The sequence below is a fragment of the Massilia sp. genome (assembly GCF_046293535.1).
GTDB lineage: Bacteria > Pseudomonadota > Gammaproteobacteria > Burkholderiales > Burkholderiaceae_D > Telluria.
This window is the reverse complement of the sequence record NZ_JBKBOV010000028.1, coordinates 1-57671: the sequence shown is the minus strand read 5'-3', so window position 1 is coordinate 57671 and position 57671 is coordinate 1. Positions and strand designations below refer to the sequence as shown.

Here is a 57671-nt window from a genome sequence, read left to right as displayed (position 1 = left end):
GCGACCTGTCAATGAACTTCAAGGAGAAAGATCATGAACCAGAATCAGTTTCAATCTTGCATCCAGGCTTGCTACGACTGTGCCCAGGCCTGCGACAGCTGCGCCGCCGCCTGCCTGCAGGAGCCGGATCCGAAGATGATGGCCCGTTGCATCGAGCTGGACAATGAATGCGCGGCGATGTGCCGCCTGGCCGCACAACTCATGAGCCGGTCGAGCGAGCACGCCATGCAGGTGTGCCAGCTGTGCGCCGACATTTGCGAAGCCTGTGCGGACGAGTGTGCGCAGCACCAGGCGCAGCATTGCCAGGACTGCGCCGCGGCTTGCCGCCGCTGTGCCCAGGAGTGCCGCAGCATGGCCCAGTCTGGTTCCGGCGCCGGGACCGCAACCGGCGCCCACGCGGCATCCCACTGAGCAGGGGGGCCGGCGTCCGTCGGCCCTTAGCACCGAGCAAGTACAATCTCAGGAGAACAGATTATGGCAAACAATATGAATACAGCAAGAGACCGATTGGAAGCGCGCCTGCAGGACGCAGGTGAGCGCGCGCTGGAGCGGGTCGCGGCGCAGCAGTCCCGGTTTGACGGCATTTCCTTCGATTTCGACGCCGGCAAAGCACCCTACGATTATGCGATCCGTGTCGGTACCGGCTCCTCCAATGCATTCCAGGGTAGCGAAGCACGCGACTACTTGTGGGGGCTGGGCGGCAATGATTCGCTGGGTGGTGGCGCGGGGCAGGACAACCTGTTCGGCGATGCCGGGGCCGACCTGCTGGTCGGCGGCGACGGCGGCGACCGCCTGGTGGGCGGGATGGGCAACGATCGGCTGTTCGGCGGCGCGGAAGCCGACGGGCTGATGGGCGGCATGGGCAACGATATCCTCGACGAGGGCGATGGGCACGGTGACCTCAACGGCGGAGCGGGCGACGACATCCTGATCGGCGGCCGTGGCGCCGACGCCTTCATGATCTCTCCCGACAGCGGCAACGACGTGATCCGGGATTTCACGGCTGGCCCAGGCATGTTCGACCACCTGGCGATCAGTGGCCTGCGTTGGGGCGACCTGTCCTTCGCCGATACGGTCGAAGGCGTCAGGATCAGCTGGAAGGGCGGCTCGGTGCTGCTCAACGGGGTGACGAAGGCCGAGCTGTCGCAGGACGACTTCATGTTCGCCGATTCTCCCGAGCTTCCGCCATCCTCGCGCCCCGCCAATGGGCCAACGCCCGAGCGAGCGACCATGAGCCAGGAAGGTCCGGCGATCGCAGGCTCGGACCGTGCGAACCCGGCGTTCGACCGTATCGCCGACGCCATGCTCCGGCGCGACACGCCGGTAGGCTTCGACTTCACTGGTGACGAACACTATACCGTCAAGGTCGGCACGGACGGCGCCGACCGGTTCGATGGCGGTGCGAGCTGGGACCAGCTGTTCGGTCGCGACGGCAACGACCGGCTGTTCGGTAACGGCGGCAACGACATCCTCCAGGGAGACGCCGGTAACGACCAGCTGGACGGCGGCGCGGGCTCGGACCGCCTTGATGGCGGCATGGGCAACGATCGGCTTGCCGGCGGCGACGAGGAAGACGAGGTGATGGGGGCGGAAGGGGACGACACGATCGACGCCGGTGCCGGCCACGACATGATCGAAGGCGGCATGGGCAACGATACCATCCGCGGCGGCACAGGCGCCGATGCGTTCATGGTGATGCCCGACAGCGGCCACGATATCGTGCTCGACTTCGAAGCCAGGGGGGCGGCGCAGGGCGCCTTCGATCACATCGCGTTCATCGACATCCTGCCGGAGCAGGTATCGGTACGGGACGTCGACGCCGGCGCGCTCATCTCATGGGATACCGATGGCGATGGTTCCGCGGACGGCTCGGTACTGCTGCAGGGAGTCTACAAGGTCGACCTGCGCCAGTCCGACTTCATGTTCAACGAAGAGCCGGCGTTTATCGCAGGGATCAGTACTGTCGGATCAGGCTACATTTTCTGATGCGGTGGCCGCCCGACCCAGTGAGGTCGGGCAGAAAGGCGGGCAGCCAACGCCCGCCTTCCCAATGTCACTTCGCCTTGCGCGAGGACCAATGCACGTGCACGATCAACCAATCGTCGCCCTTCTTCTCGAGGACGGCGGTGCCTGTGCCGAACACGTGCACCGGTTGGCCGCGCGAGGTTCCGGTCGTCTCCGTTTCTTCCCAAACGACCGCAGTGTTGCCATCGATGCGTTCGGTCTGCTTCAGTACTTTCCGGGTCGAGCTCTTGGCGAACTGCATGTCGCCGCCGAGGTGATGACTCGCATATTCGTCGCGCGAGCGTTCCACGTAGCCGGCTTCATAGATCGCAATCTCGGGAGACAGCTGCGCGAGCGCCTTCGTCTTGTCGCCGCTGACAAGCGCTTCATGGAAAGCCGCAAGGGTCTCCTTGGGCGACGCTGCAAAGCTGCTTGCATGGATACCGAACAAGCCGGTGGCCAGGATAATAACTGCCAGTGATTTCTTGAACACGTGTACTCCTTGGATATAGTTATTGTTTAGGACGCCATAGGTGGCGAAGTTGAGGTCAGGAAGGCTGCTGCGATGAGCACCGCGACAAGGACGATTGCCTCGACCTGCAGCACGCGTGCAAACAGGCCGCCGGCAGCGCGCGCCTCTTGCCCTTGCTGTTGCAGGGAGCGCAGCAAGGCAGGCATGACAACGAAGCGGTTGAACCCACCAAGCGCCGCCGCGCACAATACCAGCCCGACCTTGATGAGCAAGGTCGTTCCGTAAGGATTGCCGAACAGGTCCGCAGGGCTTTCCAGCACGCGCCAGGTGCTGATCGCACCGGTCGCGAAAATGCCGACCAGGGCGACGGTCGCGCTGCGCGAGAGGGCGTCGACATAGAGTGCGCAGTCGGCCCGGCTCCCTGATGCGGCGTCAGGCAGGACTCGCAAGGTGATCAAGCCCGCCACGATCACTTCTCCCACCCAGATACTGATCAACACCAGGTGGACCCAATCGGCTGCGACGGCCCAGGTGAAGTCGCCAGCAGCGCCGGCGTGGCTGACCATGCTGCGGCTGTAGAGCAGCACGCCGATCGCCCCGATACGGACTGCGGATGTCGCTGCGGCTGCCTGGAAGCGCGCGCCAGCGGCGGAGGCCGCCCCCGCCACGACAAGCGCGGCAGCGCCGATCATCCACGCGAGCCCGAAGTGTGTCCCGGTGATGAGTGACCGCACTGCGGGCCATGCTTCGGCAAGCGGGACTTCGGCCATCGACGCCGCCTCGATCCAGAGAATGGCGACATAGGCCAGTATCGCCGTGCCAGTTCCCGCCAGCAGGGCCGTCCGCAGGCGCGGCAGCATGGCGCGCGCCCACGGGGAGGTCCTGGTGCGCAACCAGAGCGTTGCGGCGCTGGCCCCGACCAGTACGGCCAGCGACAGGTTCAGAAAAGCGGTGACGGCGCGCTGCGCGGACGCGAAATCCGACTCCAATTACTTCACCTGGAACGAGAATTCGCCCTTGACCTTGTGTCCATCGCGGGTGACTGTGGTCCATTGCACGCGGTAGGCCCCCGCGTGCAGCCCCGGCGTGGTGGCGATCAGCGCCTTCGCGTCGGCAGGGTCGGCAGCGATCTTCGACGGCTCCACGACCGCCCCTTTCTCGTCGACCAGTTTGACCTTGCTGAAGGGCAGTTCCAGGGGCTCATCGAACTGCAGGCGCACCTCGGCCGGTGCGGTGCTCACGACGCTGTTGGCCTGGGGGGATGAGGCCAACAGTTTTGCGTGGGCGAGGGCAGCTGGAGCTGCGATCGTCGCCACGGCTGCGGCTGCGGCAAGGACGAGGTTCTTGATGTTCATTTCTTTCTCCTTAATATCCTGCGCACTGTGCGCAGGGCTAGGTGATGGGACAGGTTGTGCTTACTGCGCTTTCTGCATCTGTACGATGGTCACGGCGCCGTTCACCCGGTCGGCTGCGAACTTGACGTTGTCGCCCACCTTGACCTGGTCGAGCATACTCGCGTCCTTCACGCGCAGGACCATGGTCATCGCGCCCATGTTGAGGTTCTTGATTTCGCCGTGGCGCAAGGTGATCTTGCCGGCCTCTTTGTCGATCTTCTTCACTTCGCCATCCGTCAGCTCCGCCGATGCCGGCGCTTCGTGGCCCGCATGCGCCGCGCCATGGCCTGCGTGGGAGTCCTGCGCGAATGCGACAGAGCTTGCGGCGCTCATGACGATAGCCAGGGTCAGTTTCGAGAATGCGTTCATCGTCGTTCCTTTCGTTGGGTTGGTTCAGTTGTAGTGTTTGAAAACTTTGGTCTTGCCATTGGCCTGCACCAGCAGGACGTCGAACGGGTCCTTGCGCGGACCTTCCATGCCGGGGGAGCCGAGCGGCATCGCGGGTACTGCCAGTCCCTTTGCCTTTGGCCTTTCGGCCAGCAACCGCTTGATGTCGTCCGCCGGCACGTGCCCTTCGATCGCATAGCCTCGCACCATCGCGGTATGGCACGAGCCCAGCTCGTTGGGGATACCACCCCGTTCGCGGTAGTCCGACGGGTTGGCGACGTTCGACACCTTGGTAGCGAAGCCGTTGGCCTTCAGATGATCCACCCAGGCCGCGCAGCAGCCGCAGGATTCGCTCTTGAATACCTCGACGACCGGGGCGGCCGCCATCGCAAACAAAGGTGTGCACAACGCAGCGGCGAGTGCGGTCTGACGTAATAATCGTTTCATGAGAGACTCCTTTGGTACTCTGGTTGGGTCATACTCTAGTTAGTGATGGCCCTGGTGGCCAGTCGGCTTACGAACAGTTACCTCGATGTCTGCAGGCTTCGTGGCGGGCATGGACTGGCCGCCCCCACTCTGGTTGCGTACCGCCGCTGGCGGCTCGCCTTTCCATTCGTACGCCACCGTGCCGGCGGGGTGCTTGTACCAGCCCGGATCCTTGTAGTCGCCCGGCTTCTGATCCTTGCGGACCTTGAGCACCGTGAACATACCGCCCATCTCGACGCCACCGAACGGTCCCTGGCCGGTCATCATCGGCAGCGTGTTTTCCGGCAGCGGCATCTCCATGTCGCCCATCGAGCCGCCTTTCTCACCCATGACCATGTAGTCGGGAACGAGCTTCGTGATTTTCTCGGCCACGCCCCGATGGTCGACGCCGATCAGGTTCGGCACGTCATGTCCCATCGCGTTCATGGTGTGGTGCGACTTGTGGCAGTGGAAGGCCCAGTCCCCCGGCTCGTCCGCGATGAACTCGATGGCGCGCATCTGGCCTACGGCGATATCGGTCGTCACCTCCGGCCAGCGCGACTCCGGACGGGTCCAGCCGCCATCGGTGCCGGTGACCTCGAATTCGTGGCCATGCAGGTGGATTGGGTGATTCGTCATCGTCAGGTTGCCGGCGCGGATGCGCACGCGGTCGCCCTGGCGCACGTTCATGGTGTCGATGCCCGGGAAGGCGCGGCTGTTGAAGGTCCAGATGTTAAAGTCGAGCATCTCGTTGACGCGGGGCGTATAGCTGCCCGGCTCGATGTCATAGGCGTTCAGCAGGAAGACGAAATCGCGATCGACCTTGTGATGGGCCGGGTTCTTTGGGTGCGTGACCCAGAAGCCCATCATGCCCATCGCCATCTGCACCATCTCGTCGGCATGCGGGTGGTACATGAAGGTACCGGGGCGGCGAGCGACGAACTCGTACACGAAGGTCTTGCCCGGCTGGATCCCGGGCTGGTTCAGGCCGGTGACGCCGTCCATGCCGTTGGGCAGGCGCTGGCCATGCCAGTGGATGCTGGTGTGCTCTGGCAGCTTGTTGGTCACGAAAATGCGCACGCGGTCGCCTTCGACCACTTCGATGGTCGGGCCCGGGCTTTGGCCGTTGTAGCCCCACAGGTTCGCCTTCATGCCGGGCGCGATCTCGCGCACCACGGGTTCGGCGATCAGGTGGAACTCCTTGACGCCGTTGTTCATGCGCCAGGGGAGAGACCAGCCGTTCAGTGTAACGACCGGGTTGTAGGGGCGGCCGTTGGGCGGCGGAGGTGGCGGCTGCGTTGCGGCGCTGCTCATGATCGGCGCTTCCGGGAGGGTGGCCGCACCAGCGCGGCTGACCAGTCCTGCGCCCACGAGGGCGGCTGCGCCAGTGAAGAAATCTCGACGAGAACTCATTGCTGATTCAATCCTTGTTTAATGTCCCGCGGCGGCTTCGGTTGCCGCGGCGGTGGAAGCCATGGAGATCGACGAACCGCCAGTGCCGGTGATGGCGGCCTGCAGATCCGTTTCGGCGATCCAGAAGTCACGTTGGGCATCGATGGCCGCATTTACGCCCGCAATCTGCGCACGCGCGTCGGCCAGCAGTTCGAACACGCTCATGAGCATGCCGTTGTATCGAAGCAGGGACTCCTCGGAGATTTTCTTCCGCAGCGGGACCAGCTCGTCCCGATGCTGCCTGGCGACGTCATAGGTGGTGCGGTAAGCGGAGTAGGCTTCACGGACCTGGGAGCGAGCGCTAATGGCGGTGTCGGCCGTGCGGTGGACCGATTGCATGTACAGCGCTTCGGCTTTCGCGACACGTGCGCCTCCCCAATCGAAGATCGGCAGGGCTAGCTCAATCTCGTAACCGTTCTCCCGCGGCGAACCGGACTTGCTCGAGTTGACGTAGCCAGCCTCGAGCACGTTGATGACGCCGGTTGCCTTCGTCAGACCCAGGGCGCGCGCGGTCGACTCGGTGCCGAGCTTTGCCAGGCGCACATCGAGGCGCTGCTGCATGGCGAGCGACTCGATACTGCCCGCCTCACGCGGGGCCTCCGGCAGGTCCGGCAGCCTGTCCGGAAGCCGGAAGGCCGTGTTCTCGCCCCACACCCCCATCAGCCGCGCCAGCTGCTCGCGCGCCGCCGTCGCGTTGTGGCGTGCGCGCGCCAGCTGGGTCGAGGCTTCGCTTGCGAATGCCTGCTCGCGAGCCTGGTCGAGGGCACTCAGGTGTCCGACCTTGGCCATGCGTTGCGCAAGCTCGGCGCTCGCGCCGGCTGCCTCGCGGACTTGTTCCGCGTAGCGCGCCGACTGCACTGCCGCGACGGCATTGAAGTAGGCCTTGCGGGTGTCTGCCGCCAACCGGACCGCTTCGGTTGCCGCGGCCAGCTTGGCGCCCTCGAAGCGACGCGACTCGATATCGCGGCGGATCGGGATGGTGACGAGCCCGACGAGGTCGAACATGACGCTGCGCTCGATCTCGGTCTCGCCGCCACCGGACATGCGGCCAAAGCTGAAACCGGGGTTGGCCATGCGGCCGGCTTGCACCAGGTCGGCCTCGGCGACACCCAGTTCGGCGAGCGAGGCACGGAGGCCACGGTTGTTGAGCAGGGCGGCACGGACCGCCCTGTCGGCGGTGAGCGGCTGTTTCAGCAGCTGATTCAGCTCGTCCTGGATGGCCGCGCCATCGGCATTTGCCTTTGGCAGGCGAATGTCCTGGCCGGTGCGCTCGGCGGTCAAGGCCGAAACAGCGTCCAGGCCGCCGTCCTTGGAAAACGTTGCGCAACCGGTCAACGCAAGGAGCATGGCGCCCGCCGCAACGGCGCGCAGTGCAGGAATAGAAAGCTTTGTTGTCATTATCTGTTCGGCTTAATGATGTTTGCTGTGATCCACAGGCGCCGGATTGGCCGGCTTCGCTGGCGTGGCGGGCGCGGACGGAGCCGGCGCCGCGTTGTGGCCGTGGTGGTTCTGCTCACCGCCGTGAGCACCATGCCCCGCGTGGCTCGGCACTCCCGCAACAGCATCGTTTGCGGCGCGCCAGGATTTATCGGGCGTCGTCTGGCCGTCCTGCGGTGCAGGCGAACGACTGGGAATGACCGATTCGTACACGGTCGGTGGCACCGCCACGGCGGGGTCTGCAGGGTCTGGCAGCGGACGGGATTGCTGGGCGTGCGCGTACATCGGCAGGACCAGCAGGACGCCAATAGCGGCGGCCAAAAGCTTGGAGGTCATGGACAATCCTCAAAATCGGTAACAGGGCGTGCACGGGCACGCACGATTGCTCAAGAGCGATGACGGCGCCGCCAAAGGGCAGCGGGTCACCTCTTGTTACGATTAAGCGGATTGGTGCCGCGGAGGGCGTCGGGGGCCGTCCTGGATGAAGCCAACGGCAAATGCCGCAGGCGCAACGACGACTGCGTCGGAGCCGTCGAAAGCCGGGACAGCGAAGTGAGTGGAGGGTGGCGCAACGGCGCCCAGGCAGAACGCGGAGCATGCACTGCAGGTGGAGTGCGGTTTCTTGCTTGGCTTGGAGTCTGTCAAATCGGCGCCGACCAGGGAGTCGTCCGATTGGCTTGCATGCTCGCCACCGTCATGAGCGTGCGCATCGGCCATGTGCTCGTGGGACTGCATGTCCAGATTAATCGAAGTCTGGCTGGACTGCTGGTGAACCGGGCCGCAGGACATACGATTGGCCGCAAGCGCGTGCAGAGGAAGCACGGCCAGCAGGAGCCAAACCAGAAATGTCCTAATTGCGCGGTTCATAGTTGCCGTGAGTATAGCACGACATTTTTGGCTGGAGCAGCCCTTAAGGCTAACCAAAGTCAGGGCGGCAGGCACGGCTAGTCGACGAGATGTACTGACAGGGTGTGTTAGCGCACAGCATGCCTCATCGGACTTCATCCAGAATCGCGAATGGACGTGCTGCGTTTTTTCGGCGTCGTACGGTGATCAATTTCGTTCGAGGAGACGAACATGAAGAAAATCCGGGCCCGTATTGCTCTCATGGCCGGTGCGCTTGCACTAGTTTCTGGTGTGTCAGTGAACGCGTTTGCGCAGTCGGGGCAGCACGCACAGCATGGCGCCGCGTCTGGCCAGGCGGGGCAGCACCAGGGCATGCCTGGTCACGAGATGATGCAGTCGATGGAGGCCATGCACCAGAAGATGTCGAGCATGCAGATGACCGGTGATCACGATCACGACTTCGCCATGATGATGCGTTCGCACCACCAGGCCGGCATCGACATGGCAAAGGCCCAGCTCAAGAATGGCAAGGATCCGCAGATGCAGGCAATGGCCAAGAAGGTGATTTCCGACCAGACTAAGGAAATCAAAAAACTCGACCAATGGCTGTCGAAACACCAGGCATCGGGCAAGTAGGGGCCGGGCCACGGCACCGGTGTAAGGGTTAGACGCCGGTGCCGCGATCGCCTCGTCAGGTCTTCTCCGCAAAGAAAGCTTGTCACTCCGTATCGGACAGCGGTACATCAAAGCAAATGCTACAGTTTTTGGCATGACTGCCGCCTTCCGAAAGATAGCCTGGTGTTTGCTGTGTCTGTTGGTCGGGTACCATGGGTACGCGACCGCGGCTGTCACATGCCACAACTTGAAGGCTGAACTGCAGGTCGTGAAGACAGATGCCCGGGCCCATAAGGATGATTGCCCGCAAATGCGCTCCGGCGTGCCAGAAAGCAGCGATGGAAGCTGTTACAAATCGAAGTCGCTCTGTTGCTCGCACTTTAACCTTCCCTACGCGCCTATCCCCTCATCCACACCGCTGGGCGCACCTTCCACTTCTTCCGAGCGGTCGCATTCCTTCCAGGCCGCCTTTTCCAGTTTCACCCCCCCCGTCCTCGATCCGCCTCCGCGCCCTTGACGCATTGCATCGTGCCGTCCCCGCGTTGCCGTTCGCAAGCGATACGAGGCCGCAAGGTATTTGATCTCTCCTTCGAAGCTGCAGGTCCGCGTTTCTCTGCGCGGGCACGGTGGCGTTCGCATGAACAACTGAGCAATGAGGTAGAACATGAAAAGCAATAATGCATTGCCCAAGCCAGCTCTGCTGGCGGCTCTCCTATTGTCTGTCGTGGTGCCGGTACGTGCCGACATCACTATTTTTACCGACGAGGCAATGTTCCTGTCGGCAGTGTCGGCGTCCGGAACCGACCGTTTCGACGACCTTCCAGCCTCTGAACTGGATGCCGAGCTCTCACGTACCGCGGGTGCATACGGGTATCGGGTCAGTGCGGGACCGGGAGAAGGTGGTTTCTTTCCAGCGATGAATGAAGGCGACGTCTATCTGGCGCCGACGCTTGCCGCCGATGCCGTGCGCTTCAACGCGTTTTCACCCGGGGTGTTCGGCTTTGGCGGGAGCTTCTTCGCGACCGATGCCTATGGCGGCTATGTACCCGGACGAACGATCGAGCTCACGGCGATGGACGGATCAAGTATCGCAAGCTACACCCTGGATGGATCGGCACCCACCTCGTTCCTCGGATTCCTGTCGACCCGCCCCTTGACCGAGGTAGCGCTGCGCACCATTGGCGAGCAAGGAAATGTCTACTGGGCGACCGCAAACAATGTTGTCCTTGCTGTGCCGGAACCATCGGCATACGCGATGTTCCTAGTGGGGGCAGGCATCGCCGCCTGCGCAGTACGGCGCCGGCGAGGGCTTGCCTTCGCCTCGGCTAAATGAATCGTTCTATTGTGTCTAAAGGAGCCAACATGAACACCGCAACCAATCATTCCGACCGTTCTTCCGTTGTCCGCAACCTCCGCGCGCTGGTGCGCAATCTCGGACTGGGCCTGAGCTTGCTCGTGCCTGCCATCGGCGTGGCCCACGCCGACGGACCGGGCAGGGGAGCGACCGCACAGTTTGAAAAGAATTACCTCGTCTTCATTATCAATCACCACTATTCCGCCCTGCGGATGACCGAACTGGCTGCCGGTACGGACCTGACCCGTGACGCGCAGGTCGTAGCCCCCCAGGAGGGGACGTCACCGACGCCAGGCTTCAACGCGACCCCGGCAAAGGCGAGCGACGACGAGATCAAGTCCATGGCGCGTATGGGAAACCGTGAGCAGCGCGAGGAGATCGGCCGTGCCCAGCGATTCCTGAGGGAGTGGTACGGCATCCATTATCAGCCACAGCTCACGGCGGACGGCCGACGCATGATTGCCATGCTCGAGGCGACGCCGGCCGGGACGCAGTTCAACCAGGTCTTCCTGAGGTCCTTCAGCAACCATCACCTGGGTGCGCTTGCGCCGAGCCTGCACTGCACGGTCAAGAGCGACCTGAACCATGACGGGTTGCGGCGCTACTGCGAAAACATCGTGGTCGTCCAGAAAAACGGCATCAACGACATGCGGGAGATGCTGTGTAAGCGCTACTCGGACTGCGGCTTTGTACCGATGACAGGTGACAAGCGGAAGGACAACGAGTTCTGACCGGAGATGGGTTGAAGCGGCTGCGAAGCCGCTTCAACCTGGCAGGCATGCCGCTACCTGCGCCTTCGTTCAGCGGAAATTCCGCTTGACCTTTCCATCATTGGAAGGTTTACAGTGGACTAGTCCACTTTTCGGAGGCAATTTATGTATGAGTCCACCCGCCGCGAGGCCCACAGTTCAGACGAGCGCATGGCCGCAATGCCCAGTACAGCCTTGCACGACTTCGCGCGTGCGAAGCAGGCAGAGAGTGCGCTCTCCGATTCGGACGAGACGCCACGCTGTCTGTTCTGCCGGTACCGCAGTCCAGGTGCCGGAAAGGAGTTGGCGCATGCCTAGAATTACCGTACTATCGCATCCGGAATGCGCGCCCGGCGGCGCGTCGATCGAGGCCGCTCCCGGCACCAGCATTTGCGACGCGCTGCTGGAAAATGACGTCGACATCGAGCACGCATGCGGCAAGGTTGGTGCCTGCACGACGTGTCACGTCATCGTAAGGGAGGGATTCTCGTCCCTCGCCCAAGCGAGCGAGGATGAGGAAGACATGCTTGACCGGGCTTGGGGCGTGGAGCACTTATCCCGGTTGTCGTGCCAGGCCATCGTCGCGGAGATAGATCTTACGGTCGAGATCCCGCGGTATTCCCTGAATCACGCCAAGGAAAACGGATAGACATCACAGGTCGCGCACCGCTTGCGACAAGCGGGGCTGCGCGAGGACAATCGTTTTTTACTGGAGCTGCCATGAAACATGAAGTGCATGATCACGCCGGTCACCAGCAGAAGGGCCACGAATGCCACCACGCGCACGGGCATCACGCCGTCGACGCCGCCCGCGACAGAGGTATTGCCGGCGCATCCCAGCATCATCCGACTGCTGCGTCCGATAAGCCCTATACCGATCCCGTATGCGGCATGAGCGTTGCTGACCGGCCGGATCGGCGCGTCGAGCACGACGGAGTCCTCTATCACTTCTGCAGCGTGAAGTGCATGGACAAGTTTCGCGCCAGTCCCACCAGCTATACGGAGAAAAGCGCCCCGGCGGCTATGCCCGAGGCGCCGCCAGGGACGATCTACACCTGCCCGATGCATCCGGAAATCCAGCAAGCCACCCCGGGCAATTGTCCGATATGCGGAATGTCCCTGGAGCCGATGCTGCCGTCGCTGGAGGATGAAGAGAATCCGGAATTGGACGACTTCCGCCGTCGTTTCCGGTGGACGCTGCCGCTGACGGTCGTCGTCACCATCCTGGCGATGGCAGGACACCGGATCTTTAGCGGTGGTCTTGCTTACCAGAGCTGGATCGAACTCGTCCTCAGCACGCCTGTCGTCCTGTGGGCTGGGTGGCCCTTCTTTGTCCGTGGTGCGCAGTCGTTCAAGAATCGCAGCCCCAATATGTGGACCTTGATCAGTATCGGGGTCGCCGCGGCGTATGGCTACAGCCTGGTGGCGACCGTGTTCCCGGGCCTGTTTCCGTCGAACTTCGCGATGCACGGCCGTATCGGCGTCTATTACGAGGCCGCCGCCGTCATCGTTTCGCTGACCCTGCTCGGTCAGATCCTCGAGCTACGCGCACGCTCGCAGACGTCGGCGGCGATCAAATCCTTGCTCGGCCTTGCACCCAAAACGGCCAGACGGATTCGCGCCGACGGCACCGAAGAAGACATCGAGCTTTCGCACGTCCATATCGGCGATTCGTTGCGGGTGAGGCCTGGCGAGAAGGTGCCCGTTGACGGGGTGGTCCTGGAGGGCGAAAGCGCAGTGGATGAAGCCATGCTCACTGGCGAGCCGCTTCCGGTGACGAAGCGCCCCGGCGACAAGGTCATCGGCGCAACCATCAATACGAGCGGCAGTCTCGTCATTCGCTCCGAACGGGTGGGGTCGCAGACCATGCTGTCCCAGATCGTGCAGATGGTCGCGCAGGCCCAACGTTCGCGGGCGCCCATGCAGCGCTTGGCCGACGTGGTCGCCGGCTATTTCGTCACCGTCGTCGTGGCTGTCGCGCTGCTTACCTTGATCGGTTGGGGACTGTTCGGGCCAGAGCCCAGCTGGGTCTACGGTTTCGTGAACGCCGTTGCGGTCCTGATCATCGCCTGCCCGTGCGCATTGGGCCTGGCGACGCCGATGTCGATCATTGCCGCGACAGGCCGCGCCGCCACCCAGGGCGTGCTGTTCCGCGATGCCGCAGCGATCGAAGCGATGCGCAAGGTCGATACGATCATCGTCGACAAGACCGGCACGCTCACGGAAGGGAAACCTGCGTTCGACCGGGCGATCGCTGCGCCCGGGTTCGAGGAAGAGGATGTTCTACGGATCGCGGCAAGTATCGACCAGGGGAGCGAGCATCCGCTGGCACACGCCATCGTCGCGGAAGCGCGCAGGCGGAATCTGCCGCTGCACAAGCCTGAAACCTTCGAATCGTCCAGTGGGATCGGTGTACGCGGCACAGTGCAGGGCGAGCGGGTAGCATTGGGCAATACGGCGCTCATGGACACCGAAAAGGTCGACTGGACGCCACTACAGAAGGCCGCGGAAGAGCTTCGCCAAGTCGGTGCAAGCGTCATGTACCTGGCACTTGAGGGAAAGCTTGTCGGCCTGATCGCAGTATCCGATCCAGTCAAGGCGACGACGCCGGAAGCACTGGCGACGCTGCGCGATGCCGGCATGACGGTGGTGATGGCGACTGGAGATGGCGTGACCACGGCGAAGGCGGTCGCGTCGAAGCTCGGGATTTCCGACGTCTATGGAGAGGTCAAGCCGCAGGATAAACTGGCCTTGGTCGAACGGCTGCAGCAACAGGGCAAGGTAGTGGCGATGGCCGGCGATGGCATTAACGATGCTCCGGCGCTGGCGAAAGCGGATGTTGGGATTGCAATGGGTACCGGTACTGACGTCGCGATCAATTCGGCGCACGTCACACTCATCAAGGGCGACTTGCGTGCAATTGCGCGATCGCGACTTCTTTCGCTGGAGACTGTGCGCAACATGAGGCAGAATCTCGGCTTTGCCTTCGTTTACAACGCCATGGGAATTCCGCTGGCCGCAGGTCTGCTTTATCCCTTTACCGGGCAGCTACTATCGCCGATGATCGCCGCGCTGGCCATGAGCCTGAGTTCGGTCTCGGTGATCGGTAATGCACTGCGCTTGAGGGGAAGTACCACATGAACCTGGTTGTTACGGACGAGATGCGGGATCTGACGGTACTGGTCGGGGTCATCTTTGGCATCATCGCGGCCGGGTTCATCGCTTACGGCGAGGTCCAGCGACGTCGCGGTCGCAAAGGCCGGACGAAAGAAGCCAATACGCGTGGCAGAAGAAAGCCTGGCAGGGCTGGCAAGAGCAGGTAGGGCGCCATTTCGCTCATCGTCCGAGTACGGCGGCGTCACAATGTGCTCAGGCGCGCGAGGACCACTCGTCCGGTCGTAGGGGCGGGTCGCTGGAGGCTAGGCGCTTAGCGCACGGCGAGGACCGACTTCCGGATACTCTCGGCCCCAGACGGCATTGCGCCGCACTCAAGCGCTAATTTGTGGAATTCTTCCGCGGCCTCGTGAGGATTAAGCCGCGCTGATCGCACAGTGGCACGTGCAGCAGGAGCCAGGTCGTTGATGTCCCCATAGGTCAAATACCCGGAGAACGCCATGGCCTCCTTGAATTTCGCAACGATATTCGGCGGAAGAGCAGGGCCATAAATGAAGTATTCGAGAAACTTCAAGAAATTCCCATGAGCATAGATTTCAGTACCTGAAGTGCCGTTATTCTCGAAAACCTGCTGACGGGATTTCCCGCGCCCTCCTGGATTGCGCGCGGGATCTGTGAAGTATAAAAGCCGCACTTCTGGGATCGCTCCGCGTTCCAATAAGGACTCGGTCAGGGCAGCCATTGGCATGAGGGATGCGCGGAGCTCATCATGCGACGGATTGCGAAACCTGATTTGGTCCAGGAGATCGGTTTCTCGCTCGGTCAGTTCGATGTCGGGTACTCGCAAACCAGAACCTCCTTACAAGATGAAAAAGCGACCAGCTCGACCAATAGCCCGCTATTGCTGACTGCTAGTGTAGCAAAGACTAATTTCTTACGGTAGCTGAGCAAAGGGCCACTGCTTCTGCAGCACGTCGCGAGTTGTGAGTATTGGTTAGTTTGTGGCCGAAAGTTCGGCGCTAAAAACCGTATATCGCTTCATCTTGCGAATGATTCGCCATCCTCCGCTATCCAGTGTTGTTCGTAAGTAGCACCGTCTGTCCTAACTCCTCTCCCAAACTGCTCTTGAGCAATGTATGTAAGGTTGCTTAGCGGATACTACTGCTAGTTAAGTCGATTCTGAATGTCCTCCGGTTGGACTTCCGATGGCTCGACGGTACTGACTGTCGAGACCGCCTGGTCTGACACTCGATACCTTGGAGTACGCGGGACCGCGGGTCTCGTGCAACTTGCGGCGCCACAGCATACAGGGACATTGGCACACTAATAATCCTGCTTTCGTGTTTACGAATCGTAGAGCGAAGTTGGCAGTATTTCCTTAGTAGAAGAATAAACATAATCCCTTTCCCGTCAGTAAATGGGCGGGAAGCCCGTAAAGGGAAACAACATATGGCAGAGTTTGACACCGCGCGAATTGCCGACCTGGCCCAGCATCTCCTTTCGACACAGAACAGGCCAATCCGGCTGATGCTGGACCATGCTGGGGACAAGCCCGATGGACAGTTGCTAGCCCAGAAGATCACCGGTCACGAAGCAATATGTGGCGGTTTCGAGTTTCGGATTCTGTGCGTCGCCGAGAGCGCAACCTTCGCCCTCAAGAATTTCATCGGGATGCCTGCGGAGCTGCAGATCGTCACGGACAGAGGGCAATTGCGCCGGCTGTGCGGCATCGTTACCGGCGCCTTGTCTGGCCAGAGCGACGGTGGACTGGCAACCTATCAGCTGGTCATGCGCGACGCGTTGTCGGTGATGGAAAACCGCGTGAATACGCGAATATTCCGAAACATGAGCGAACTGGACATCGTCGAGACCCTCATCGCGGAGTGGCGTTCCAACAATCCGCTTCTTGCGGCCACGTTCGACCTTGAAATCCATGCGCGCCTATTGAACGGAAGGCTGCCGCAGCGTGAATTCACCATGCAGCACAACGAATCGGATGCAGTTTTCCTTCGCCGCCTGATGCAGCGGCGCGGGATCGCCTGGTTCTTCCGTCCGGGGCTTCCCGATCGGGAGGGCGGCGGCAGTCAGTCAAGAAATGCAATCGGACACACTCTGGTTCTCTTCGACGACCCGGCTTGCCTTCACCAGAACGAAGCGGGGAGCGTGCGCCTCCACCGGGATGCCGCGACCGAAGAGCGTGACGCCATCACGGACTGGAGTGCCGAGCGCAACCTGCAGCCCGGCAGATTCTCTGTGTACAGCCCGGATTACAAGAATCCCGCCGCAACGCCAATCACGACCGCGCAATCCCAGTCCCAGGCGAATCAGGGCGAGCTTGGCAACCGGTTGGCGGCAGGGCTGGAAGAGTACTACGTCGCGGCGCCACACCTGGGCGACACCGCGCTGGATCTGACGGCGCTAGGCGACGTGCAGATGGCGCGCTTCGAGTACGTCTCGAAGTCCTTTCACGGCGAAGGGGGTGTGCGTGACCTGGCTGTCGGTGAGTGGTTCAGTCTCGTGGGGCATCCGGAGATTGACCTGCACCCGCAGGAGGAACGGGAATTCGTCATCACCGAGCAGCGAATAGTGGCTCACAACAACCTGCCGGTCGACATCAGCGCCCGAGTCGAGCGCCTGTTCAACCGGAATGGCTGGAAGCAGGACGACGACGGCATTCAAGCAGGCGGCAGCCTGGAGCAAGCCGGCTACAAGACGCGCTTTTCCTGCGTCCGGCGCGGTGTGCGCATCGTTCCGCCGCGTCGCGTCCTGAGGCGCCCCCAAATTCAAACCGCGATCGTGGTTGGCCCACCCGGCGAGGACGTGTGGTGCGACGATATTGGTCGGGTGAAGGTGCGCTTTCCAGCAGCACGGGCGCAGGATCATGTCCATGCGAATGGCGCCGGCGCTTCCGGCTCCGATCGAGACTCGGCGTGGGTCCGTGTGGCCTCGAACTGGGCCGGCAACGGTCCCGGTAGCGGCACGCAATGCGGCGCCCGATTGCTGCCGCCGGTCGGTACCGAGGTGCTGGTCGACTGGGCAGGGGGCGACCCGGACAAACCCATCATCGTTGGCCAGCTCTACAACGCCGTTGCGCCTCCCCCGGCGTTTCGACACGAAGCGGCACTGCCTGCCACGAGGTATCAATCGGGCCTGCGCAGCCGCGAAGTGCACGGCCACCGCGGGAACCAGTTACGGTTCGACGACACGCCACGAGAGATCAGCGCCCAACTCGCGAGCGACCATGCGACGACCGAGCTGAATCTCGGCTTCCTCACCGAGTTGCGGCAGGACGGCCAGGCCGCACCGAGAGGCGAGGGTGCCGAGCTGCGCACCAGTGAAGCGATCGCCTTGCACGCTGCGCGTGGGATCTCCCTGAGCGCGTGGAAGCTCTTGGGTGCCGCCACCTCCAAGGGCGGCCAATTGGAACGGGGCGAGTTCCTCGGCATGATGCGCGAGTGTGGCGAGCTCTTCGCGTCTCTCGGGAACTATGCGGCCGAACACAATGGCGTGCGGGCTGACGCCAAGGAACAGGACGAACTGCTGGCACGATTCAAGAACTGGGAAGATGGCAGCAACACCGCGCCGAACGCGACTGCGCCACGGGAGCCGGTGATCGGCGTGACGTCGCCGGCCGGCATCGGCTTTGCCAGTTCCAAAGCCATCGTCAGCTACTCGGCTAGGAACATCGACACGGTCGCGCAGCAGCACCTGCAGCTTGCAGCTGGCCAGCGCTTCGCCGTCAATGCGGGCAAGGGCATATCGCTCTTCGCACAGCACGGCGGGCTGAACGCAATCGCCCATAACGGCAAGCTCGTCCTCCAGAGTCAGCACGATGACACCAGTATCGACTCGGGAAAAAACATGCAGCTGACCGCCAGCGACGGCGTGGTTACCGTCTCGGCGAAGGCACTGCACCTGGTGGTGGGCGACGGCTCCTTCATCCGGATGGGTGATGGTGTGTTTGTCATCGGCAGCAAGCATCCGATCCAGCTCCATGCGCCGGACTACCTCTACGATGGACCGGAAACGATGACGCCTCTGCGTCCGACCTTCAACAGCGAAGGAGCGGACCAGAAGTTCGAGCTGCGCTACCCGCCTTCATCCCGGGTGGAAAACGGCGAGCCGGTCATGGGGGGAATCGTCCGGGACGCGAGCATGGATATATCGCTGAGCGACGGGTCGAGTATGAAGGCGCGTAGCGGCGCCGATGGAAAGTCCGAACTGATTGCGCGCGAAGCCATGCACATGGCCGACATCGGCTTGCTGCGTGGCGGTGGCGACAAGTAGCCTCCAGGAGAAGACATGGCGGAGAAGCCCTATCCGAAGATCGAGTATGTCGCCAAACGTGAGAGCGCCGTTCTCCAGTGCAGCCGCGTCAGGGATAAAGTGATTGAAGTGCCGCGTGAACTGCCCGGCAATATCATCCTCGTTCACGGCGTCAACGATGTTGGTATGGGCTACAGCGCGGCGGAGGAGGGCCTCTGCTGCGGATTGCAAGACCGACTGTTCCGCTACTTCAAGCCCGCTGAATACAGGCTCCCGACCAAGACGGAGAAGGAAAAACTGGAACAAGATCCCGACGACGTATTCTTCAAGCGCAAACCGACACCGGACACCGATAGCCCTGTGATCCCGTTTTACTGGGGCTACAGGGAACTTCGCCTCGAGACAAGGACTGTCCACGGCCAGAAGACTGACCGCTACGATACCCGTCTCGACAAGGACCTGTCCAAGGGAGGCGGCCCATTCGGCAACGCGACCGCGACCTTGCCGGACATGTGGAACCGCGGCGTCTACGCGGCTGGCGACCCGGTAGGCGACGCGCTCAGGCCAATCAGGACCGGGCCAGGGCGCATGTACATGGTACTGGCAGCAATGCGCCTTGCGGCTCTGATTAGCATGATCCGCAAGTTCGAGCCGAAGGACACGGTCAGTATCGTCGCACACAGTCAAGGCTGCCTGCTGAGCCTTCTCGCGCAAGCTCTTCTGATGGAGCGAGGCGAACGTACGGCCGACACCTTGATTCTGACCCACCCGCCCTACAGTCTGGAAGAGGAAATGAGCCTCATGATGAAGGGCTTGACCTTCTTCCGTGGCGGTAAGGATGCGGCGATGACTGAGGCCGACTATGAGTTGCTCGATGGTCGCCAGAGCATGCACGCCAGGCTGCAGACGCTGGTGAACATCGTGGCCGGCGTGGCAAAGTCCAAGGCGGGCGCTCCAGCCTTTTCGAAGATCAACGAGAGTGACAACGGTGGCATGGTTGCCAGTTGCTGGCAACCCGAAGGGGACCGTGACAACCGCGGGAAGGTGTACCTCTACTTCTGCCCGGAAGACATGACGGTCCCCCTGGATAACATGCGCGGCATCGGCTGGCAGGGGGTGCCCGACTATCTCCACACCGTCTCGTTGAGGCCGCTGGTCCAATCCGGCTACGCGGTGAGCAAGGCCGGCTATCAGCCCCGGCACACAATCTTCACCCGCAAGCCTATGGACGAACTCGGGACCGGCTTCTTTCAAAGGGTGTTTACTGCGAAGCATCGGCTTGATCCACGCACCGGGAAAACCGTTCCGGTACTGATAGGACAGCCACCCCACGATTTTGCGCTATGCATCAAGGACGAAGACGGCCATGCACACGTCGCCGCGAGCGCGCGCAGTTTGCGCGAAAAGCTCCCGGTGGCCACGTGGCCAATCAACCAGACAGACAAACCCGAGGCGCAGAGGTGGGGTATCCGCCGGATCAACGGCGAGCCGCTGCATCCACCGTACAAGGCCGACCTGCGGGGCAACCAGATCGCACCGGACATGATTCCGGCCAGCTCGCGTCTGGCCTAGGCCCCATTGAACAAGAGGGGACCGAGCGAGGAAGTCTATCCGATAACTGCAGCCATCGCGGTTACCGCGACCGGTGGCATGGATACCAAACTGGAAGAGCTGTCTCCCGCGGTGGCCGCTGCACGCGTTGATACCAAGCCTGGAAGGTTATCGAAGCTGGAGTGTCAACGGATGCAAGCAGTCTACAACGAAGCGAAGCATCCAAACGACGTTAGTCCCGATAACAGCTACACGATTCTCAGTGCCAGCCGCAGGACCGACGGCACGGTGGTGGCATATGTGATGGAAAGTCCCAATGCCGCGCGCAAGCGTTGGCAACACGAGCTGGGTGAGAAGTCATTCCATAGCGCGATTTACGACAGCCCGGCGAACCACCGCAATGTGACCGCGTATGACGTCGCAATCGGCAGTGGCAAGGCGTCCATTCATCCGAAGTTCCACGCTTACCTGTGTGCCGTGGCTGACTGGCGGTTGAAAAAGCCGGCGCCGTGGGGCCTATTCCGCAAGGGCATTCTCATGTGGCCGAAGTTTCTGGAGCTCTTCAGCGACTACTTCGAATGCGAACCCGACTGGCGCCGGCAGATCATCGAGGGCAACGTCGACTACTACAGCGACGGCACGCTTCCGAAATGTCTGCCGGTCCTGACGGGCAGGTTGTGGGAGATCGTAGTCTCGGAAACGACCACGGGCAAGCGCGTGAGCCAGGCGACTCCGCCGAAGGAAAAATCATGAACAGCGACGCGCTCGCAGACCCAGGGGAATTTCGGCGACCGACAGCCTGGAAATACGTCTTGGGCGCAGTGGTGGCGTTTCCACTCCTGTTCGTGCTGTGGGTCGCGTTTGAATACTTCGTGCTGCATCCGGAGCTTGCTAATGTTGAGGTGGAGACGACGATGGACAGAATACGCTGGTTCGGCGTGCCTTTGCTGCTGATCGTGGTCCTGTTCGGAGGCAAATGGGTCAAGGATTCGTTCGCCGCGAATGCCCGCGAGCAGGAATGGCGGCATAAGACGCAGCAGCTCAAGGACCAGGAAGCTGCCGCGCGCATCGAGAAGACTCGCCGCGAATACGTGCTCGAGGTGCTGGGCTTGGGCGTCACTTACGAGAAGTACCGGCAGGGCAAGTTGTGGGATGCGCTTCAACGAGGGAGTCCGCACAGCAGCATACGCGAGACAGACCCAAAGAAGTATGAGTGGGCAGGAAATGACAAGATTGGCGATTCGGGAAGCCGGGCATTGGACGCACTGGAGAACGGTGTCGAACCGTCTCCGATGTTCTGGGGCGTGCCGAGCATGTATGCCGGCATTCCGACCGAAAACCCCGGCCATCAACCCTGCGATATCCAGCCGGTAGCGGGACTGGCCGCCGGCGCCGAAGGCACTGGCATGGCTTGGCACCTCTTCGTGACCGGACCCTGGCAGCTCAGCGAACGTCCGGACCAGCTACTGGAGCAGGCGTTCGCGTTCATCGACAAGTACCCCGATCTGCCCTACCTAGTGCTGTTGTCCAATGACGACATGGCCACACGCGACAGCAATCGCCGCCCCGGCACGCCTACGCTCGTGAAAGATGGCTACTACATTCCAGAGCGGCCGGACGCGACCGCCGTGTTCGTGCTGGCCCGGCGCGAGCGGGTCGAGCCGCTGCGGCCCTACGTATGGGACGACCCGGACAACGACTACCTGCAAGAGAACCTGCGACGTATGTACTTCAAACTTATGCAGGACGTCCCTAAGCCAGAGAGGACCACCCATACCGAGAAATTCAGCAATAATCGTCAACCTTCGGTGGTGGAATGGTTGCAAGCAGCAGCCGCCTTCGCCACGCGCCCGGTCTTCGACAAAAAGGACGGCAGTCCGCTCGTCGACGCATTCAAGCGCTGGGCCAACCATCCCCCGAAGGACTGGAAGCCAACGCCGTGGTTTCCGCTTCCGTGGAACCGCGAACAGATGAAGGCGTTCGACAATTTGCCGTCGCTTGGATTCATCCACCGCCCGGTCTTCGTCAAGTTCGAGGACGAGCAGGGCAAGCCGGTAAGCCGGCGCGACGCGCGCCAGAAGCTGCTGGAAACCGGCTGGCACAAGGTCTTGCAAACCCTGTCGGATGCCGAGCGGGGAAAAGGGCCGGCCAGGATCATCGCGGCCTTCGACAATATCGTCGACCACCTGGTGGCGATGGAAGGCGTACTGCATCGATACGCGGCGCAGGGAGGACCGGAAATCGACACCGGCAAGACCGCCCAGTTCATCAACACGGACAGGAGGCTAGGGAACACCAGGGCGGCGAGCTTCTTCATGCAGATGGCGATCGGCGTAATGGGCAGTTACATCGAAGGCGGACCGTCGGCCGCCATCAACTTGCGTGACCCGACCGGGGCCAGCATTGTCTTCATCAGCCCGCCGACCGAGGAGCGGCGCAAGGCGCAGGAACACTGGAACGTGTTCAAGCACGAGGTCAAGCCAGCGATCGATCCGGAGAACTACAAGGCGCCGAAGGTTGGTGAGGTTTTACAGGAAGGCGACGCACAGTGATCCCGAAACTGGCATAGATAGGAGCAAACCAATGCGAAACGTCATCCGGCTAGGGGACGGCACCTCTCACGGCGGGAAAGTGGTCAGTGCCGGGGCCTCCAACCTCAAGGTTCACGGCGTACCGGTGGCGTGCGTTGGAGACCCCTGCAGCTGCCCGTTGCCAGGTCACAGCGATTGCACGATTACGACTGGCTCGCCTCATCACCTCATCAACGGGAAGCAAATCGCCTTCCACGGCGACAGCCTCAGTTGCGGCGCCAAGCTTATCTCATCCTTCAAGCACTTTAGTATGGCCGAGTAGGGCGGCAAGCTATCCTTAGGTGCTTGCGAAAAGTGCCGGCCGCTAGGTTCCCCACCCCCTGAAAATTTCGCGTTCCGCTCTGGACTGGTCAGCGTTCCATGATTTCCATTGCTCTGCCTCTGCTTGGAATGCTCGCGCGTCGACTTTGCGAGGCCGCCACAGTGCGGCGCGTGCATCAGAGGATCGTCCGAAGACATAGCGATGGGCGTGCTCCACCGTGATTTTTTGTATTTGCATCGCGAAGTCCGACGACACAACAGTCCCCCTTTGCAAGCGTGGCTCAGGGCCAATTTGCGTGAACATGAGATGGGTTGGGCTTAAGGGCATGAAGATTACTGTGCCCCTACTGTTCCAGCCGCCCTTAAAGTCGTAGCGCTGTGCATCGTGATAGTTGAGTCGCACGACAGGGTTATCGCTCGTTAGCCATTCGACGCCTGGCGGGCTACGAAGAATTGTCCAGCGATGCTGGTGCAGGACGTTTAGCGTCCTGGTAAGCAAGTGCCTGAGACTCCATAACCAAAGGCTACGCCCCACCGTTGCTTCGACGCGCAGAAGGCCAGCTTCTTCTCCAGGCTCGATTTCAATCCGCGTATTCACCGGGAACATTTCTGCGTCAGGGTGCGGTTCTTCGACTGGAATGGGGGCGCCGGTGCGCTTGGACTCCTCCAGTTTGTATACCGCATCGCGCGTAATCTCGTCGACATCGGACTGCAAGGTCTCGTTCCAATGTTGTAAGCGCTCCAGCAGCCGGGCCGGGGACGGCGTGTACGCGATGGCACTGATCCGGACCGTCGCGCGGCGAACATACTCTCGGATCAGGTCACGACAGGCGGTCCCGCAGTTGGTAGCCGGTTCGTATCCGGGATATTCCACGCGCGTCGGGCGCCACACATCGAGGATTTCGCGAAGTTCGGACAGATTGCAATGATCGCGATCCCAACTGGTGATGTGCAGGACGTTGATATGTCGTTTCCCGCAAATCTTCAGCTCGTTTGCGATGCTTGCTCGGTTGGTATCGTTCACGCGCGCTTCGATGAGTGTGAATGTGCTGCCGTCGAAGTACGAAAACGAGGCTCCAGCGCACCCCAGGCGATACGCGCGGAACCTGGTAGGCGCTACGCGGAGTTGGGGCAGAAGGGCTTTGGTAGCTGAAACGATGTCGTTGAGATTCACGATTTCTCCACTGCGCTGTCGGACTACGCTTGCACGGCGTGGCATAAGACGCTGACAGAGTTGCTTGTCCTAAATCTTGCGCGTGAGAACCTGAAAAGTCAAAGAATCGGAAGATTTTTCGTCAATACGTGGAGCGACAACGACGGCCGTATAGGCCTGTTAGACATCTGACATTATAAGAATAATGTCATATTTTCAGGGTAGGGGACCCAAATTATTACGTATTATGTAGTAATATTGCGCAATCAGGAGAGCCTTATGCTAGAGCGAAACGATCTGGACACTGCCCTGCAGGAGGACGTGGAAAGCCTGCGGGCTGCGTATCCACGCACCCCTGACCTCTATAGGGAGGTGTGCATCGTCATGTTTTTCCGATACGGCATTACACCGACGGCGAATAAGCTGTATCAGCTAGTCCGTAAAGGGAGCATGTCGGCTCCAACTGAAGCGCTGCGCGGTTTCTGGGGCGACCTACGCCGGTCAGGCAAAGTAGAGCTGGGGCAACCCAGTCTGCCTAACGACCTGGCGCAGGCTGCCGGCGACCTAGTATCGAAGCTCTGGAGCTCGGCTCAGGCCTCGGCGAATCAGTCTTTCGACGAATTTCGGCAGACTACGGCACACGAACGTGACTTGGCGCTTCGAGATAAACAGACTGTCCAGGATCAACTCGATAACGCCGATCGAGAACTGCAGGTGCTTTCTGCAAAACTGGAGGCTGCTTCGCGAGAAAACGCGATCTTGCGTGAAGAAGCGGCTGTTAGTGCTTCGGCAGCTGCCGAGATGAATGCAAAGCTAGCTGATGCTCGCCAAGCTGTTTCGGAAGCCGGGCGGCAGCTTCAGGCAATCCGTGCCGAACACGCTGCGGAAATTGAGCGAGTTACGGCACGGATTGCGCAAGCCGAGGAGCGCTACGCAGCGTTGGAACATCGCGCCCTGGTCGAAATTGATCGTGAACGCACGGCCGTGAACAAAATGGAGAAGGCCCTTGAGTCAGAGCGGAGCCTGTCTGCGGCATCGTTGCAGCGACTCCAGTCCGAGCTGACGCAATCGCAGATCGAAGGGGCGAAGCGGGACAGAGACTTTTCCGCGCTCAAAGATAACCTGAAAGCAGCTACCAATGAGAGGAATATTGCTAGAGACAAGGTCGAGCAATTGCAATCCATTACATCGGATTTGACCTCGCAAATCGCGGTCGAGCGAGCTCGCGCGGAGGTGCTTCGTGAGCAGCTAAATCGTCGCCCGTCTACGTCCAAACGTGTCTCCAAACCAAGTCGACAGGGGGAAATCAGCGCCGCGCGCAGGTCTAAAGCAAAGCCAGCTACATGAATGCGTCGGATACAGGGAACGAAGACAAGAAGTTTTAAGCGCTTGGTCTATTTCTTCTCAGAGGAGGGCCCGCGGCACTGAGCCGCTGAAAACGTCCGTTTTCAGTTGTCGAAACGGTCATTCCATCGCAAGTCCGAGTTGCCATATGGTTAAGATCAGCAATTCATGTATCCGCTCTGCTTAACCCCAATGAAAGGAAGGTGTATGACTGTTCCGCAAGACAACAACCATCGCGGTGCTCCCCCGTAACGTTCTGCATTGCTGGGAAAGGAGTCGACGACCCTCCCAGTCGATTTCGAAAACATCCTTATCGCCCGATCTGATGGTCGGGAAAGGAAGTTAATCACGACGTATAAACAGGAGGTAAAAGCGTCTAGAGACTGCTTTCACCGTACTTTGCGTCGTTAGTCCAGACAACTGTACTAAAGTACTCCGTCACCTATTTACAATTAATCATATGCGTATAAGGCAGAATTAAAGTGATTACTCGTGCGCAGGGTGCACCAAGTCAATTTTAGAAAAAATCTCGAAACTAAAACTATCGCCACGAAGCGATAAAAGACTGGAGGCGACGAGCCAAGTTAAACTAAAAGTGAGTACTTGAGGCGGAATCAACCTTTTTCCCGCAAATATCCGCAAAATCGAAAGATCGTGCATAGAATTAGTTTGGAGCGCTCAGGCGGGCGCTAAGCCTAATAGGCCTTCAGACCCGGTTTCATGCGACGCGCCGTACTTCGCATAATCTATATTATGTCAAATGCGATATGTGTGCGCGCACCACCCTTGCACTCCCGATGCTCATCGACGCCAGTCCGCCCACCCCATGCCCCGAATCACGCCATGAACGAAAAAAAGCCGCGGACCTGGGTCCGCGGCTTCCCTCACACAAGCTGCTTGAAGCTTAGAACTTGTGGTTGTACTCGACCGTGAAGCGCGCATAACGCGGCGTCTGGGTCGACAGCACGCGGCCGTAGCTGTCCAGCAGCGTCTGGGTCGAGCCGCTGTTGAGCATTTCCGAGACCGACTGCACGGTCTGGCGGTTGGCGACGTTGAACACGTCGACCTTCGCCGTCAGGCCCGGCAGGAAGGCCGGCATGTAGGCCAGGTTCACGTCCAGGCGCGTGGTCCACGGCAGACGGCCTTCGGAGCCGCGCGGCGCCGGGCGGCCGAAGCACGTCGCGTAGTACGAGCCGTAGCTGTGTGCGGCCGGCACGGTCGGGTCGGCGCCCAGGCAGTTCTTCGGACGGCCCGACTGCGCCAGCAGGTTGCCGCCGACCATCCACTCAGGCGTGACCTGGTAGAAGCCGAAGGCCTTCAGCTGGTGGCGGCGGTCGTTCGGCAGCGGGCCGTACTTGCCGCGCATCAGTTCAGGCTTGTCCCAGCTGATGGTGTGCGACACGTCCAGCTGGCCGATGTCCGACTGGGTCTGGCCTTCGGTATTGCCCTCGTTCTTCGACCAGGTGTAGTTCACGCGGCCGTACCAGCCATTGCGGAACGGATGCTCGAGGAACAGGTCGATCGCCTTGTAGGTGCGCTTGGCGTCGTCGAAGCCCAGGTCCGCCTTGCTCAGCTTGACTTCCGTCAGGTTGCTGCCGGTATTGGCGAAGTCGACCAGGAAGGTGTTGTCCTCGCCCGGATTGAAGGCTGCGCAGCCGAAACCGGTCCACTTGCTGGTGTCGACGGTCGGGTTGCGTGCCAGCCAGGCCTTGAACGGTCGATCGTCGCACATGTCGTCGATGGTCGAACGCAGCGTGCGGTAGGTGGCGCGGGCGCCGAAGGTCATGTCACGCGACAGCGCGCGCTCGAAACCGAGCGTGATTTCGTCCTGGTAGGTCGGCTTCAGGCTGGTCGCGGCAACGGTGCTCGGGTGCTTGTACTGGAAGTACTCGTTGTTGGTCGAGAACGGCGCCGGCGCCAGCGGCACCAGGCCCTGCGGAGCGCCGGTGGCCGGATCGACGCCGGTGTAGGTGAAGGACTGCGTGGTGAACAGCGAGCGCGATGCGCCGCGCACCGAGATGTTGGTCGGCACCTGCACGAAGTAGCGGCCGGCGGTACCGAACACCTTGAACGACGAGTCGCCGTTCACGTCCCAGGAAGCCGCGAAGCGCGGCGCGACCTGGTCCTTGATGTCCATGAACTTCTGCTTGTCGCCGTTGCGGTTCTCGAACTGCTCGTTACGCACGCCGATCGTCAGCAGCAGATCCTTGGTGACCTGCCAGCGGTCTTCGAGGTACTGGGCCGATTGGTCCGAGTAGGCGTCGGTGATCGAGGTGAACTTGGTTTCGGTCACGTAATAGCCGCGGACGCCGTAACCTCCCCCGCTGGCGGTCCTCACCTGGACGTTCTGCAGCGTGATCGGCGTGTTCGGCGTGTTGGTGAAGCCATAGGTCCACAGGCCGCCGCCGGCGCGGAACACGCCCGCGTCTTCCGAGCTCAGGCGGTTTTCGTCGATACCGGCACGCAGGGTGTGGTTGCCGATGCGGTACTCGAGGTCGAGGCGTGCGGATTCGACGGTGTCGCGTCCGCCGGTCACCGGGACGTTGCCGCTGACCGGGTTGGGGTTGACGTAGTTGGCGGCGATTTCCGGCACACGCGTGGACGGGCTGGACGAGACCTGGTACACGTTCGGGTTCACGCCCGGATAGGTACCGTAGGTGTTCTCGTGCTTGGTGGTCGATTTGCCGTACAGCGCGGTGATGGTCAGGGCGTCGGTCAGGTTGCCGGTGTACTTGGCGATGTTGACGATGCCGCCGACCGGGGTCTCACCCGAGAAGTTCTTGTAGTGTTCGCTCGCGCCGATGGTGCCGTTGCGGGCACCGGTGGCGTAGTTGTAGCCGGACAGGTACTTGTCCTTCTTCGAGGTGTCGCCGAAGCCGGTGTACTCGATGCGGTGGTTGTCGTTGATATTCCAGTCGAGTTTCACCAGGTAGCGGGTGGTGTCGGTTTCCGACTCTTCCCAGCCGCGGCCGGCGGCCGACGTACTGGTGCGCAGGCCGGTTACGGCATTGGTGCCCGAGAAATCGGTGCGCGATTGTTCCAGCGAGCCGAAGAAGAACAGCTTGTCCTGGATCAGCGGGCCGCCGACGTTCACGCCCACCAACTTGCGGTCGGTCTCGTTGGTGGAGCGGCGGCGGTACAGGGTGCCGTCGGTGGCGGCGGTGTTGCTCGCGCCCAGCACCGGATAGTAGATATCGACCTGGCTGGCCTGCAGGTTCTTCGGATCCCACTGCACGATGCCGCCCACTTCCCAGCGGTTGGTGCCGCTCTTGGTGGTGATGTTGGCGACGCCGCCGACCGAGCGGCCGAACTCGGCGCCGAAGCCGCCGGTCAGGATCTGGGCCTGGCCGATCGCGCCGTACGGCAGTTCCATGTAACCCAGCTGGGTCAGCGGGTTGGTGACCGGGAAGCCGTTCACGTAGTACGAGTTCTCCGACACCGCGCCACCGCCGAAGCTGTTGGCGCCGTTCGGGTAGCGGCTGTCGCCCTGGGTGGTATTCGGGGCGATCAGGATGATCGACTCGACGTTGCGCGCGATCGGCAGTTTTTCCAGCTGGCTGGCAGTAAAGATGGCGCCGTTGTTGGTGTTGGTCACGTCGATCGCACGGCGGCGGCCGACGATCTGCACCTGCTGGGTCGAGAACACGGCTTCGGCGCCCTGGCCGATCAGCACCTCGACTTCGCGGCTTTCGACGACACTGCCGTTGCGCACCAGTTGCACCGAGTAGCGGCCCGGCGGCAGCGAGGTCGCCAGGAAGCGGCCATTGCCTTCGACCGACACGGTGCGGCGCAGCTTGGTGTCGAGGTTTTCGACCACGACGGTCGCGCCGGCCGGGCTCTCCACCGCGCCGTACACGTTACCCGTGGTGTTCGATTGGGCCAGCACGGTCGAACTCATGCCCAGCGTCAGCGCGGTTGCCCCGAATGCGAGGGCGAGCGAGCGGGCCAGTTTCGTTTTTACTGCCATGAACTATCTCCTATCGTTTGTGATCCCGCCGCCGAGTCGGCAGCAGGCTGGACTCCTCCTTCAGCCAGTTACAGCCGGATAGGTCTGCTTGGACTAAGAAAGATTTAACGATTGTATTTAGTAAATACTTGACGGCGGTGGGGTTGCCCGGAAAATAAATATTCCAAGGCATGCATACTTGGAAGCACGCTTCGGGCGGGCTTCGGTAGATGTACGGAAGATATGCGCGTGTTCGACGCTTTTGATTACACGTTAGGCAATGGTGTTCTTACTAACTTTTTAGTCAGATATGTCAACATGTTGTACAGACACAACTAAATCGACGGCGGTCGTCGCGACTGGTGCGGGTGTTCCACCCAAAGTCAGAGCCGAGCTGCCGATTCGCGCCGTTGCCGCACCTGCCGACGGGGCATGGCCGGACGGTCGCCGGCAGGGTCAGACGCCTGGGCTATCGCTGCGCCACAGGAGCGCCGATGCGTCGTCCGCCCGTTTCACCACAGCCATGCGCGCAGCCCTGGCCGTGGCTTCGTGCTCGCGCAGTTGCGCGAGAGCGGCCGGCAGTCCTTGCTGCAGGCACAGCGAGAACAGGCTCGTGGGCGTGTGCAGCGCATAGGTATCCACCAGGCGGTAGAAGCCGTCGCTCATGAGCATGACGGCGGATCCGGCCGGCACCTCGAACGTGGCGGTGCGCGCGCCGAAGCCGCCGTTCGGCTTCAGGCACAGGGAGTTGGTGTTGGCCACGGTGTTCTGGTATTCGCGCCGGGCGCGCAGCATGGGGAGCAAGCGGGCCTGGCGGGCCGCGGCGTCGTCGACACCCTCGCGCTCGAGTTTCCCGATCTCGGCGCGCAGGATGGCTTCCTGCGGATTGACGAAGGGATCCAGGTCGAGGATCTCGCCGCCGGGCCGGCGCAGCAAGACCTTGCAGTCGCCCAGGCAGAATAGTTCCAGCCGGTAGCCGTCGCCATGGGGCTGCACGCGCACCCAGCTCAGTGCCGCAATCGGCCAGGCGTACAAAGGCACTTGCTGGCCGGCGCAGCGTGCCAGGAACTCGCGGCGAACCTCATCGATGGCGCTGTGGGTGGCTTCGCGCTGGCCGAGCCCGGCGTCGATGGCCGGACCGAGCGCGGCCACGAACCGTGCGACGAACCAGACCACGTCGCCCTCGCGCTCAGCGACGTAATCGCGCTCGGCGACCGAGGTGCCGCCGTCGATGACGACGAGCTCGGTCGTGTGCGACGTGCAAAAACTGCCGGCCCAGTCCTCGTTGCGGTGCGCCTGCGCGCCGTCGGTGATCCGGTCGATCTGCATGACGATGTCCTTGAAGAATGTGGAGAAGCGACCTTTCTAGGGCAACGGCCAATGATACATCGGCCGCTCGAACTCAACTCGACATTATATATGCTAATGTCGAGTGAAGTGTAGTACGGTTATGCTACGAGAGCAACTCTATTGGCATGGACTTTCCATGTGTTGAACCTTGGGCGGCTTTTGCCGGGCTTCCCTCAGGGGCTCCAGGGTGGCGCCGGGCCGACCCCGCGCACGGCAGGCGTTCGGCCGTTTGCACCCCTGCTCCACGTGGGTAAGAATGCGTCTATGCGAACTGATCACTCGAAAGGATGAGCATGGGCATTACCGTGAAGAACACGACGCCGGATTCGGCCAAGGTCACCCTGGTTGGCGAAATGATGGACGGAAGCTTCGACGCCAAGGTGATGGCGGAGACCGACGTGCCGTACACGAAGTACTGGGACAATGAGCTGGAGCAGCGCATCGTCTACCTCAACCCTGACCCGGAACAGCTCAAAGCCATCGTCTCTGCCCTCAACGAGCGTCGCCTGTCGCTCGACGCCCTGCAGGATTTTGGCAGCTCCGCAGGCGGCGAGTCCGAACTGCCGATCTGAGACCGCCCTCCCCTCGGCTGCGGCTCAAGGCACCAGCTTGGCGCCCGAACCGATGATCTCGTCGTGGCGTTCGTGGTCGCGCTTGTGCAGGTAGGCCGCGGTGGTGGCGATGTTGGCATGCCCCGCCGTGTCCTGCAGCGTCTTGAGCTGGACGCCGCTGTTGGCGTGGTTGGTCAGCATGCTATGGCGCAGCCAGTGGGTCGAGGCCTGGCGCAGCGCCGCCGCGCTGTCGGCGTCGCCCTGCGCCAGCGCGCGGTCGGCGGCCGCCACGAACACGGCTTTCAGCGCTTCCGAGGCCGCTTCGTCGGTGATGCGCAGCGCTTCCTTGCTGCGGCTGGACAGCACCAGCGGGGTGCGGTCGGTGCGGCTCGCCTGCGGCAGCAGGCCGAAGGCCTGGCGGTAGTCGCGGAAGGCGGCCAGCATCGCCGGCGGCACCGGCAGGCGGCGCGGCTTGGCGCCCTTCCCCATCACGTCCAGCCACCAGCGCCCGTCGCCCTCGCTGTAGATGGCGCCCATGTGCGCGCCCACGATCTCGTTCAGGCGCGCCCCGGTCTGGGCAAACGCGACCAGCAGGAAGCGGTCGCGCTCGCGCTGGCGGATGCTGGCCGGCGTGTCGGCCACGCGCGCGGCCACCGCGTCGAGCGCATGCGCGATCGCCTGCGGCGTCAGGTAGCGGGTGACGCGGCTGGCGTGGCTGGCCCGCACGTTGCGCACCAGCCTGGCCGGATTGCGCCGCAGGTAGCCGGTCTGCTCGGCATAGCCCAGCAGGCCCTTCACCGCGATCATGGCCTGGCGCCGACTGGCATCGGACAAGGGACCCGAAAACGGCCGGTAGCGCGGATCCTTGCGCGGCCACTTGGTGGTGGAGATCCATTCCGGCGGCGGGTTGCGGATGAATTCCTTGTAGGCGTTCAGGTCGGCCACCGTGAGTTGCTGAAAGTTCTTGCCCGCCTCTTCGCGGCACCAGGTGAGGAAGCGGTACAGTTCCTTCTGGGTGTTGGCGATGGATTTCGGGCTCAGCTCTCCCTGGCCGATGTATTCGCGCGCCAGTTCGGCATCGCTCTTCGCATCCGTGACCGGTTCGTCGCCGATCGCGCGGAACACGGCGCCGCGCGCGCTGGCCGCCAGGCGCAAGGGCGAGTCTTCTGGCAGCGGGTCGAGGTCGATCGGAAGGAAGCTGGGCATGGTCGAAGCGATACTGTGTTTATGTACAGTATAACATCGCGCGGCCGGGCCACCAAGCCTTCTCCTGGGGCATAATGGGGGTTTGTTCCCACCCGATCCCGGAGTCACCATGTTCCTGCGCTTTTCCAAGTTCGTGCGCCATGCCGCCACCGCCACCCTCTTCTCCCTGCCTCTCGCGGCTAGCGCCGCCCAGCCGGTGATCGAGGTGTACAAGACCGAGTACTGCGGCTGCTGCAAGGAATGGATCAAGCACCTCGAAGCGAACGGCTTCCAGGTCAAGGCCCAGAACGTGGCCAATCCGTCCGACTACCGCGAGAAGTTCGGCATCCCGGCCGAGTATGCTTCCTGCCATACCGGCCGCGTCGGCGGCTATGCCGTCGAGGGCCATGTGCCGGCCGGCGACATCAAGCGCATGCTGGCGGAAAAACCCAAGGCGCGTGGCCTCGCCGTGCCCGGCATGCCGATGGGGTCGCCGGGCATGGAAGGCTCGCGCAAGGACCCCTATGAGGTGCTGCTGGTCAAGGATGGCGGCAAGCACAGCGTCTACAAGCGCTACGAGTGAACCAGGCTTGCGCCGGCGACCGGGCGGCGCCGGCATAATGGTCTCCAGCATCGAGGGAGACCGACATGAGCAACCAGCAAGCGCAGCAGGACCCGTCGACGACGCTTGGCGTCGGCGGCACGACCAGCGGCCAGCAAGGCGCCACACCCACCCATGAAACCCAGCAGGAAACCGGAGGCAGCGGCGGCGATGGCCTGAGCCGCAACCAGTCCGGCGCGACCGCCAATGCGCCGGGCGGCGCCTCCTCCGCCTCCGCCGGCCACGCCGAGGCCGAAGGCAGCGCGATGACCAACATCGGGCGCGGCCCGCAGGACACCCGTCCGAACCAGGCCGCATCCACCGGCACCGGCCTGGGAACGCCCGAGACGGGCGGCAATCAGAGCGAAGCCGACCTGCCGCCGGCCCGCTAGGCTGGCCTCCTACATCCGGATGGTGCCGTGGTCGGCATCCACGTCGGGCGTGGTGCCGGTCACGGCGGCCTTGGCCATCGCGAACATGCGCACCATCTTGCTGTCGTTCGCGTCCCAGTATTCGGCCGCGTGCGGCGTCACCCGCACCAGCACCACGTGCTCGTCCTCCGGGCCGGACGGGAACCAGGCCTGCACCATGGGGTTCCACAAGGCGTGGATGCGGGCGCGCTCGACCACCCGTTCGGCGCGGCCGCTGACCGAGACCCAGGTGCTGTTGTCGGGATCGGCGAAGCTGACGTTCACCTCCGGTTGGTGCGCGATGTTGTCCCACAGTTCGGTGGTGCTGCGGGTGTAGAACCACAGGCCGCCTTCGTCGTCGACCTGCTGATTGGTCATCGGCTGGCTGACCAGGTGACCGTTCTGGTCGCGCGTGGTGAACATGGCAAAGCGCATCGAGCCGATCTTCTCGGACAGCGCGGCAGCGTGCGCCTGGGCATTCTGAGCTGACATGACGTTCCTTTCGGGTTGATGAAGTGGCGATCCTAGCGCGGCGTCCAGGCCCCATCCGTGCGTGCGCGAACAATGTCCCGCCCTTGACCCCGTGGTCCCACCCTGACGCGATCTAGCCAAATCGACTATAGTGATGCCTCTGTACAAACCTGATATTCCCATGAAATTTGACGTCGCAATTGTCGGCAGCGGTCTGGCCGGCCTGTCGGTGGCCCTGCACCTGGCGCAGACGCGCAAGGTTGCGATCATTTCCAAGCGCGCCCTGCTGGACGGCGCCAGCAACTGGGCCCAGGGCGGCATCGCCGCGGTGCTCGACTCCGGCGACAGCCACGACCAGCACATCGCCGATACCCTGGTGGCCGGCGCCGGCCTGTGCGAGGAAGCGGCGACCCGCTACATCGTCGAAAACGGCCGCGCCGCGATCGAATGGCTGATCGAGCAAGGCGTGCCCTTCACCCGGGACGCCTCGGCGGAACTGGGCTTTCACCTGACCCGCGAAGGCGGCCACAGCCAGCGCCGCATCATCCATGCGGCCGACGCCACCGGTCACGCGGTGCAGGTGACGCTGGAGCAGAAAGTGCGCGCGCACCCGAACATCGCCCTGTTCGAGCACCACTGCGCGATCGACGTCATCACCTCCGACAAGCTGACCGGCAAGGGCGTGCACGGAGGGGCGCCGCACCTGGTGGGCCAGCCGCGCTGCTATGGGCTGTACGTGCAGGACGAGGAAAGCGGCAAGGTGCTCACCTTCGAAGCCGAGCACACCGTGCTGGCCACCGGGGGCGCCGGCAAGGTCTACCTGTACACCACCAATCCCGATACCGCCACCGGCGACGGCATCGCCATGGCCTGGCGCGCCGGCTGCCGGGTGTCGAACATGGAATTCATCCAGTTCCACCCGACCTGCCTGTACCACCCGTATGCGAAATCCTTCCTGATCACGGAAGCGATCCGCGGCGAAGGCGGCCTGCTGAAACTCCCGCCCGAAGCGGGCGCCGCCGCCGGCACCCGCTTCATGCCGGCCCACGACGAGCGCGGCGAACTGGCGCCGCGCGACGTGGTGGCGCGCGCCATCGACTTCGAGATGAAAAAGCGCGGCCTGGACTACGTCCACCTCGACATCAGCCACCAGGACCCGGCATTCCTGAAGGAGCACTTCCCGACGATCCACGCGCGCTGCCTGGAACTGGGCATCGACATCACCCAGGAACCGATCCCCGTGGTGCCGGCCGTGCACTTCACCTGCGGCGGCATCGTCACCGACCTGGCCGGCCGTACCGACATCCCGGGCCTGTACGCGGTGGGCGAAACCGCCTGCACCGGGCTGCACGGCGCCAATCGCCTGGCCAGCAACTCGCTGCTCGAATGCGTGGTGGTCGGGCGCGCCTGCGCCCACCAGATCGCCGCCGCGCCCAAGGTCGAGAACCCGGCGCTGCCGCCCTGGGACGAGTCGCGCGTGACCAATGCCGATGAAGAGGTGGTGATCGCCCACAACTGGGACGAGCTGCGCCGCTTCATGTGGAACTACGTCGGCATCGTGCGCACCACCAAGCGCCTCGAGCGCGCCCAGCACCGCATCGCGCTGCTCAAGGAGGAAATCGACGAGTACTACCGCAATTTCCGCATCACGCACGACCTGCTGGAGTTGCGCAACCTGGTCGAAGTGGCGAGCCTGATCGTCAACAGCGCGCTGTCGCGCCACGAAAGCCGCGGCCTGCATTATTCGCGCGACTTCCCGGACACCCTGCCGAAGGCCTTGCCGAGCGTACTGACGCCGGAGCGCCGCTGAGCCTCGCCCGGCCGGCCCGTGCGCGCGGGCCGGCCGCCACGCCATGAATCGTCCCGCCCTCACCCCTTCCACCATCCTGCTCCTGACCGTTCCCCCGGTGCTGTGGGCGGGAAACGCGATCGTCGGCCGCCTGGTGCGCGACGCGGTGCCGCCGATGACGCTCAACCTGATCCGCTGGACGATCGCGCTGGCGGTGCTGGTGCCGCTCGGGCGCGCGGCGTTCAGGCACGGTAGCGGCGTGCTGGCCAACTGGCGCCGCTACGCCATGCTCGGCCTGCTGGGCGTGGGCCTGTACAACTCGCTGCAATACCTGGCGCTGCAGAGTTCCACGCCGATCAACGTGACCCTGGTCGCCTCCGGCGTGCCGGTCTGGATGCTGCTGGTCGGTCGCCTGTTCTACGGCGTGCCGGTCAAGCGCAAGCAGGTGCTGGGCGCGATCCTGTCTATCGGCGGCGTGCTGGTGGTGCTGTGCCGCGGCGACCTCCACGGCCTGCTGCAACTGCGGCTGGTGGCGGGCGACCTGTACATGATCCTGGCCACCATCGCCTGGTCCTTCTATAGCTGGATGCTGATGCAGCAGAAGGACGTGCCGGGGCTGCGCGCCGACTGGGCGGCCTTCTTGCTGGCGCAGGTCGGTTACGGGGTGCTGTGGTCGGCCGCCTTGGCCGGCGGCGAATGGGCGCTGCGCGAGGTCGATGTCGCCTGGAGCTGGTCGCTGGGAGCCGCCCTGCTGTACGTAGCGATCGGCCCGGCCATCCTGGCGATGCGTTGCTGGGGTGCGGGCGTGCAGCGCGCCGGGCCCAGCATCGGGGCCTTCTTCATCAACCTGACGCCGCTGTTCACGGCCTTGCTGTCCTCGGCTTTTCTCGGTGAGCCGCCCCATCTCTACCACGTGCTGGCCTTCGGCATGATCGTCGGCGGCATCGCGGTCTCCGCACGCTGAACGTCGCGAGTGGTCAGCTTCGGACCAAGTGCCAGGCAGCCGTATCTGCGGCGAGGTGCTGCGACAGTGCTAACTTGGGAAGCGCACCACGCAATGATGCGAAGGCAGGTTCCAGCTCCGCGAACCGCTGAGCCACAAAATCCCGCGGAGGACCATGGCGCAGCACGACCATATCGTATTCGAGGTTATTTTCTGGCCTGTTCCTGAACTCGACCACTTTTCGCGCTGGATTATGAGGCGAAATATGAACGTTCGTGATCTTGCCATGCTTGCGCTCGACGATCTGCGCGCGCAGCAGTAGGAACACCAGAAGGCGATTGAGCAATGCTGAGTTTAGCGAAAAGATATTGTGATCCGTAAAGTTGAACGTCACCTCGGTATCCGTGCGCGCTAATTGCCTGATCTTGGCCAACAGGGTATCCGGCACTTCGAGTGCCTTGTAGCTCTGGTATAGGGGCTCGGGTTCCACGCCAGTCACTTCAGCCTTGCGTGCTTCGTCGTCGACTTGGGACATTTGTTCGGCTAACTTGCAAAACGACTCATCGGTTGTCAGGAACGCAACAGCTTCATGATGAACGAAATAGCTGCCGTTCACGTGCGAACGCATAGCGGCTCGCGCGACGTCAACCAGCCCACCATCCCCAGAGCCCGATACCAGGATGCGTTGACGCGTACCCAGGGCAAATGGGCCGTTCAGGCTGTCTCCTGTCCAGTAAGAGTGCGTCCCTGCCGCTGCAAAGGCCGAACGTTCGAGGCCAAAGCCAAGTGCGAGGAAAACGCCATCGAAACATTCGTTGATATCGGCGTCATTGCCGAGCACGCGCAGGCGCGTTCCCTTGGTCTCCGGTCGAATTTCTTGGATATTTGTCTTGGGGACGAACCGAAGCCTGTCGCCGAACATCGCTCTGTACCGCTCAAATTCGGTACGCAAAGAGTCGACGACAGCGTTGGCGTTTGCGGCCTGCCAATTCAGCACCGGCAGTCCCGCGTCGATACGGTCAGAGCCGGCTGCCGGCCAGTCGTAAATGTGAGGGTGCAGGAAACGGTGCTGCGCCGGAGCTTGTAGACTCAGGATAGCTTCGCGGTCGTCGAACAGCGTCACACGGCATCCGGCCCGCGCGGCCGCAACCGCGGTCATGACGCCAGCAGCACCGGCACCGACCACGCATACCGACTGTCCGCTACACAGTTTGCCCTTTTCGAACAGGGCGCGCACCAGATTCAACGCCCGTACCTGTTGCGTATAGAACGTGATACGGTGGTCGAAACTGCCCAGGAGGTAGACACCGCGGAATTCTGCAGGCTCCATACTGGAAATAATGTGGTCGGAATTCCACGGCACGTCAGCCGTACCAGCGGTATCGCCGACCGCGTCACGAAGCGCTCCACCAGGCACGTCCTCGGAGGCGCTGCTCCCGGTGCACGTGGGGGATGGCGTGTCGAGTTCGTGGGCTGGGGCGTCGGGAGGCGGCGCCTCAGGAAGCGATGCGGACGGCGCCACGCTGCCTTGCAGCCGAAGTTTCAGAATCGATTCGCCCCATGGCGAACGACGCACGTAGTCAGGCAAACCAGTCAGCAGCGGTGCGAGCACCGGAAAATCGCGCGCGGGCGGCCGGCCGCCGTCCTGCTCGCCATGTTCGTCCCATAGACGCAATAAAGTTGCTCGGTCCGTGCGTTCGCCATCACCCAAAGGGCGGTCCAGGAAAGTCGACAGCAGCGCGTTTGCCAATGCTTGGTCGCCCGACTCAAGATGGATCCAGGATGCCAGCCATGTGACGCTGTGTTTCGGCGTGAGAATAAGTTTATTACCCTCCGTGGTCCTGAAACGGTCGAGAGTCGCTTTCGCCGCGTCCACTTGTCCCAGCGAGAGGTAGCAGAAAGCAAACGTCACTGCGAGCGACATGACCGAGCTCGCGTGTTGTTGCGCGACCGGTGATGCGATGGCTTGTTCAAACTGGTTCCTGCAGACCGCGATGTACACATGCGCGAGTTCGATTTGCGGCGCGTAGGCGCCCTCGGCTTGCAGCAACTCAATGATTTCTTGCAGCGGGTGCAAGGTGGATCCGTGCGCAGCGATGACGACCGCCCGTTCTGCCAAGTTGAAGCCGCCATATTTGGGTCCGACCCGCGCGATGCCCGCCTTGAGCAGAGCCAGGGCCTCGCTTGGGCGCCCTGTGCGTAGCATTATGTCGGATTGAGCCATGTACAACTGGCTGACATTCGACTTCGCTTCGATATGTGCGATGCCGTCGGCTACAAGCGTCTCGGCCTCCGGCAAGAGGCCAGCTTGCATCAGCATCCCCGCCCCTAGTTTATATAGAGACCATAGGCCCTTGTCAGGCGCGACATGCTTCAAAGCGAATTGACGAAAATCCTTGATCGCCGCCTTGGCCCCGTGCTGGCGCTCCACCAGCCGCTGACGCAGTGCCCAAGCGGCGGGCGGGGAATCGTATCTGCATGATTGCTTGGCATGTCGCAGCGCGCGCTCAGGATCCTGCGGTTTACCGCGTTTGTCGAAGAGGCGCGCGAGCTGAAAGTGCAGTAACTTGTCGTCCACCGACTCACTCAGCGCCGATAAGACCGCGATCTGTTCGTCGCGCTCCTCGACGCGTTCCGGCAAGGGCTTGTGCCAGCCCAGATCTGACCGGATATGAGCCGCGAAAGGAGCGACGAATTCCTTGATCAGCTCGGCCTGGCCCGCTTGGGTGTAGTGGTAACGCAACTCGATAAACTCGCGCCCGAGGCGCATGTACGAGCCGGTCAACCGGCGCGCCCGGAAGTGGCGCGCGTAGTGCTTGCCCGCGAGACTATGGGCGCGCGCCAGCACGTTCGGCTTGATCGGCCTGAGTACGGCCGCGCGGAGCACCGGATGTAGCGTGTAGGTGTTCTGGCGTCGTTCGAGCAGGTAGCGGCTTAGAAGGTCTTCTTTGAGCGTGTCGATCGGTCCGAACCCCTCATTGACCGCCTTGAGTCCGGATTCGTCTACTGGCAGCCGGTACACCGCAAGTCGCTCGAAAAACCGGTCGACGACCTCCGCCAGTCCTCTCCTGGCCTGCGCAACCATCTCGTCTTCGATGCCCTTCAAGAGGCGTTCCGAAATTGGCTGGTTACGGGTTTCCCAGGACTCGGGCATTGCTCCAATCACCTCTTCGAACGGGAGATTGCGTAGCAGGCTGGCGAACAACTTCAAAGCACGTGGGAAGCCCCCTAGCCACTCGACGACATCGGGCCGACGTTCCAGCGGAAGGTCTTTAGCCGGGACCCCGTATTCCGCAAGATGGTGTTCCAAGAACTGTAACCCGCTCGGCACGTCCATGCCACGCAGCGCGCGCAGGACGCAGCGTTCATTCCAACGCGCATGGTCGATCTGGTGGCTGCTCAACAGGAGGATGCGCCCACTCATGGTGCGCGTGCCGCAGACCTTCTCGAACCACTGCGCCAGCGACGCTGGTGGTTGTCCGGTACGATTATCGAGAGTGTCCTGGAACTCATCAACCACAAGAAGCATCGGTTCCTTGAGAAGTCTTTCCAGGGTCTCTAGCGTGCAGTTGTCGGCAAGGCGGCTGTCGCCTTGGTCGTCGAGCGCGCTGGCGATCGACAGCAGTAGCTCATCAAGGGCGTTCGCACTTGTCGGCGGCAGGCGGCAACGCACAATCTTCGTCGGTACCGTCCTAGCGCGAACCCTCTGCTCCAGAACTTCCGAGACATGGGTCTTGCCCGCGCCCGGGAAACCCTGAAGGATGCAGAGCGGTGAGACGTCGTCCTTCCACCAATCCTGATCTAGCCACGCGACCAGTGCCTTGTGTTGTTTACCAATGAGCATAACTGCCATAATCGATCCATGACGAAGGTCTTCGATTATACCGAGCATATTTTCTTGCAGCGCAGTAATTGTCGCCGTTTCGTGCGGTATCGTGCCTCCGTGTCGCGCATAGCGATGCTAGGATCCCAGCCAATGGAGGATCACGCAACATGGCAGCAGTTTTTACCGTTCAAGACAGTGCCTCCGCGCTGGCGGAATTCCTGGAAGGGTATCCGCGCGCGCTGGTGTTGACCGGCGCCGGCCTGTCCACCGCGTCCGGCATTCCCGATTACCGCGACCGCGACGGCACCCGCCGCGGGCGCCAGCCGATCCAGGGGCCGGAGTTCCGGCGCTCGGCCGAGATCCAGCGCCGCTACTGGGCGCGCAGCATGGTCGGCTGGCCGATCATGGCCAGGGCCAGGCCGAACGGCGGCCACCATGCGCTGGCGCGCCTGGAACGGCACCGGCGCTTCGGCTACCTGCTGACGCAGAACGTCGACGGCCTGCACCAGCAGGCCGGCAGCCACGCCGTGCTCGAACTGCACGGCAACGTTCACAGCGTGGTGTGCATGCATTGCAAGGCGCAATTCCCGCGCGCGTTTGTCCAGACCTTGCTGGGCGAAGCCAACCCCGAGTTGGCCAATGTGCTTGCCACCCCGCTGCCGGACGGCGACGCCGCGATCGAGCCCGATGCCCTGGCAGACTTCCACCTGCCATCCTGCGTCCAGTGCGGCGGGGCGCTGGCGCCCGACGTCGTGTTCTTCGGCGACGGCATCCCGCCGGCGCGCACCGCCTGCGCGCTGGCGCAGATGGCGGCGGCCGACGCCCTGCTGGTGGTGGGGTCCTCGCTCATGGTTTACTCGGGCTTTCGTTTCTGCCGCATGGCGCACGAGAGCGGCAAGCCGATCGCCGCGCTCAACCTGGGACGCACCCGGGCGGACCACCTGATCGCACTCAAGATAGAAGAGTCGGCCGAGCGGCTGCTGCCGCGGGTGGCCGACCTGCTCCAGGCGGAGGAGCCGGAGGACTCGCCATCATTACTCGACCACAGGGGGATTGTGTGAGCAACAGCTACCGCACGACGATAAGCAGCAACACGGGGGCCAATGGCCCGCGCACCGGCGCCGTCCTGGCCGCCATCGGCCTGGCCGCGTCCTTCCTGTATGTGCGCGCCAGGAGCCGCCAGGCCGAGCGCGACAATCCGCCGCAGGGCAAGTTCGTCGAGGTCGACGGGGTGCGCCTGCATTACCTGGAGCGCGGCAGCGGCCCCACCCTGGTGCTGCTGCACGGGAACGGCGTGTACTCGAAGGATTTCGAGACGAGCGGCCTGCTGCAGCGGGCCGCCGAGCACTACCGTGTGATCGCATTCGACCGGCCCGGCTTCGGCTACAGCGAGCGTCCGCGCAGTACGCTGTGGACGCCGGACCGGCAGGCGGCCCTGCTGCACCGGGCTCTGGAGCGGATCGGCGTGGAATCGGCCATCGTCGCCGGGCACTCCTGGGGCACGATGGTGGCGCTGGCCATGGGCTTGCAGCGGCCGGATGCCGTGCGCGGACTGGTGCTGCTGTCGGGTTATTACTACCCAAGCCTGCGCCTGGACGTGGCCACGCTGACCCAGCCGGCCGTCCCGATCGTCGGCGACCTGCTGCGCTACACGGTGCTGCCGCTGGTCGCGCGGGCGCTGTGGCCGGGAATGGCCAAGCGCACTTTCTCGCCCAGGCCGGTGGACCGGCGCTTCGACGCCTTCCCGGTCTGGATGGCCCTGCGGCCGAAGCAGCTGCGTGCCGCCGCCGCCGAAACGGCGGTCATGATTCCGGCAGCGGCCATGCTGTCGAAGCGCTATGCCGAGTTGAAGGTCCCGGCGGCGATCGTGGCCGGCACCCAGGACAAGATCGTCGATGCGGGCCACAATTCGGAGCGCCTGAGCGAGCGCCTGGGCGCCAGCGAACTGCAGCTGATGCCGGGCGTCGGACACATGACGCATTATGCGGACGTGGAAAAAATCATGGCCGCGATCGATACGATCGCGGCCAGGGTCGGAGAGCCGGTCCACGCGCGCACGCCCGAGGCGGAGGCGCTGGCCAGGGCCAGCGAGAGCGGCGTGTAGGCGGCGCGCACGAACGGCCACCGCCTCCGGGCGGGCGTGCGCCTGCTCAGCCCTGCAGCACGTACTTGACGACGATCCCCGCCACCAGCGCCACGAAGATCACCAGTGACAGGCCGCCGTGCAGCATCGGCGAGCCGATCGACACCTGGGAAGTGCGGGGGTCCATCTCCATGCGCACGGCCTTGCCGAACATGACGGGCCGCAGGAAGCCGCGCACCCCGACCAGCACCATGCCGATGCCGAAGCACAGGTCCGAAGTCGAGTTGGTGGCCAGGCCGTTCGACAATGTGGGCAAGCCCAGCACCAGGCCGAAGACCAGCCAGAGGATGCGCGCACCGGTAGAGATGCGCAGTCGGCTCCAGTCCATCATGCCGCCACCTCCTCGAGCGCGCCGACGATCCGCAGCGAATAGTCGGTGGCCCGCACGTCCTTGGTCAGGCTGCCGACCGAGATGCGGTCCACGCCGGTGTCGGCGATCGCGCGCACCGTGTCCATGTTGATGCCGCCCGAGGCTTCCAGCAGCGCACGGCCGGCGTTCACCCGCACCGCCTCGCGCATCATGCCGAGGTCGAAGTTATCCAGCAGGACCGACGTGGCGCCGGCGGCCAGCGCTTCTTCCAGCTGGCCGATGGTTTCGACCTCGATCTGCACCGGAACGCCCGCATTCAGGGCCGCGGCCGCCTGCAGTGCCGGGGTGACGCCGCCCGCCGCCGCGATATGGTTTTCCTTGATCAGGATGCCGTCGTACAGCGCCATGCGCTGGTTCTTGCCGCCACCGACGCGCACCGCGTACTTTTGCGCCAGGCGCAGGCCCGGCAGGGTCTTGCGGGTGTCCAGGATCGCCGCCCCGGTGCCGGCGATTACGTCGACGTACTTGCGGGTAGCGCTGGCTACGCCCGACAGCAGCTGCATGAAGTTGAGCGCCGCACGCTCGGCGGTGAGCAGCGAGCGCGGGCAGCCTTCGATGGTGCAAACGGTCGAATCCTTGGGCATCAGGTCGCCTTCGGCATGGTGCCAGGAGATCTCGATGTCCTGGTCGACCGCCAGCATCACGCCTTCGAACCAGGGCGCGCCGCACAGCACGGCTTGTTCGCGCACGATCACGCGCGCCCGCACGCGCGGCGCGGTGGGCACCAGCATGCCGGTCAGGTCGCCGGTGCCGACGTCTTCCAGCAGCGCGGCCAGGATGTTGGCTTCGAACGCCGACTGCAGCTTTTCGTCGAAACGGTCTTCGGAGATGAAAGGATTACGCAGCGTCGTCATGCCGGGCCGACTCCATTAAACAATTTGGCGTTCTGCTCGAGCGCGCCGCTCGGCAGGGCTTGGGCCTTCTTGGCGGCGGCGAAATCGAGCATGCGGTCGATCGCGCGCTTGGCCTGGCGGCCGATCTCGGGGTCGACGTGCACCTCGTTGGCGCCGTTCTCCAGCACTTCCGCCAGGTTCTTCAGGCCGTTCATGGCCATCCACGGGCAGTGGGCGCAGCTCTTGCAGGTGGCGCTGTTGCCGGCGGTGGGCGCTTCGATGAAGTGCTTGCCGGGGGCGGCGGCGCGCATCTTGTGCAGGATGCCGTTGTCGGTGGCGACGATGAAGGTGCTCGCCGGCAGGTTCACCGCGGCGTTGATCAGCTGGGTGGTCGAGCCGACCACGTCCGCCTGGGCGACGACCGACGCCGGCGATTCAGGGTGCACCAGCACTTTCGCATCCGGATGCTCGGCCTTGAGCAAATCGAGCTCGACGCCCTTGAATTCGTCGTGCACCAGGCAGGACCCCTGCCACAGCAGCATGTCGGCCCCGGTCTGCTTCTGGATGTAGGCGCCCAGGTGGCGGTCGGGCGCCCACAGGATCTTCTTGCCCTGCTCGTGCAGGTGCCTGACGATGTCCAGGCCGATCGACGAGGTCACCATCCAGTCGGCGCGCGCCTTCACGGCGGCGCTGGTGTTGGCGTACACCACCACGGTGCGGTCCGGATGCTGGTCGCAGAAGGCGGCGAACTCATCTGCCGGGCAGCCAAGGTCGAGCGAGCAGGTCGCGTCCAGGTCCGGCATCAGGATGGTCTTTTCCGGGCTCAGGATCTTGGCCGATTCGCCCATGAAGCGCACCCCGGCAACGACCAGGGTCCGGGCCGGATGGTCGCGCCCGAAGCGCGCCATTTCCAGCGAGTCCGAGACGCAGCCGCCGGTTTCCTCGGCCAGGTCCTGCAGGTCGGCATCCACGTAGTAGTGGGCGACCAGCACGGCATTGCGCTCCTTGAGCAGGCGCTTGATGCGCTCCTTGAGTTCGGTCTTTTCGCTGGCGCTCGGCACGGCGGGAACGCGCGCCCAGGCCTCGGCCGTCGCCGGGTTGATGGTGCAAGCCTCGCCGACCTGCGGGCGGTCGTATTCGTAGGTTTTAATTGGTGCAGTAATCATTCAGGTGGTCTCCTTCAACCGTAAGCCGTAGGGTGGGCGGGTCTCCCGCCCATGCGGTGATAGGTAGCGTCAAGATCATCCGGCACGATAGCGGAGCCGGTAACAATCACCGCGTGGGCGGCAAAGCCGCCCACCCTACGAACTACTTAATCGATGCCCTGGCTCGTCAGGTACTCTTCGTAGTTGCCACGGAAATCGATGATCTCGTTCTCGCGGATCTCGAGGATGCGGGTGGCCAGCGAGGACACGAACTCGCGGTCGTGCGAGACGAAGATCATGGTGCCGGCGTATTTGTCGAGCGCGATGTTGAGCGACTCGATCGACTCCATGTCCATGTGGTTGGTCGGCTCATCGAGCAGCAGCACGTTGTGGCGGCCCAGCATCAGCTTGCCGTACATCATGCGGCCCTTCTCGCCGCCGGACAGCACTTTCACCGATTTCTTGACCTCGTCGCCGCCGAACAGCAGGCGGCCCAGGATCGAGCGCACCGCCTGGTCGTCGTCGCCTTCCTGGGTCCACTGACCCATCCAGTCGGTCAGGTTCAAGTCGCTCGCGAACTCTTCGGTCGGATCCTGCGGCATGTAGCCGACGTTGGCATTCTCGGCCCACTTCACGCGGCCGTGGTCGGCGTCCAGGCCGGTGATGTCGGCGCCGCCGATGCAGCGCAGCAGCGTGGTTTTACCGGCGCCGTTGGCGCCGATGATCGCAATGCGCTCGCCCGCTTCGACCATGATGGAGAAATTCTTGAACAGCTGGCGGTCGTAGGCTTTCGCCAGGCCCTCGGTCTCCACCGCCAGGCGGTGCAGCTTCTTCTCGCCTTCGAAGCGCACGAACGGGTAGGCGCGCGAGGACGGCTTGAACTCCTCGATCTTGATCTTGTCGATCATCTTGGCGCGGGACGTCGCCTGACGCGCCTTCGACTTGTTGGCCGAGAAGCGGCGCACGAAGTCCTGCAACTCGGCGACCTTCTCCTTGGCCTTGGCGTTGTTCGCCAACTGCTGGTTGCGGGCCTGGGTCGAGGCCAGCATGTAGTCGTCGTAGTTGCCCGGGTAGATCTTCAGCGTGCCGTAGTCCATGTCGGCCACGTGGGTGCAGACCTGGTTCAGGAAGTGGCGGTCGTGCGAGATGATGATCATCGTCGAGTTGCGCTGGTTGAGGATGTCTTCCAGCCAACGGATCGTGTTGATGTCCAGGTTGTTGGTCGGCTCGTCCAGCAGCAGGATGTCCGGGTTCGAGAACAGGGCCTGGGCCAGCAGCACGCGCAGCTTCCAGCCTGGCGCCACGGCGCTCATCGGTCCCTGGTGCAGCTCGCTGGCGATGTCCAGGCCGAGCAGCAGCTCGCCGGCGCGCGCCTCGGCCGAGTAGCCGTCGTATTCGGCCACCTTGCCTTCGAGTTCGGCGGCGCGCATGTAGTCTTCGTCGGTCGCCTCCGGGTTCGCGTAGATGGCGTCGCGCTCCGAGATGGCGTTCCACAGCTCGGTGTGGCCCATCATGACGACGTCGAGCACGCGCACGTCCTCGTAGGCGAACTGGTCCTGGCGCAGCTTGCCCAGGCGCTCGCCCGGGTCGAGGCTGACGTTGCCGGCGGAAGGCTCGAGGTCACCGCCGAGGATCTTCATGAAGGTCGACTTGCCGCAACCGTTCGCACCGATCAGGCCGTAACGGTTGCCTTCGCCGAACTTGACGGAGATGTTCTCGAACAGCGGCTTGGCGCCGAATTGCATGGTGATATTGGCAGTGGATAGCACTAGGAAACCTTTAGAAGCGGAGTTAGCAACGGTGTTGCCGGATAACCCGCGATTCTACCATCGCGGGGGCCACAGGGCGAATCGCGGCGCCCGGCGCGGCACTCAAGCCGGCCGGGCGTGGGCCGGCTCAGCCGCAGCGGACGGCCTGGCGCAGCGTCGGATAGTCGGACAGCGTCAAGGTGAAGCCTTCGTCGTGCGACACCAGGCGCCCCTGGGCGCCGAAGGGAATGGTCACCCGGCGTGCGATGTGCCCGAAACTCAATCCATCGATGACCGGGACCGGCAGCGTGGCGCGCAGGTGGGCCAGCATGGCGGCGAAATCGTAGCCGTTGTCGTTGGGCGCCAGCTTGTAGCCGGAAAAGTCGCCCAGCACGACCGCGCGCTGACGCGCCAGGACGCCCGCCTGCTGCAGTTGCAGCAGCATGCGCTCGACCCGGTAAGGATGCTCGCCGATGTCTTCGAGATACAGGATGCCGTCGTCGATGCCCGGAAAGTACGGCGTGCCCAGCAGCGAGACGATCATCGCCAGGTTGCCACCCCACACCGTGCCGGCTTCGTCGATGCGCGGGTTGCCCTTCGCGCATTCGGTGATCGTATGGGTCGGGCCGGCCAGGCATTGCCAGAAGTCGTCCAGCGTGAACTGCACCGGTTCAGGGAGGCCGAAGTCGACCGCCGCCATCGGTCCGGCGTAGCTGAGCGCACCGGTACGGGCCATCAGGCCCATGTGGATGGCGGTGATGTCGGAAAAGCCGACAACCAGCTTGCCGCTCGCCGCGATCGCCTCGAAATCGATGTGCGGCAGCAGGCGGGTGCTGCCGTAGCCGCCGCGGATCGCCATGATGATCTGCACCTCGGGGTCGGCAACGGCGGCCTGCAACTGGGCCAGGCGGCCCTGGTCGGTGCCGCCGAAGCGCTCGTGGATGCTGGCGTGGTCGTAGTAGTTATGGACGAGGCAGCCGTGCTGCTCGAGGCGGGCAATGCCACGGTCGACCGCGCACGGGTCGAGCGCCTGGCCGGCGGGGGCCACGATGGCGATGCCGATTTGTTGGGTGATCACTGTTTGACGATTATTGTTTGACGAATAGGCGAGGTGTTGAGTCTGGCAACATCTTACCTCTGGCGTGGGCATCGATCAAGGCGAGGAGCCGCTCGACCAGCTGCGGCGGGAGGTCGTGGCCCATGCCCTGGATGACTTCGAGCCGGGCCCCGGGAATGCGGCTGGCCGTGTCTTCGCCGCAGGCGAGCGGCACCAGCGGGTCGCTGGCGCCGTGGATCACGAGGGCGGGAACGGAAATGGTCGCCAGCTGGGCGCAGCGGTCGCCCGAGGCCGCGATCGCCATCAGCTGGCGCGCCACGCCGCCCGGGCAGTAGCTGCGGCGCACCGAGCGCGCAACGCGCTTGCGCAAGGCCTTGTCCGGGGTCGGGTAGGAGGGGCTGCCGATGGCGCGCATGACCGCGACGCCGTGGTCGATGATGCTTTCGATGTCGCCCGGGTCGCCGGGTCGCCGGGCCAGCAGCTTGCTGACCTTCTTTTCCGGGCCGGGCAAGCCGCGCCGGCAGCTGCTCGACATGATCGAGGTCAGGCTGAGGATGCGCTGCGGGTAACGTGCCGCCAGGATCTGGGCGATCATGCCGCCCATCGAGATGCCGACCACGTGGGCGCGCGCCACCCCGAGGGCCGACAGCACCCCGATCGCGTCCTCGGCCATGTCCTCCAGGCGGTAGGCCGCGCGCAGCGGCCAGCCCAGCTTCGACTTGATCGCGGCCAGCGCCAGGTTGGGGACGCCGGCCTGCTCGAACTTGGTGGACAGGCCGCAGTCGCGGTTGTCGAAGCGGATCACGTAGAAGCCGAGTTCGACCAGGCCTTCGACGAATTCCTCGGGCCAGGCGGTCAGCTGCATGCCGAGGCCCTGCACCAGCAGCAGCGGTGGGGCCTTGGGGTCGCCTGCGGTGTCGAAGGCGATGCGGATTCCGTTGGCATTGAGCGTAGGCATGGCGGCATGCCGGCGCCGCGCGAGGCACGGCAACGGCTCTTCAGGCGACAGGGTTGGCTCACCGCCCCGGGAAACGCCACGAGCGGCTTGCAAACAGCATATCACTTTCGCCGGCGCCAGGGCGCCCGTGCCGGCGTACGACTTGTCTTACGCTGGACAGCGGACCGGCGCGAGTTTGGACTTCAGTCGGCCGCGGGAAGCTTGCGCGCTTGCGCGCGGCGCTCGGCGAAGAAGGCCTTCAGGAGGCTGCTCGCCTCTTCGGCCATCACGCCTCCGAGCACCTCGGCATGGTGGTTCAGCCGTTCTTCCTCGAACAGGTTCACCACCGAGCCGCAGGCGCCGGTCTTCGGGTCGAGCGCGGCGTAGACCACGCGCGCCAGGCGCGCATGCATCATCGCGCCGGAGCACATGATGCAGGGCTCGAGGGTGACGTAGAGCTCGCATCCGGGCAGGCGGTAGTTGCCGAGCTTTTCGGCGGCGGCGCGCAGCGCGACGATCTCGGCGTGCGCGGTCGGATCGTGGCGGCCGATCGGCTGGTTGTAGCCCGTGGCGATGACTTCGCCGTCCTTGACCACCACCGCGCCCACCGGCACCTCGCCCTCGGCCCAGGCCAGCCTGGCCTGCTCCAGGGCCAGCCCCATGTACTTGTCAGGCATCGGTCACTTCGGCCCAGCAGTTCGGGGTTTCGTGCAGCACCAGTTTATGCAGGCGCAAGCCGGTGCCGTAGCGGTCCGTGAACACCGCCTTGAGGAGGGCAAAAGCGACGCGCGCCAGGTTTTCCACGGTGGGGATGCAGTCGATGACGACGGTCTTGTGGCCCGGCAGCGAGGCCAGGAACTCGCGCACCTTGTCATCCTTTTCGTACACAAGGAAGGCGTGATCCCACACGTCGACCAGGTGCTGCTTGGCCAGGACCTTGACGTCCGAGAAATCCATGATCATGCCATTGTCAGAATTTCCTTCAACGTCGATGACGTCACCGGTCAGGGTGATCTCGAGGGTGTAGCGATGGCCGTGCAGGTTGCGGCACTGGCTCTTGTGGTCGGGGATGCGATGACCGGCATCGAATTCCAGCTTGCGGGTAATGGTTAACATCGGGTCGGCAATGACTCAGGGAATCTGGAGGAGTTTGTGGGTCTGCAGGCTCAGCTTCCACTTGGGGTTGCGGCGGCAGGTCTCGATCGCCAGGCGCGTGTTGTGCGCGGCGAGCGGGCCGTCCATCGGTTGCACATAGAAGTTGTCGAAGTCGAGCCCCTCGTAGGCGGACAGGTCCTGGCCCGCCTGGGGAATCACCACCTTGATCTCGTTGCCCTTCGCGACCACCAGCGTCGACCCCAGCTTGGGGCTGACGCAGACCCAGTCCACGCCTTCCGGCACCGGCAGCGTGCCGTTGGTCTCGATGGCGATCGTGAAGCCGCGCGCGTGCATGGCCTCGATCAGCGGCCGGTCCAGCTGCAGCAGCGGCTCGCCGCCGGTGAAGACCACGTACTTGCTGGCCGCGTGGGTGGCCGGCCACAGGCTGTCGATCCGGGCCGCGAGAAGCTCCGGCTCGCGGAACTTGCCGCCGCCCTCGCCGTCGGTGCCGACGAAGTCGGTGTCGCAGAAGCTGCACACGGCGCTGGCGCGGTCGGCTTCGCGGCCGGTCCACAGGTTGCAGCCCGAAAAGCGGCAAAACACGGCCGGGCGCCCCGCATGGGCGCCTTCGCCCTGCAGGGTGTAGAAGATCTCTTTGATGCTGTAAGTCACGGTAAGCCTCTCGTCAACCCTCCATTATAGCGCGCCGCCGCCGCGCAGTCATGCATTGAGGATGAGCAATATTGCCTGTCGGACTCAGGTGTACCTTCGTACGGAATCTTCCGAATGCGAGTCAGAAGGATGCCATGATGAACCCTATCTCATTCCTAGTCCGATTTTCAGCCGTTGCCTCAGCGCTAGGCGCCCTGGCATGCAGCGCGCCGGCCAGTGCCGCCATGCCGCTGCCCCTGCGCGGGGCGCCGCCCGAGATGATGGTTGCCGCCATGGTGAGCCTGGCCGCCATCGCCCTGGCCGTGCTGGTCGAGCGCCGTTCCCAGGCCGCCCAGGAACGCACCCGCGCGCTGGAACAGCAACTCGAGGCCGAGCGCGGCGCCCACGCGGACGTCGAGGCCGCCCTGGCCGGCAGCCACGAAGTGCTGTGCCGGCTGGTGCGGCAGCAGGAAGGCGTGCGCGAGGCCGAGCGGGCCCGTATCGCGCGTGACCTGCACGACGAACTGGGCCACCGCCTGCTGTCGCTGCGGGTCGAACTGGCGCTGCAGCAGGCGGCGGTGCGCGGCACCGCGCCCGCCGTGCACGACAAGCTCACCGTGGCGGTCGGCAACCTCGACACCGCCATCCGCTCGGTGCGCGCGATCGTGACCGGCCTGCGCCCGATCGCCAAGGGCCAGAGCCTGCGCCAGGCCGCCGAGCGCCACCTGGCCGATTTCGCCCGCCTGCATGGGCTCGACTACCGCTTCGATGCGGGACGCGACCCCGGCCAGGAGGATCGGCGCGACCAGGAACAGGACGCGGTGCTGCTGCGCGTGTTGCAGGAATCGCTGTCGAACGTGGCGCGCCACGCCCAGGCCACCATGGTCTGCGTCACGCTGGTCGAATCGGCCGGCGAAGCGCTGCTGAAGATCGAGGACGACGGCATCGGCCCGGCCGCCCTCGAGCACCTGGACAGGCGCGGCTGCGGGATCGACGGGATGCGCGAGCGGACCGAAGCCTTCGGCGGCTCGCTCACGGTCCTGCCGGGCCGGCGCGGCGGAACGGTGGTGTGCGCCACCCTGCCCCACACGAGATCGCCCATCCAGGTGTAGGCCTGGTCGGTGCCGGTGCACGAGCCAAGCAAAACAGATCTTGCTGAAAATCAATAAGTACGTCCCTGTGCGGTAGCAGAATCGTTTCCTGTTGGCAGTCAATTCGGCTGCCGGACCGGAACCGTACGAGGACGACCATGATCAGCCCACACAGCTCCAGCGCCAGCGCCAGCGCGCCCGCCCCGACCGCCCTCGTGCGAGATGGCGCGTTTGTCGGACAGCTGGTGGCCTCCCTGTCGATTCCGGTGTTCGTGCTCGACACCCAAGCGCGGGTGATGATCTGGAACCGCGCCTGCGAGCAGCTCACCGGCGTGCCCGCCCATGAAGTGCTGGGCACGAGCGACCATTGGCGCAGCTTCTACGAACACCGGCGCCCTACCCTGGCCGACCTGGTGCTGCGGAACCGCAGCGAGGACGTGCGCCGGATCCTGCCGCGCTGCGCGTCCGACAATTCGCCCGCCAGCCTGTGTATCGAGAGCTGGTTCGACATGCCGCGTGCCGGCCGCCGGCGCTACCTGGCCGCCGACGCCAGCCCGATCTACGGCTCGGACGGTGAACTGGCGGCGGTGGTCGAGACCCTGCGCGACCTGACCGACGAAAAGATGGCCCAGGTGGCGCTCGAACAGTTGGCCACCCGCGACGGGCTGACCGGGCTGGCCAACCGTCGCTGTTTCGACGATACCCTGCACGCCGAATGGGCGCGCGCCATGCGCCAGCAGCAGCCGCTGTCGCTCCTGATGGTCGACGTCGACAACTTCAAGGCCTACAACGATGCCAACGGTCACCTCGGCGGGGACGAATGCCTGAAGCGGATCGCGCGCGCGGTGGCCAGCGAGATGCGCGCCAACGACCTGGTGGCGCGCTATGGCGGCGAGGAGTTCGCGGTGATCCTGCCCAACCAGTCGCTCAAGGGCGCCGCCATCGTGGCCGAGCGCATCCGCTGCCGGGTCGAGCAGCTGCAACTGCCGTGCACCGCGCCGACCCGCCATGTGACGGTGTCGATCGGGGCCGCCACCGCCATGGCCGGCCCGGACAACAACGCCAGCGAGCTGGTCGCCACCGCCGACGCCGCCCTGTACCGCGCCAAGCACCTGGGCCGCAACCGCATCAGCCTGCCCCTGAGCGAAGCGGCATGAACAGCTGCGGGCGCGACGTATGCATACCTGAATCCCCTGTTCTTTCCTTGGCGAATAATCTATCCTTCGCGGATAGCAATATTCCTGAGGAGAGAACGTGTCGAAACGCATCCTGTCGCGCACAGCGCTTGCCGCGCTGGTCCCAAGCGCCCTACTGGCCTTCGCGCCCCCGGCCGCCGCCGCTGCGGCGCCGAAAGCCGCCACCGCCAGCGCCGCCTCGGCCGGCGCCGACGTCCTGCCTTTCAAGGCCCATGAAAAAACCTTGCCGAACGGCCTGAAGGTCATCGTGGTGCCGACCGGCTTCCCGAACCTGGTCTCGGTCCACATTCCAGTGCAGACCGGCTCGCGCAACGAGGTCGAGCCCGGCAAGTCGGGCTTCGCCCACTTCTTCGAACACATGATGTTCCGCGGTACGCCCACGTATCCGCCAGAGAAGTACCAGCAAATCATCACCAAGGCCGGCGCGCGCCAGAACGCCTACACCAGCGACGACCTCACCAACTATTACACCACCTTCGCCAAGGAAGACCTGGAAACCGTGCTGAAGGTCGAGGCCGACCGCTTCCAGCACCTGTCCTATCCGATCGAGGCCTTCAAGACCGAGTCGCGCGCCGTGCTGGGCGAGTACAACAAGAACAGCGCGAACCCGATGCAGAAACTGTTCGAGACCCAGCGCGAAGCGGCGTTCTCGACCCACACCTACCGCCACACCACGATGGGCTTCCTGAAGGACATCGAGGACATGCCCAACCAGTACGAGTATTCGAAGGTCTTCTTCGACCGCTGGTACCGTCCGGAGCGCACCACCGTGATCATCGCCGGCGACGTCGAGCCGGCCAAGGCGGTGGCGATGGTCGAAAAATACTGGGGCGCCTGGAAACGCGGCAGCTTCAAGTCGAACGTGCCGGTCGAGCCGGCCCCGAGAGGCGCGCAATACCGCCACGTGGCCTGGCAGACGCCGACCCTGCCGCTGGTGACGGTCGCGTTCCGCGCGCCGGCCTTCTCGGACACCCACAAGGACCAGGCGGCCCTGTCGATGCTGCTGTCGCTGTCGTTCGGACGCACCTCGCCGCTGTACAAGCGCCTGGTGCAGGACGAGCAGAAGGTCGACCAGTTGTTCGACTTCGTGCCGAACCGGGTCGACCCGACCCTGGCCACCATCGGTGCTCGCGTCAAGAAGCCGGCGGATGCCCTGTACGTGCGCGACGCGATCCTGCAGACCGTGGCGAAGCTGCGCGACGAGCCGGTCACCGCGAGCGCGCTGGCCGACGCCAAGTCCGCCAACAAGTACGGCCTGATCCGCACGCTCGACAACACCGAGGCGATCGCCTCGACCCTGGCGTCCTACGTGCACTTCAACCGCTCCTACGACACCCTGAACCGCTACTACCGCGTGGTCGACAGCCTGACCCCGGCCGACCTGCAGGCGGCGGCGCGCAAGTACCTGATCGACGACTCGATGGTGGTGACCACCCTGTCGCACGAGGCGCTGCCGGCGGGCGTATCCACCCTGCCCAAGCTGGCCGATTTCGCGCCGAAGGCCGCCGACGCCAAGTTCGACGTGCTGGTGCAGAAGTCGGCGCTGCCGCAGATCCGCTTCAAGTTGCTGTTCGCGGCCGGCTCCGCGCATGACCCGAAGGGCAAGGAAGGACTGGCGGCCTTGACCGCGGCCATGGTCGCCTCGAGCGGTTCGCGCGAGCGCAAGATCGACGAAGTGACCAAGGCCCTGTTCCCGCTGGCCGGCAGTTTTTCCGAACAGACCGACAAGGAGATGACCACCTTCAGCGGTACGACCCACAAGGACAACTGGGACCAGTTCCTCGGCATCGCGATGCCCTTGCTGGTCGACCCGGGCTTTCGCGAAGAAGACTTCCGCCGCCTGAAGGACGCCCAGAAGAATGCCCTGGTGCTGGACCTGAAGGACAACAACGAGGAGGAGTTCGGCAAGGAGCGCCTGCAGGCCAACGTCTTTGCCGGCACGCCCTACGGCCATCCGGTGCTCGGCACGGTCAAGGGCATCGAATCGATCACCCTGGACGACGTCAAGGATTTCTATCGTAAAGCCTATACCCAGGGCGCGGTACGGGTCGGCATTTCGGGCGACGTGTCGGACAAGATGGTCGCCTCCCTGAAAACTGCGCTGGCGCGCCTGCCGGCCGCCGGCGGCCTGGCGCCGACCCCCGCGATCCGCGGCCGCATGCCGGACGGGCTGGACGTGGAGATCATCGAAAAGAACACCCGCGCCACCGCGATTTCCTTCGGCCTGCCGATCGAGGTCACGCGTTCGCATCCGGACTTCCCGGCCCTGTGGCTTGCCAAGACCTGGCTGGGCGAGCACCGCGCCTCGAGCGCCCGCCTGTACCAGCGCATCCGCGAGGAGCGCGGCATGAACTACGGCGACTACGCCTACATCGAAGCCTTCCCACGCGGCATGTTCCAGTTCTTCCCGAACCCCAACCTGGGTCGCAAGGCGCAGTTGTTCGAGGTCTGGATCCGCCCGGTGGCGCCGCAGAACGGTCACTTTGCCCTGCGCGCGGCGCTGTTCGAACTGGACAAGATGATCCGGAACGGCCTGTCGCAGCAGGACTTCGAGACCACCCGCGGCTATCTCGAAAAGAACGTGTTCGTGATGACGGCCACGCAGGACCAGCAGCTCGGCTATGCGCTCGACGCCCAGTGGTACCGCACGCCGGAGTTCACGCGCATGATGCGCGAAGGCCTGGCCAAGCTCACCGTGGCCGACGTGAATGCGGCGATCCGGAAGCACCTGTCGGCGAAGAACCTGTCGGTGGTGATCATCACCAAGGACGCGGCCGGCCTGAAGGACAAGCTGGTGACGGATGCCTTCTCGCCGATCAGCTACGATGCCAAGAAGCCGCAGGCGCTGCTCGATGAAGACCAGCAGATCGGATCGATGAAGCTGGGGATCAGGCCGGAAGCGGTGCGCATCACACCGGCGGCGCAGGCGTTTGCCGAATGAGACGGCTGACCCGCTTGCTGTAACGACGACATCGGCGCCCTGTTGGGCGCCGATTTTCCTGGTGCTCTGCGCCCCGCCAACATCAAGCGCGCGCCCGGTCCCATCCATGCTGAACGGCCGGCTTGATCATCTCCCAGCGCGACTGCCCGCCGCTGCCGTGACGCGCATCCCAGTCGCCGCGCAAGGCCTCTTCCACCTCGTCCCAGCGGCGCCCGAGATAACGCGAATCGTGCGCCATCGCCGCGCCGAAGGCATAGGCCGGCTTGTACTCGGCGTAGCTGCCGGCATGGGACGCGCTGCCGAAGGTGGCGTCCCAGTGGCTGCGGTAGGCGCGCTCGTCCTCGTCGGCGGTGATGCGTTCCCAGCCGTGGCGCACCGCCGCCTTGAGCCGCTCCCATGCGCCTTCCATGTGCCAGGCGCGCGCCAGGTCGCCCTCGGCGTCGTCCCAGGGACGGTTGCGGTACAGCTCGCTCCTGCGCATCTCGGCACCATACGAATAGGCCGACTTGACGCTGTCATAATCCATCCCGGAGTCCGCCAGGTGGGTGTCGTAGTGGCTGCGATAGTAGTTGTCGGCGTCGTGGTGCACGGTCATCCGGTCCCAGCCGCGGCGCACCGCGGCCTTGATGCTGTCCCAGCCGAGGCCGTGCATGCCGGCGCTGCGCGCCTCCCAAGCGCTGCGCAAGTCGCTTTCGACCTCGTGCCACGCGCGGCCCTGGTACTTGTCGTGGCGCGCCATGTCGGCGCCGTAGGCGTAGGCCGGCTTGAGCCGCTCGTAGTCCTCGCCGCCATAGTTGGACAGGAAATGGTTGCGGTAGTAATCGTCGTCGTCGCCGAAGAAGTTGCTGCCGATGTCCAGTCCGCCGCCGGAGGGCGCGGGTTCCGGCGAGTAGATGCGCGAGCGCCCGCGCTGGGTCTCGGCCAGGCCGGAGCTCCCCAGGGGCGCAGTGTTCATGGGCGTATCGCGCTGCCTCGCTTCGCCGCCCGGGCCGGCCTCGAGATCCTCGAACGAAGGCACATGGGCTGCGTTCTCGCGCAAGGTCGAGCCGTGCAGCGAGGTGCTGCCCGTGGCGCCCAGGCCGCTCTCTCCCAGCGGTTCCTGGTAGGTCCCGCCCGTGGGTTGCGACTGGTACAGCGAATGCTGCTGGAAGATCATGCCGTCGCCCGGGTTGTCCAGATGCGGGCGCGGGCCTGGCCTGGGACCGGAGTGCGCCGGCGCCGCGGCCTGCTGCATGCTGCCGGGGTCGCCCGTGCGCATCGATGCGGGCGGCCTGTCCGTGTCCAGCCCGATGGCGCCGGCCTGCAGCGGCTCATCGTCGATGTCGCTGGGGCCGAAGCGCTCGACGATGTCGGCGGCGCGCTCGGCCTGCGCCAGCGAAGCGGCGCGCACCACCAGCACGTGGTGGCCGCGCGTCACCGCGCCCGCGTACCTGCTGGCCCGGGGGCTGTTGTCGGCGCCGAACAGGTCGGTAAACACACGCTTCAGGCTGGCGCCGGTACCGAGGCCGGCAGCGCCGGCCCGGGTAGCGCCGGCGGCTTGGCCGGGCGTGCTGTCGGTCATGCCGGTCGGGTCGGCGTTGGACAGCGTCACCTCCTCACGCGGGAAACCCGAGGAAATCAGCGCGTTCATCGCATTCTGTGCGTCGGCCCGGTCGCCGAACACAGCTACAAGAGTATGTTGCATGGTCGTACCTCCCAATCGGTGAGTCCCGAGGCGCGCCGATCCCGGCTGCCGATCCGACCGGCCCGTCCCGCACCGGCGCATGGCGCCGGTGCAGCACACAGCGTACTCCAAACGCGGGCGGTCGAAAAGAACGGCGCTGTTCTCGTTAGATGTGGAAGATGCCGATTGCCGCTCTCAGGAAGCGCTCGGGCGATGCGATCCGTTCCCCATCGAGCGCCCAGCGCCAGCCGAGGTAGTTGGGCAGGTAGCGCGA

General features: G+C 63.8%; 48 protein-coding genes and 1 pseudogene. 23 read left to right on the top strand and 26 right to left on the bottom strand.

Annotated features, from left to right (window positions below):
* Positions 1-33 precede the first annotated feature (33 nt).
* Together ACK4S9_RS15455 and ACK4S9_RS15450 are read left to right on the top strand one after the other, a co-directional pair.
* Positions 34-411: a four-helix bundle copper-binding protein gene (locus ACK4S9_RS15455; RefSeq protein WP_071362878.1), complete on the top strand. Its 378-nt coding sequence runs from the start codon at positions 34-36 to the stop codon at positions 409-411.
* Positions 412-474: 63 nt separating this feature from the next.
* A complete protein-coding gene (locus tag ACK4S9_RS15450) occupies positions 475-1986 on the top strand; it encodes a calcium-binding protein (RefSeq protein WP_409727128.1) in 1512 nt (503 codons plus the stop codon).
* A 67-nt stretch (positions 1987-2053) separates the two neighbouring features.
* On the opposite strand, the gene ACK4S9_RS15445 is transcribed toward ACK4S9_RS15450, so the two are convergent.
* From ACK4S9_RS15445 to ACK4S9_RS15410, 8 genes are read right to left on the bottom strand one after another with little or no spacing between them, the layout of a single operon-like run.
* A complete protein-coding gene (locus ACK4S9_RS15445) occupies positions 2054-2497 on the bottom strand; it encodes a YybH family protein (RefSeq protein ID WP_083415461.1) in 444 nt (147 codons plus the stop codon).
* Between the two features lie 26 nt (positions 2498-2523).
* Positions 2524-3465 carry a copper resistance D family protein gene (locus ACK4S9_RS15440; protein ID WP_312183838.1) on the bottom strand — a complete coding sequence of 314 codons (942 nt, stop codon included), beginning with the start codon at positions 3463-3465 and terminating at the stop codon, positions 2524-2526.
* Positions 3466-3831: a copper homeostasis periplasmic binding protein CopC gene (copC, locus tag ACK4S9_RS15435; RefSeq protein WP_409727123.1), complete on the bottom strand. Its 366-nt coding sequence runs from the start codon at positions 3829-3831 to the stop codon at positions 3466-3468.
* Positions 3832-3891: 60 nt separating this feature from the next.
* On the bottom strand, positions 3892-4239 hold the full coding sequence (locus ACK4S9_RS15430) for a copper-binding protein (RefSeq protein ID WP_071362874.1): 348 nt from the start codon (positions 4237-4239) through the stop codon (positions 3892-3894).
* Between the two features lie 24 nt (positions 4240-4263).
* Positions 4264-4704: a DUF411 domain-containing protein gene (locus ACK4S9_RS15425; RefSeq protein ID WP_312183835.1), complete on the bottom strand. Its 441-nt coding sequence runs from the start codon at positions 4702-4704 to the stop codon at positions 4264-4266.
* Between the two features lie 39 nt (positions 4705-4743).
* Positions 4744-6135 carry a multicopper oxidase family protein gene (locus tag ACK4S9_RS15420; protein WP_312183833.1) on the bottom strand — a complete coding sequence of 464 codons (1392 nt, stop codon included), beginning with the start codon at positions 6133-6135 and terminating at the stop codon, positions 4744-4746.
* 18 nt (positions 6136-6153) lie between these two features.
* A complete protein-coding gene (locus ACK4S9_RS15415; protein ID WP_312183831.1) occupies positions 6154-7572 on the bottom strand; it encodes a TolC family protein in 1419 nt (472 codons plus the stop codon).
* A 12-nt stretch (positions 7573-7584) separates the two neighbouring features.
* Positions 7585-7947 (bottom strand): hypothetical protein, encoded by a 363-nt coding sequence (locus tag ACK4S9_RS15410; protein WP_143054573.1) that lies wholly within the window; start codon positions 7945-7947, stop codon positions 7585-7587.
* Between the two features lie 741 nt (positions 7948-8688).
* On the opposite strand from ACK4S9_RS15410, the gene ACK4S9_RS15405 reads away from it, so the two are divergent.
* The 5 genes from ACK4S9_RS15405 (at position 8689) to ACK4S9_RS15385 (ending at position 14316) form a co-directional block, all read left to right on the top strand.
* Complete coding sequence (locus tag ACK4S9_RS15405; RefSeq protein WP_229410196.1) at positions 8689-9093, top strand: DUF305 domain-containing protein; 405 nt, start codon at positions 8689-8691, stop codon at positions 9091-9093.
* A gap of 643 nt (positions 9094-9736) precedes the next feature.
* Positions 9737-10405, top strand: coding sequence for a PEP-CTERM sorting domain-containing protein (locus ACK4S9_RS15400; RefSeq protein WP_312183828.1), 669 nt, complete (start codon positions 9737-9739; stop codon positions 10403-10405).
* A 29-nt stretch (positions 10406-10434) separates the two neighbouring features.
* Positions 10435-11157: a DUF305 domain-containing protein gene (locus ACK4S9_RS15395; protein ID WP_071362867.1), complete on the top strand. Its 723-nt coding sequence runs from the start codon at positions 10435-10437 to the stop codon at positions 11155-11157.
* A 328-nt stretch (positions 11158-11485) separates the two neighbouring features.
* On the top strand, positions 11486-11824 hold the full coding sequence (gene fdx / locus ACK4S9_RS15390; protein WP_312183824.1) for an ISC system 2Fe-2S type ferredoxin: 339 nt from the start codon (positions 11486-11488) through the stop codon (positions 11822-11824).
* Positions 11825-11895: 71 nt separating this feature from the next.
* Positions 11896-14316 (top strand): heavy metal translocating P-type ATPase, encoded by a 2421-nt coding sequence (locus ACK4S9_RS15385; protein WP_409727114.1) that lies wholly within the window; start codon positions 11896-11898, stop codon positions 14314-14316.
* Positions 14317-14602: 286 nt separating this feature from the next.
* Here ACK4S9_RS15385 and ACK4S9_RS15380 read toward each other — a convergent pair whose 3' ends face one another.
* Positions 14603-15136 carry a hypothetical protein gene (locus tag ACK4S9_RS15380; protein WP_083415459.1) on the bottom strand — a complete coding sequence of 178 codons (534 nt, stop codon included), beginning with the start codon at positions 15134-15136 and terminating at the stop codon, positions 14603-14605.
* A gap of 602 nt (positions 15137-15738) precedes the next feature.
* Between ACK4S9_RS15380 and ACK4S9_RS15375 the strand changes: the two genes are divergently transcribed.
* From ACK4S9_RS15375 to ACK4S9_RS15355, 5 genes are all read left to right on the top strand, one after another.
* Entirely contained in the window at positions 15739-18576 is a 2838-nt protein-coding gene (locus ACK4S9_RS15375) for a type VI secretion system Vgr family protein (RefSeq protein ID WP_409727111.1), read from the top strand.
* A 15-nt stretch (positions 18577-18591) separates the two neighbouring features.
* Positions 18592-20127 (top strand): DUF3274 domain-containing protein, encoded by a 1536-nt coding sequence (locus tag ACK4S9_RS15370; RefSeq protein WP_409727108.1) that lies wholly within the window; start codon positions 18592-18594, stop codon positions 20125-20127.
* Positions 20128-20205: 78 nt separating this feature from the next.
* A complete protein-coding gene (locus tag ACK4S9_RS15365; protein ID WP_409727105.1) occupies positions 20206-20859 on the top strand; it encodes a DUF3274 domain-containing protein in 654 nt (217 codons plus the stop codon).
* Positions 20856-22658, top strand: coding sequence for a DUF2875 family protein (locus ACK4S9_RS15360; RefSeq protein WP_409727103.1), 1803 nt, complete (start codon positions 20856-20858; stop codon positions 22656-22658). Before ACK4S9_RS15365 ends, ACK4S9_RS15360 begins: the two co-directional genes overlap by 4 nt.
* A gap of 31 nt (positions 22659-22689) precedes the next feature.
* Entirely contained in the window at positions 22690-22959 is a 270-nt protein-coding gene (locus ACK4S9_RS15355; protein ID WP_409727100.1) for a PAAR domain-containing protein, read from the top strand.
* A 42-nt stretch (positions 22960-23001) separates the two neighbouring features.
* On the opposite strand, the gene ACK4S9_RS15350 is transcribed toward ACK4S9_RS15355, so the two are convergent.
* A complete protein-coding gene (locus ACK4S9_RS15350) occupies positions 23002-24132 on the bottom strand; it encodes a DUF4238 domain-containing protein (protein WP_409727096.1) in 1131 nt (376 codons plus the stop codon).
* A gap of 258 nt (positions 24133-24390) precedes the next feature.
* Here ACK4S9_RS15350 and ACK4S9_RS15345 point away from each other — a divergent pair, with 258 nt between their 5' ends.
* A complete protein-coding gene (locus tag ACK4S9_RS15345; protein ID WP_071362777.1) occupies positions 24391-25458 on the top strand; it encodes a DNA-binding protein in 1068 nt (355 codons plus the stop codon).
* Between the two features lie 901 nt (positions 25459-26359).
* Here the strand turns inward: ACK4S9_RS15345 and ACK4S9_RS15340 are convergent.
* Together ACK4S9_RS15340 and ACK4S9_RS15335 are read right to left on the bottom strand one after the other, a co-directional pair.
* Positions 26360-29422, bottom strand: coding sequence for a hypothetical protein (locus tag ACK4S9_RS15340; protein WP_409727092.1), 3063 nt, complete (start codon positions 29420-29422; stop codon positions 26360-26362).
* A 435-nt stretch (positions 29423-29857) separates the two neighbouring features.
* Positions 29858-30730: a hypothetical protein gene (locus ACK4S9_RS15335; RefSeq protein WP_409727089.1), complete on the bottom strand. Its 873-nt coding sequence runs from the start codon at positions 30728-30730 to the stop codon at positions 29858-29860.
* Between the two features lie 314 nt (positions 30731-31044).
* Between ACK4S9_RS15335 and ACK4S9_RS15330 the strand changes: the two genes are divergently transcribed.
* Positions 31045-31323: a hypothetical protein gene (locus ACK4S9_RS15330; RefSeq protein WP_409727086.1), complete on the top strand. Its 279-nt coding sequence runs from the start codon at positions 31045-31047 to the stop codon at positions 31321-31323.
* A gap of 24 nt (positions 31324-31347) precedes the next feature.
* Here the strand turns inward: ACK4S9_RS15330 and ACK4S9_RS15325 are convergent, their stop codons facing one another.
* Complete coding sequence (locus ACK4S9_RS15325) at positions 31348-32508, bottom strand: tyrosine-type recombinase/integrase (protein ID WP_409727082.1); 1161 nt, start codon at positions 32506-32508, stop codon at positions 31348-31350.
* 109 nt (positions 32509-32617) lie between these two features.
* On the opposite strand from ACK4S9_RS15325, the gene ACK4S9_RS15320 reads away from it, so the two are divergent.
* Positions 32618-33070, top strand: coding sequence for a DUF411 domain-containing protein (locus ACK4S9_RS15320; RefSeq protein WP_409727079.1), 453 nt, complete (start codon positions 32618-32620; stop codon positions 33068-33070).
* 65 nt (positions 33071-33135) lie between these two features.
* Entirely contained in the window at positions 33136-33480 is a 345-nt protein-coding gene (locus tag ACK4S9_RS15315; RefSeq protein ID WP_409727076.1) for a hypothetical protein, read from the top strand.
* A 9-nt stretch (positions 33481-33489) separates the two neighbouring features.
* On the opposite strand, the gene ACK4S9_RS15310 is transcribed toward ACK4S9_RS15315, so the two are convergent.
* Positions 33490-33990, bottom strand: a complete 501-nt coding sequence (locus tag ACK4S9_RS15310) for a pyridoxamine 5'-phosphate oxidase family protein (protein ID WP_409727073.1) — start codon at positions 33988-33990, stop codon at positions 33490-33492.
* A 160-nt stretch (positions 33991-34150) separates the two neighbouring features.
* Between ACK4S9_RS15310 and nadB the strand changes: the two genes are divergently transcribed.
* Together nadB and ACK4S9_RS15300 are read left to right on the top strand one after the other, a co-directional pair.
* Entirely contained in the window at positions 34151-35779 is a 1629-nt protein-coding gene (gene nadB, locus ACK4S9_RS15305) for an L-aspartate oxidase (RefSeq protein ID WP_409727070.1), read from the top strand.
* 43 nt (positions 35780-35822) lie between these two features.
* Positions 35823-36722 carry a DMT family transporter gene (locus ACK4S9_RS15300; RefSeq protein WP_409727067.1) on the top strand — a complete coding sequence of 300 codons (900 nt, stop codon included), beginning with the start codon at positions 35823-35825 and terminating at the stop codon, positions 36720-36722.
* 13 nt (positions 36723-36735) lie between these two features.
* Here the strand turns inward: ACK4S9_RS15300 and ACK4S9_RS15295 are convergent, their stop codons facing one another.
* Positions 36736-40554 carry an FAD-dependent oxidoreductase gene (locus ACK4S9_RS15295; protein ID WP_409727064.1) on the bottom strand — a complete coding sequence of 1273 codons (3819 nt, stop codon included), beginning with the start codon at positions 40552-40554 and terminating at the stop codon, positions 36736-36738.
* Between the two features lie 140 nt (positions 40555-40694).
* On the opposite strand from ACK4S9_RS15295, the gene ACK4S9_RS15290 reads away from it, so the two are divergent.
* A complete protein-coding gene (locus ACK4S9_RS15290; RefSeq protein ID WP_409727061.1) occupies positions 40695-41588 on the top strand; it encodes an NAD-dependent protein deacetylase in 894 nt (297 codons plus the stop codon).
* Entirely contained in the window at positions 41585-42631 is a 1047-nt protein-coding gene (locus tag ACK4S9_RS15285) for an alpha/beta fold hydrolase (RefSeq protein WP_409727058.1), read from the top strand. Before ACK4S9_RS15290 ends, ACK4S9_RS15285 begins: the two co-directional genes overlap by 4 nt.
* A 46-nt stretch (positions 42632-42677) precedes the next feature.
* On the opposite strand, the gene ACK4S9_RS15280 is transcribed toward ACK4S9_RS15285, so the two are convergent.
* The 9 genes from ACK4S9_RS15280 to queE form a co-directional block, all read right to left on the bottom strand.
* Positions 42678-43001, bottom strand: coding sequence for a hypothetical protein (locus ACK4S9_RS15280; protein ID WP_409727055.1), 324 nt, complete (start codon positions 42999-43001; stop codon positions 42678-42680).
* Positions 42998-43894 carry a carboxylating nicotinate-nucleotide diphosphorylase gene (nadC, locus tag ACK4S9_RS15275; protein WP_409727052.1) on the bottom strand — a complete coding sequence of 299 codons (897 nt, stop codon included), beginning with the start codon at positions 43892-43894 and terminating at the stop codon, positions 42998-43000. Before nadC ends, ACK4S9_RS15280 begins: the two co-directional genes overlap by 4 nt.
* Positions 43891-45039, bottom strand: coding sequence for a quinolinate synthase NadA (nadA, locus tag ACK4S9_RS15270; protein WP_409727049.1), 1149 nt, complete (start codon positions 45037-45039; stop codon positions 43891-43893). The genes nadC and nadA overlap by 4 nt, the downstream gene beginning before the upstream one ends.
* A gap of 146 nt (positions 45040-45185) precedes the next feature.
* Positions 45186-46787 (bottom strand): ABC-F family ATPase, encoded by a 1602-nt coding sequence (locus tag ACK4S9_RS15265; RefSeq protein WP_409727046.1) that lies wholly within the window; start codon positions 46785-46787, stop codon positions 45186-45188.
* A 127-nt stretch (positions 46788-46914) separates the two neighbouring features.
* Complete coding sequence (gene ldcA / locus ACK4S9_RS15260) at positions 46915-47844, bottom strand: muramoyltetrapeptide carboxypeptidase (protein ID WP_409727043.1); 930 nt, start codon at positions 47842-47844, stop codon at positions 46915-46917.
* Between the two features lie 10 nt (positions 47845-47854).
* On the bottom strand, positions 47855-48781 hold the full coding sequence (locus tag ACK4S9_RS15255; protein ID WP_409727040.1) for an alpha/beta fold hydrolase: 927 nt from the start codon (positions 48779-48781) through the stop codon (positions 47855-47857).
* 182 nt (positions 48782-48963) lie between these two features.
* On the bottom strand, positions 48964-49437 hold the full coding sequence (gene tadA / locus ACK4S9_RS15250; RefSeq protein WP_409727037.1) for a tRNA adenosine(34) deaminase TadA: 474 nt from the start codon (positions 49435-49437) through the stop codon (positions 48964-48966).
* Positions 49430-49876, bottom strand: coding sequence for a 6-carboxytetrahydropterin synthase QueD (gene queD, locus ACK4S9_RS15245; RefSeq protein ID WP_409727034.1), 447 nt, complete (start codon positions 49874-49876; stop codon positions 49430-49432). Before queD ends, tadA begins: the two co-directional genes overlap by 8 nt.
* A gap of 15 nt (positions 49877-49891) precedes the next feature.
* Positions 49892-50527: a 7-carboxy-7-deazaguanine synthase gene (queE, locus tag ACK4S9_RS15240; protein ID WP_409727030.1), complete on the bottom strand. Its 636-nt coding sequence runs from the start codon at positions 50525-50527 to the stop codon at positions 49892-49894.
* Positions 50528-50751: 224 nt separating this feature from the next.
* Between queE and ACK4S9_RS15235 the strand changes: the two genes are divergently transcribed.
* From ACK4S9_RS15235 to ACK4S9_RS15225, 3 genes are all read left to right on the top strand, one after another.
* Positions 50752-51618 (top strand): sensor histidine kinase, encoded by an 867-nt coding sequence (locus ACK4S9_RS15235; protein WP_409727027.1) that lies wholly within the window; start codon positions 50752-50754, stop codon positions 51616-51618.
* Between the two features lie 137 nt (positions 51619-51755).
* Positions 51756-52754: a diguanylate cyclase gene (locus ACK4S9_RS15230; RefSeq protein WP_409727024.1), complete on the top strand. Its 999-nt coding sequence runs from the start codon at positions 51756-51758 to the stop codon at positions 52752-52754.
* A gap of 97 nt (positions 52755-52851) precedes the next feature.
* Positions 52852-55734, top strand: coding sequence for a M16 family metallopeptidase (locus tag ACK4S9_RS15225; RefSeq protein WP_409727021.1), 2883 nt, complete (start codon positions 52852-52854; stop codon positions 55732-55734).
* Between the two features lie 82 nt (positions 55735-55816).
* Here ACK4S9_RS15225 and ACK4S9_RS15220 read toward each other — a convergent pair whose 3' ends face one another.
* Both ACK4S9_RS15220 and ACK4S9_RS15215 read right to left on the bottom strand, forming a co-directional pair.
* Positions 55817-57418, bottom strand: a complete 1602-nt coding sequence (locus ACK4S9_RS15220; protein WP_409727018.1) for a hypothetical protein — start codon at positions 57416-57418, stop codon at positions 55817-55819.
* 145 nt (positions 57419-57563) lie between these two features.
* A pseudogene (locus ACK4S9_RS15215) lies at positions 57564-57671 on the bottom strand (IS1595 family transposase); the annotation flags it as partial.

Excerpts from the sequence above, each read along its gene's own strand:
- ACK4S9_RS15455 (WP_071362878.1), top strand. The coding sequence starts at position 34 with ATGAACCAGAATCAGTTTCAATCTTGCATCCAGGCTTGCTACGACTGT.
- ACK4S9_RS15450 (WP_409727128.1), top strand. The coding sequence starts at position 475 with ATGGCAAACAATATGAATACAGCAAGAGACCGATTGGAAGCGCGCCTG.
- copC (WP_409727123.1), bottom strand. The coding sequence starts at position 3,831 with ATGAACATCAAGAACCTCGTCCTTGCCGCAGCCGCAGCCGTGGCGACG.
- ACK4S9_RS15430 (WP_071362874.1), bottom strand. The coding sequence starts at position 4,239 with ATGAACGCATTCTCGAAACTGACCCTGGCTATCGTCATGAGCGCCGCA.
- ACK4S9_RS15425 (WP_312183835.1), bottom strand. The coding sequence starts at position 4,704 with ATGAAACGATTATTACGTCAGACCGCACTCGCCGCTGCGTTGTGCACA.
- ACK4S9_RS15420 (WP_312183833.1), bottom strand. The coding sequence starts at position 6,135 with ATGAGTTCTCGTCGAGATTTCTTCACTGGCGCAGCCGCCCTCGTGGGC.
- ACK4S9_RS15415 (WP_312183831.1), bottom strand. The coding sequence starts at position 7,572 with ATGACAACAAAGCTTTCTATTCCTGCACTGCGCGCCGTTGCGGCGGGC.
- ACK4S9_RS15410 (WP_143054573.1), bottom strand. The coding sequence starts at position 7,947 with ATGACCTCCAAGCTTTTGGCCGCCGCTATTGGCGTCCTGCTGGTCCTG.
- ACK4S9_RS15405 (WP_229410196.1), top strand. The coding sequence starts at position 8,689 with ATGAAGAAAATCCGGGCCCGTATTGCTCTCATGGCCGGTGCGCTTGCA.
- ACK4S9_RS15400 (WP_312183828.1), top strand. The coding sequence starts at position 9,737 with ATGAAAAGCAATAATGCATTGCCCAAGCCAGCTCTGCTGGCGGCTCTC.
- ACK4S9_RS15395 (WP_071362867.1), top strand. The coding sequence starts at position 10,435 with ATGAACACCGCAACCAATCATTCCGACCGTTCTTCCGTTGTCCGCAAC.
- fdx (WP_312183824.1), top strand. The coding sequence starts at position 11,486 with ATGCCTAGAATTACCGTACTATCGCATCCGGAATGCGCGCCCGGCGGC.
- ACK4S9_RS15385 (WP_409727114.1), top strand. The coding sequence starts at position 11,896 with ATGAAACATGAAGTGCATGATCACGCCGGTCACCAGCAGAAGGGCCAC.
- ACK4S9_RS15375 (WP_409727111.1), top strand. The coding sequence starts at position 15,739 with ATGGCAGAGTTTGACACCGCGCGAATTGCCGACCTGGCCCAGCATCTC.
- ACK4S9_RS15370 (WP_409727108.1), top strand. The coding sequence starts at position 18,592 with ATGGCGGAGAAGCCCTATCCGAAGATCGAGTATGTCGCCAAACGTGAG.
- ACK4S9_RS15365 (WP_409727105.1), top strand. The coding sequence starts at position 20,206 with ATGGATACCAAACTGGAAGAGCTGTCTCCCGCGGTGGCCGCTGCACGC.
- ACK4S9_RS15360 (WP_409727103.1), top strand. The coding sequence starts at position 20,856 with ATGAACAGCGACGCGCTCGCAGACCCAGGGGAATTTCGGCGACCGACA.
- ACK4S9_RS15355 (WP_409727100.1), top strand. The coding sequence starts at position 22,690 with ATGCGAAACGTCATCCGGCTAGGGGACGGCACCTCTCACGGCGGGAAA.
- ACK4S9_RS15345 (WP_071362777.1), top strand. The coding sequence starts at position 24,391 with ATGCTAGAGCGAAACGATCTGGACACTGCCCTGCAGGAGGACGTGGAA.
- ACK4S9_RS15340 (WP_409727092.1), bottom strand. The coding sequence starts at position 29,422 with ATGGCAGTAAAAACGAAACTGGCCCGCTCGCTCGCCCTCGCATTCGGG.
- ACK4S9_RS15335 (WP_409727089.1), bottom strand. The coding sequence starts at position 30,730 with ATGCAGATCGACCGGATCACCGACGGCGCGCAGGCGCACCGCAACGAG.
- ACK4S9_RS15330 (WP_409727086.1), top strand. The coding sequence starts at position 31,045 with ATGGGCATTACCGTGAAGAACACGACGCCGGATTCGGCCAAGGTCACC.
- ACK4S9_RS15325 (WP_409727082.1), bottom strand. The coding sequence starts at position 32,508 with ATGCCCAGCTTCCTTCCGATCGACCTCGACCCGCTGCCAGAAGACTCG.
- ACK4S9_RS15320 (WP_409727079.1), top strand. The coding sequence starts at position 32,618 with ATGTTCCTGCGCTTTTCCAAGTTCGTGCGCCATGCCGCCACCGCCACC.
- ACK4S9_RS15315 (WP_409727076.1), top strand. The coding sequence starts at position 33,136 with ATGAGCAACCAGCAAGCGCAGCAGGACCCGTCGACGACGCTTGGCGTC.
- ACK4S9_RS15310 (WP_409727073.1), bottom strand. The coding sequence starts at position 33,990 with ATGTCAGCTCAGAATGCCCAGGCGCACGCTGCCGCGCTGTCCGAGAAG.
- nadB (WP_409727070.1), top strand. The coding sequence starts at position 34,151 with ATGAAATTTGACGTCGCAATTGTCGGCAGCGGTCTGGCCGGCCTGTCG.
- ACK4S9_RS15300 (WP_409727067.1), top strand. The coding sequence starts at position 35,823 with ATGAATCGTCCCGCCCTCACCCCTTCCACCATCCTGCTCCTGACCGTT.
- ACK4S9_RS15295 (WP_409727064.1), bottom strand. The coding sequence starts at position 40,554 with ATGGCAGTTATGCTCATTGGTAAACAACACAAGGCACTGGTCGCGTGG.
- ACK4S9_RS15290 (WP_409727061.1), top strand. The coding sequence starts at position 40,695 with ATGGCAGCAGTTTTTACCGTTCAAGACAGTGCCTCCGCGCTGGCGGAA.
- ACK4S9_RS15280 (WP_409727055.1), bottom strand. The coding sequence starts at position 43,001 with ATGATGGACTGGAGCCGACTGCGCATCTCTACCGGTGCGCGCATCCTC.
- nadC (WP_409727052.1), bottom strand. The coding sequence starts at position 43,894 with ATGACGACGCTGCGTAATCCTTTCATCTCCGAAGACCGTTTCGACGAA.
- nadA (WP_409727049.1), bottom strand. The coding sequence starts at position 45,039 with ATGATTACTGCACCAATTAAAACCTACGAATACGACCGCCCGCAGGTC.
- ACK4S9_RS15255 (WP_409727040.1), bottom strand. The coding sequence starts at position 48,781 with ATGCCTACGCTCAATGCCAACGGAATCCGCATCGCCTTCGACACCGCA.
- tadA (WP_409727037.1), bottom strand. The coding sequence starts at position 49,437 with ATGCCTGACAAGTACATGGGGCTGGCCCTGGAGCAGGCCAGGCTGGCC.
- queD (WP_409727034.1), bottom strand. The coding sequence starts at position 49,876 with ATGTTAACCATTACCCGCAAGCTGGAATTCGATGCCGGTCATCGCATC.
- ACK4S9_RS15235 (WP_409727027.1), top strand. The coding sequence starts at position 50,752 with ATGCCGCTGCCCCTGCGCGGGGCGCCGCCCGAGATGATGGTTGCCGCC.
- ACK4S9_RS15230 (WP_409727024.1), top strand. The coding sequence starts at position 51,756 with ATGATCAGCCCACACAGCTCCAGCGCCAGCGCCAGCGCGCCCGCCCCG.
- ACK4S9_RS15220 (WP_409727018.1), bottom strand. The coding sequence starts at position 57,418 with ATGCAACATACTCTTGTAGCTGTGTTCGGCGACCGGGCCGACGCACAG.